General features: G+C 67.4%; 33 protein-coding genes. 4 read left to right on the forward strand and 29 right to left on the reverse strand.

Annotated features, from left to right (window positions below; all coding sequences use genetic code 11):
• The 7 genes from GF405_02760 to secD all read right to left on the reverse strand — a co-directional run.
• Positions 1-926 (reverse strand): hypothetical protein (locus GF405_02760; GenBank protein MBD3367081.1); only part of this gene is annotated, 926 nt, incomplete at its 3' end.
• 178 nt (positions 927-1,104) lie between these two features.
• On the reverse strand, positions 1,105-2,361 hold the full coding sequence (locus GF405_02765; protein MBD3367082.1) for an asparagine synthetase B: 1,257 nt from the start codon (positions 2,359-2,361) through the stop codon (positions 1,105-1,107).
• 3 nt (positions 2,362-2,364) lie between these two features.
• Positions 2,365-4,191: a tetratricopeptide repeat protein gene (locus GF405_02770; GenBank protein ID MBD3367083.1), complete on the reverse strand. Its 1,827-nt coding sequence runs from the start codon at positions 4,189-4,191 to the stop codon at positions 2,365-2,367.
• Positions 4,188-7,556 (reverse strand): hypothetical protein, encoded by a 3,369-nt coding sequence (locus tag GF405_02775; protein MBD3367084.1) that lies wholly within the window; start codon positions 7,554-7,556, stop codon positions 4,188-4,190. Before GF405_02775 ends, GF405_02770 begins: the two co-directional genes overlap by 4 nt.
• A 37-nt stretch (positions 7,557-7,593) precedes the next feature.
• Complete coding sequence (locus GF405_02780) at positions 7,594-8,271, reverse strand: DUF4159 domain-containing protein (protein ID MBD3367085.1); 678 nt, start codon at positions 8,269-8,271, stop codon at positions 7,594-7,596.
• Positions 8,272-8,473: 202 nt separating this feature from the next.
• Positions 8,474-9,379 (reverse strand): protein translocase subunit SecF, encoded by a 906-nt coding sequence (secF, locus tag GF405_02785; GenBank protein ID MBD3367086.1) that lies wholly within the window; start codon positions 9,377-9,379, stop codon positions 8,474-8,476.
• Positions 9,380-9,430: 51 nt separating this feature from the next.
• Positions 9,431-11,071: a protein translocase subunit SecD gene (secD, locus tag GF405_02790; protein ID MBD3367087.1), complete on the reverse strand. Its 1,641-nt coding sequence runs from the start codon at positions 11,069-11,071 to the stop codon at positions 9,431-9,433.
• A 317-nt stretch (positions 11,072-11,388) separates the two neighbouring features.
• Here secD and GF405_02795 point away from each other — a divergent pair, with 317 nt between their 5' ends.
• A complete protein-coding gene (locus tag GF405_02795) occupies positions 11,389-12,054 on the forward strand; it encodes a hypothetical protein (protein ID MBD3367088.1) in 666 nt (221 codons plus the stop codon).
• A 54-nt stretch (positions 12,055-12,108) separates the two neighbouring features.
• On the opposite strand, the gene GF405_02800 is transcribed toward GF405_02795, so the two are convergent.
• From GF405_02800 to GF405_02890, 19 genes are all read right to left on the reverse strand, one after another.
• Positions 12,109-12,825 carry a pyridoxine 5'-phosphate synthase gene (locus GF405_02800; protein MBD3367089.1) on the reverse strand — a complete coding sequence of 239 codons (717 nt, stop codon included), beginning with the start codon at positions 12,823-12,825 and terminating at the stop codon, positions 12,109-12,111.
• A 10-nt stretch (positions 12,826-12,835) separates the two neighbouring features.
• A complete protein-coding gene (locus GF405_02805; GenBank protein MBD3367090.1) occupies positions 12,836-14,020 on the reverse strand; it encodes a hypothetical protein in 1,185 nt (394 codons plus the stop codon).
• A gap of 246 nt (positions 14,021-14,266) precedes the next feature.
• A complete protein-coding gene (locus GF405_02810) occupies positions 14,267-14,962 on the reverse strand; it encodes a hypothetical protein (GenBank protein MBD3367091.1) in 696 nt (231 codons plus the stop codon).
• A 206-nt stretch (positions 14,963-15,168) separates the two neighbouring features.
• Positions 15,169-15,774, reverse strand: a complete 606-nt coding sequence (locus tag GF405_02815; protein ID MBD3367092.1) for a hypothetical protein — start codon at positions 15,772-15,774, stop codon at positions 15,169-15,171.
• Between the two features lie 12 nt (positions 15,775-15,786).
• Positions 15,787-17,676 (reverse strand): hypothetical protein, encoded by a 1,890-nt coding sequence (locus GF405_02820; protein ID MBD3367093.1) that lies wholly within the window; start codon positions 17,674-17,676, stop codon positions 15,787-15,789.
• A gap of 28 nt (positions 17,677-17,704) precedes the next feature.
• Positions 17,705-18,556, reverse strand: a complete 852-nt coding sequence (gene rsmA, locus GF405_02825; GenBank protein MBD3367094.1) for a ribosomal RNA small subunit methyltransferase A — start codon at positions 18,554-18,556, stop codon at positions 17,705-17,707.
• A complete protein-coding gene (locus GF405_02830; GenBank protein ID MBD3367095.1) occupies positions 18,553-19,953 on the reverse strand; it encodes a YchF/TatD family DNA exonuclease in 1,401 nt (466 codons plus the stop codon). The genes rsmA and GF405_02830 overlap by 4 nt, the downstream gene beginning before the upstream one ends.
• Before the next feature lie 35 nt (positions 19,954-19,988).
• Positions 19,989-21,929, reverse strand: coding sequence for a methionine--tRNA ligase (metG, locus tag GF405_02835; GenBank protein ID MBD3367096.1), 1,941 nt, complete (start codon positions 21,927-21,929; stop codon positions 19,989-19,991).
• Positions 21,930-21,956: 27 nt separating this feature from the next.
• Positions 21,957-22,832, reverse strand: a complete 876-nt coding sequence (locus tag GF405_02840) for a hypothetical protein (protein MBD3367097.1) — start codon at positions 22,830-22,832, stop codon at positions 21,957-21,959.
• Complete coding sequence (gene holB / locus GF405_02845) at positions 22,822-24,015, reverse strand: DNA polymerase III subunit delta' (protein MBD3367098.1); 1,194 nt, start codon at positions 24,013-24,015, stop codon at positions 22,822-22,824. The genes GF405_02840 and holB overlap by 11 nt, the downstream gene beginning before the upstream one ends.
• 34 nt (positions 24,016-24,049) lie before the next feature.
• Complete coding sequence (pdxA, locus tag GF405_02850; GenBank protein ID MBD3367099.1) at positions 24,050-25,099, reverse strand: 4-hydroxythreonine-4-phosphate dehydrogenase PdxA; 1,050 nt, start codon at positions 25,097-25,099, stop codon at positions 24,050-24,052.
• Positions 25,062-25,328 carry an RNA-binding S4 domain-containing protein gene (locus GF405_02855; protein MBD3367100.1) on the reverse strand — a complete coding sequence of 89 codons (267 nt, stop codon included), beginning with the start codon at positions 25,326-25,328 and terminating at the stop codon, positions 25,062-25,064. Before GF405_02855 ends, pdxA begins: the two co-directional genes overlap by 38 nt.
• Complete coding sequence (locus GF405_02860) at positions 25,325-26,647, reverse strand: hypothetical protein (protein MBD3367101.1); 1,323 nt, start codon at positions 26,645-26,647, stop codon at positions 25,325-25,327. Before GF405_02860 ends, GF405_02855 begins: the two co-directional genes overlap by 4 nt.
• A gap of 16 nt (positions 26,648-26,663) precedes the next feature.
• Positions 26,664-27,572, reverse strand: coding sequence for a hypothetical protein (locus GF405_02865; GenBank protein ID MBD3367102.1), 909 nt, complete (start codon positions 27,570-27,572; stop codon positions 26,664-26,666).
• A 67-nt stretch (positions 27,573-27,639) separates the two neighbouring features.
• Entirely contained in the window at positions 27,640-29,460 is a 1,821-nt protein-coding gene (locus GF405_02870) for a hypothetical protein (GenBank protein ID MBD3367103.1), read from the reverse strand.
• Positions 29,457-33,134, reverse strand: coding sequence for a transcription-repair coupling factor (gene mfd / locus GF405_02875; protein MBD3367104.1), 3,678 nt, complete (start codon positions 33,132-33,134; stop codon positions 29,457-29,459). The genes GF405_02870 and mfd overlap by 4 nt, the downstream gene beginning before the upstream one ends.
• A complete protein-coding gene (locus GF405_02880) occupies positions 32,969-35,053 on the reverse strand; it encodes a VWA domain-containing protein (GenBank protein ID MBD3367105.1) in 2,085 nt (694 codons plus the stop codon). Before GF405_02880 ends, mfd begins: the two co-directional genes overlap by 166 nt.
• A 57-nt stretch (positions 35,054-35,110) precedes the next feature.
• Positions 35,111-36,010, reverse strand: a complete 900-nt coding sequence (locus GF405_02885) for a DUF58 domain-containing protein (GenBank protein MBD3367106.1) — start codon at positions 36,008-36,010, stop codon at positions 35,111-35,113.
• An 11-nt stretch (positions 36,011-36,021) separates the two neighbouring features.
• A complete protein-coding gene (locus GF405_02890) occupies positions 36,022-37,026 on the reverse strand; it encodes an AAA domain-containing protein (GenBank protein MBD3367107.1) in 1,005 nt (334 codons plus the stop codon).
• A 129-nt stretch (positions 37,027-37,155) separates the two neighbouring features.
• On the opposite strand from GF405_02890, the gene GF405_02895 reads away from it, so the two are divergent.
• From GF405_02895 to GF405_02905, 3 genes are all read left to right on the forward strand, one after another.
• Entirely contained in the window at positions 37,156-40,359 is a 3,204-nt protein-coding gene (locus tag GF405_02895; GenBank protein ID MBD3367108.1) for a M20/M25/M40 family metallo-hydrolase, read from the forward strand.
• A 505-nt stretch (positions 40,360-40,864) separates the two neighbouring features.
• The gene (locus GF405_02900) at positions 40,865-42,628 is read left to right on the forward strand and encodes a diaminopimelate decarboxylase (protein ID MBD3367109.1); all 1,764 of its coding nucleotides are present in this window, start codon (positions 40,865-40,867) and stop codon (positions 42,626-42,628) included.
• A 20-nt stretch (positions 42,629-42,648) separates the two neighbouring features.
• Complete coding sequence (locus GF405_02905) at positions 42,649-43,401, forward strand: hypothetical protein (GenBank protein ID MBD3367110.1); 753 nt, start codon at positions 42,649-42,651, stop codon at positions 43,399-43,401.
• Here the strand turns inward: GF405_02905 and GF405_02910 are convergent.
• From GF405_02910 to GF405_02920, 3 genes are all read right to left on the reverse strand, one after another.
• Positions 43,371-44,714 carry a hypothetical protein gene (locus GF405_02910; GenBank protein MBD3367111.1) on the reverse strand — a complete coding sequence of 448 codons (1,344 nt, stop codon included), beginning with the start codon at positions 44,712-44,714 and terminating at the stop codon, positions 43,371-43,373. The two genes, GF405_02905 and GF405_02910, sit on opposite strands and share 31 nt — an antisense overlap.
• A gap of 331 nt (positions 44,715-45,045) precedes the next feature.
• Entirely contained in the window at positions 45,046-46,344 is a 1,299-nt protein-coding gene (locus GF405_02915) for a diguanylate cyclase (protein MBD3367112.1), read from the reverse strand.
• A 204-nt stretch (positions 46,345-46,548) separates the two neighbouring features.
• Positions 46,549-47,728, reverse strand: a 1,180-nt coding sequence (locus GF405_02920; protein MBD3367113.1) for an OmpA family protein, incomplete at its 5' end; no start/stop codon positions are given.

Raw genomic sequence — 47,728 nt, forward strand, 5'->3', positions numbered from 1 at the left:
AGCATGTCCCACTCGACGACCGGCAGCGCGCACGACGCGGTCAGCGCATCGTAGAACGCGTCGCGTTCCGCGTCCCCGGCCCACATCGGGTTCGCGCTCGCCTCGTTCAGGTCCCAGTCGTCGACGACGACCACGTACTCGTCGTGCGTCGCCTCGTACCCCCTCAACACGTACCTGCCGCGCGTCGTATATCCGAGCGAGTCGGCCATCTGGATGTAGACCGTCTGGTGCCCGGGGGCGACGTCGAGCTCGAAGTGCGTGAGGAACGGATCGTAGGAATCGCCCAGGGTGGTCGTATCGTCGACCGCCACGTCGTATCCGGCCAGAACGTCGCAGGTGGTCGTGGACGACCAGTCGAACTCGATGGTGACGTTCGTGAAGACATCGATCGGGTCGTTGTGCGAGCTCTGCGCCACCATGCCGCGGAACCTTCTGATCTCCAGCAGGTTCGGCCGGACGACGAGGCGCGGCGCGTTGAGTTCGACGACGGAGTCGAACGTGCGTGTCGCGGGCGTCGGGTCGCTGAACCCATCGTCGTCGATGGCCCACACGCGGAACGTGTGAGTTCCCGAAAGCTCGTGCAGGGTCACGGTGGTCGTGGTGCAGGGCAGATCGTCCTCGAAGGCGACCGGCTCCTCTTCCCCGGAGGCGTGGAGCGAGTAGCCGTAGCCCGTGACCTCGCCGTCGCGGTCCCAGCCGGTCCAGCGGAACCGCACGGACGGGCAGGCGACTCCCTGGGGCCCGAGCGTGATCTCGGTCTCGGGGTGTCTCCGGTCGGAGGCCGTTTCGACCTCATGGCCGCCGGCGGCGCGGCCACGCTCGTTCGCCTGAGGCGCGACCGGCGCGGGTCCCAGCTTCCGGCAGCCTCCGAGCACGACACACAGAACCGCGGCGAGGGCCGCCGCGGCGAACAGAAAGCGTCTCATGGCGTCACCCTCCTTTCCGGAAGGCTGAGTCCGACGCCACCACTATACCACAGGGAACAGCAGAAACTCAAGAAAAGTGTCCGCTCGACCGCAACGCCCGAGGGAGGCGCCGACGCGGGGCGACACCGGACTCCCGGCGTCGGTCGCGGTATCACGCGAAGCGCGTCCGCGTCCCGCGCTACGTCTTCCGCTCCTTCTTCTCGGCCGCCGGGAAGAGAATGTTGTTGAGGATCAGGCGATAGCCCGGTGAGTTCCTGTGCATCGAGAGGATGGTGGGAGGGTCGCCGATCATGTGCCGGTAGTCCTCGGGGTCGTGTCCCCCGAGGAACGTGAAGGTGCCGCGGCCGACATTCCCGTGGATGTACTTCACCTCCTCGGTCTCCGGGTAGTCCGCCAGCACGGTGACGTGGCGCTTGATGAGCGGGCGCCGGTAGCTCGTGGTCTGCCCCATGAACCCCTTCACGACGTTCGTGTGGCACTGCGTCAGCATCGTGGGGACGGGGTCGATCTTCGCGGAGAACTCGAAGAGCGTGAAGTAGTCGACCTCCTCCGGCCGCGCGTTCGCTGTCTGAGTCATGTCGATGTCGGAGAACTCGTAGACCAGCGGACTGGTGATGAGCTGGAACTCCTCGAACGCCACGCAGCGTCCGAAGTCGAGCCTCTCCTGGCAGCTGGGCTCTGGGGGATTCCCATCGTACGGCGTGTCGACGATGTCGACCCCCTCCGCCGCGAGAGCGATGTCGTAGCTGTCGGTCGCGGAGCACATGGCGAAGAGGAAGCCGCCGCGCGCGACGTAGTCGCGGATGCCACGGGCCACAGCCTTCTTGTGCTTAGAGACTGACGGATACCCCTGCTCCCGGGCCGATGCCTCGTAGTCGGCCACCTGCCGCCGGTACCACTCGGCGTTCCGGAAGGACGCGTAGAACTTGCCGTACTGCCCGGTGAAATCCTCGTGATGCAGGTGCAGCCAGTCGTACCGGTCGAGCTCTCCCGAGAGGACCTCCTCATCCCAGAGGACCGTGTAGGGGATCTCGGCGTACTCGAGGGCGAGCATCACCGCGTCGTCCCAGAGTTCCTCGAGCTCGGGAGCGTAGAGCGCGACCTCGGGGGCCTTCTCGAGCAGGACGACCTCCATGTTGCCCTCCTCGATCGCGGCGTACATGTCGGTCATCTGCGCACCGTCGATCTCCTCCCAGGCCACCCCCCGGAAGTTGCACTCGCTGGCGACGTCCGGCCCGCCGTCGAGGATGTGAAACGAACCGTTGCGGTAGTTCAGGAGCCACTCGACCCGGTAGCCCTTCTCGAGCGCCCAGTAGGCGACACCGTAGGCCTTGAGGTGGTCGTCCTGCGTCAGGTCCATCGGCACGAGGATCGTCCCCGCGGCGACCTGGGCGACGAGCAGCAGAACGATGAGAGCCGGGAGTGTTCGCGTCATCCTCTACAGTCCCTCCTCACGCCGTATGGCCTCGGCGCGGCGCCGGGCCTCGCCGGTCAGGAAGTTCGACGGGAGCTGTTCGATCAACATCGCGTACTCGGCGAGTGCCTCACCCGGCCTCCCGAGCTCGCCGGTGAGTATCGCGCCCCTGCGCATGTGTGCCTCGGCCCGCGTCGCGAGGGTCCTGCCCTCTCCGGTCGCCTCCGCGTAAGTCTCGAGCGCGGCGTCGTAGTCGCCCGACATCTCGTGGACGCGCCCGAGAAGCATCAGGGCCTCCGAGGCCACCGGCTCGAGCCCGGCGCTCTCGACCAGCGTCTCCAGCCGGGACTCGGCCTCCGCCAGGTCGCCCGACAGAAGCGCCGCGTGCGCCTCGGCCAGCCGCCGGACCGGGACGACGTCGCCCGTCTCCTGCGCGTCGGAGAGCACGAGCATCAGTCGGAGCGCGTCGTTGACGAGCACACCCGCCGGGTCCTCCTCGACGAGCTCACGAAGCCGCTCGAGGGACCCCTCGATGTCGAGGTCGAGAAACGCCACATAACCCAGGTAGTATCTCGCGCGATGCCGCGTCTCGTCCCGGGGCTTCCCCCCCAGGATTGCCGCGGCGGTCCCGGCGGCGTCCTCCAGTCGCCCGAGCGCGAGCAGCGCGTCGATCCTCAGGAGGTCGACACGGTCCCGAACGGACCGCTGGCGGAACCGCGCCCCGTCGGGAATGCGATCGAGCGTCGCGAGTGCCCCGGTCGGGTCGTCGAGCGACTCAAGCTGGATCTCCGCCTTCTCCAGAAGCGCCTCGCCGCGTATGGGATGCTCAGGGGTGGTCGTTGTCAGCTCCTCGAGCTCCGCGGCCGCCTCATCGGGCCGGCCGACATCGACGAGGAGCCGCGCCGCGTAGATCCCCGACACGGCGGCGTTGACCGTGCCCTCGTAGCGCTCGACGACGAGCCGGTAGGCGTCCCGCGCGCGGCCCGGAAGTCCCTCGTCGTTGAGGATCTCCGCGAACTCCATGAGCATGCGGCCCTCTGCGCCGGCCCGCGCGTCGGCCAGCTCGAATGCCCTGAGGGCGTCGTCGTATGAGCCAAGCGCCAGCGATACGCTACCCGCGAGGCTGAGCTCGCCCGGCGTGGCCGTCTCGGAGGACATGACGGCGTCAACCCGGCGGCGGACCAGTCGTTCATCCGCCCCGTCGTCGAGCATCTGCTCGACGCGGTTGGCGGCCCACTGGTCCATCCCCGGGTGTTCGCGCGCCGTGGTGAAGCACTCGTCGAGTGCCTTCTCATGCTCACCGAGAAGAGTGTAGAGCTGCGCCAGCTCCTCGCTGAAGAAGGTCTGCGTGCCGGACACACGCCGTCCCTCGAGGTAGATCTCGACGGCGCGCTCGTACATCCGGTAGCGTACCTCGAGCGCCCCGACCTCCGAGTACCTGACCACGTCCGCACGTCCCTTGCGGGCACGCTCCAGCCAGATCTCGTGAGCGCGGTCGAACTCCGCGAGCCGTGCGTAGGTCTCCCCGAGTTCCATCATGACGCGGTCGTCGTCGGGCCTCTGCTCCAGCCGCGCCTTGAGGAGCGGCACCAGCCGCTCCCTCTGGAGGTCGGCGGCCTGGTAGGTCTTCGCCAGCGCCCAGAACACGCGGTCCTCGTCGGGATACCTCCGATAGAGCTCCTCGGAGAGGCGGACGGCCTCGTCGACGTCCCCCATGACGAGCGCGTGTCGCGCCACCGCGAGCTCCGACGCGACCCGGTCCGGGCGGCGCGGCTCCCGCGCGACGATGTCGCCGGACAGAAGCGTCGCCAGCAGTACGACGGCGGCGAGTGCGGGAAGGGCGTGTCTCACGGCGCCGCGTCCCCCTCTCCATCGCTCCCTGTCTCGCCGGAGAGCGACTCGAAGTATGCGCGAATGAGCTCACGGTACTCCGACGGGTACTCCTGCTGCATGGCCCGGAGCAGGTCCTCTCTGAGTTTCTCCGAGGCGCGCTCGAGTTCCTCGGGCAGCGCCCCCGGCGACTCCCGGACGTAGTCCTCGCCCGACTCCGAGCGCCGGCGACGGGTGTAGTCGCGTCGCCTCAACGAACGCTGAGCGTCGAGGAGCCTCGAGAGGATGCGCTTCTGCCGGTCGATCGTCTCCTGCGACGCGCCGCTCCGCTCCATCTCTTCAAGCGTCTTCTCCATCTCATTCGCCGTCTCATCCAGGCTGCCGAGGATCTCCTCGCGGTCGCCGAACTCCTCGGCCAGTCGTCTGGCCTCGTCCATCAGCCGCTCCTGTCGAGCTCTCATGTCGGCGAGCTGACGGCGAACCTCCGAGCCCATGCCCGACTCCTCGCTCTGCCGCCGGAGCTGCTCGGTCATCTGGTTCAGCTGCGACTGACTCTGCGCCATCTGTCGGAGCTGCTGCATCAGCTGCTGCATGGCGCCGCCGCTCGACGACGACTGCGACTGCTTCGTCGTCAGGAGCTCAACAACGAGCCCGTTGACGCGGCCAAGCGCCGCCTCCGCCTCCCGCCTGCCGGCCTGCGTGCCGCCGTCGGCGATGCTCCCCGCCGCGCGCATCATGTGCATCTCGACGATGCCGAACCCCCGGTAGAGGCCCGGGTCGACCGCGAACGAGTCCTTGGTCTTTCTGAACATCCGCTCGGCGATCTTCGACATCGACGCGGCGAGGTCGGTCTGCTTCGCCACGAGCTCGACGAGTTCGTCCCGCGGAATGCGGCGTCGATCCTTGACCGAACCGAGGATCTCCTCCTGTTCGTTCGACACGCCGAGCAGCTCGTCGATCGCCCGGAGCGTCGCCTCGCGGTCGCGCTGCTGGAGACTGCAGGAGGCGCCCCCCTGGCATGACGAGAGGCGGGTGAAGAGGCTCTTAAGATCGTTGGCGGACGACTCGCACTGTGCGGCGGCCTCCGAGGGCATCGACTCCGCCAGCTTCTGCTGCGCCTGGCTCATCTTCTCGATGGTCCCGGACTCGTCGAGCGAGTCCGCCGCCTCGCGCATGTCGCTCGAGGTCTCGCTGTCGACCTGCTCCATGTCGGAGATGGCCTGTTCGAGGTCGCGGCGGAGCTTCTCCGTCTGCTCCCTGATGTCGCGCTGCTCCGATGCCATCGCGTCGCACTGCTCGCCGGGGGAGGCCTCTCGCGCCTCCCGGGCCAGCCGCTCCTCGCGCGCTGCCAGCTCCTCGGCCCGGGATGCCGCGTCGGCCAGCTGCTGCTCGGCCCTGACGCGTTTGAGAAGGTTGAGCGTCTGCTCGAGCCGGCGGCGGTAGTCCTCCTGCGTCACAGACATGTCGTTCATCGACCGGCTGACCTCCTCCGGGTCGAGGTCGGCCATGGCCTCCCTGATCTGCTCCATCAGCTCCCGCATCTCGTCGTTGGCCACCTCATCGAGGATCTCGGAGATCTCCTGCACCTTCTCGAGCGTCTCGAGGGTCACGCGGTCGGTCTCGCTCATTCTCTCACCGAGTTCCTCCATACGCTCGGCCATCTCCTCGGCCCGCTCGGCGACCTCCTCCTGTCTGTCGAGGGCGGCCTCGACCTCCTCCTGCCGCTGCCAATCGAGCTCCGGCTCGCTGCGGATCTCGTTCCGGATCTCTTCGAGTTCGTCGCTGACCTCCTGCTGGTCCTCGACGAGCTCGTCGAGCTCCTCGACGATGGCGTCCTCCTCACCCGTCACCTCCGCGTACATCTCCGCCATCGACGGGAAGCGGACGATGTAGCGTTCGCTGCGGGCCGTCTTGGGCCCCGTCACGGTGTCGTTGTCCACAACCTCGGCGAAGTAGATGAGGACCGAGCCGGGCAGGATGCCCGTCTCCGAGAGGTCCCAGGTGATCTCCGAGACGACCTCCCGTCCGCCGGCGTGCGGAAGCGGGACCACCCCCTCCTCGGCCAGGCCGTCCACGGCATACCGGATCCGGAGCCCCGACACTCCGTAGTCGTCGATGGCAGAGACGGCGATGTCGAGAAGCATGTCGTTCGGAATCTCGATGTCCCGGCCCGGTTCGACGATGGTGACCAGCGGGCTCTCGTCGGGGATCGCGCTGATGGAGTAGGTCGGCGGCCCGGCGTTCGCCAGACCGAGCGTGTCCTCGATCTCGATGGAATAGGCCTGGCTCTCGGAGACCGTCAGCGTGCCGCTGAACGACGCGGGACCCATCCTCTCGAGGTCGAGAGCGCCGCCGTCCTCGAAACGGAGGACCGCGCTCTCCAGGGGCTTGCTGCCGGAGATGCCGACCTGCACGCGTGTCCCCGCGAGCGCCGTGATGTCCCCGTTGTTCTCGTCGACCGTTCTCGGGACAAGCCCGCTGTACTCCGGAAACTCGTAGGCGAGCCTCACGCCGGAGACGAACGGCCGCTCGAGCACCGCCACATCGAACTCGTCGCTCGTCGTCTCCCCCGCCGCGACCGAGTACGAGAGGGGTTCGCGGACGTCCGACACTGTCGCCCGGTACCCGTCATCGGTACGCGTCATGGTCCGCTCCGTCGCGGCGCCGTTCCTGTCGCGCGTGACGAAAAGCGGCGCATCGTCCTCCGGTCCGCGCACCACGGCCCGCACCCGCAGGCTCGACCCCGAGACCAGCGTTGTGTCGCCCGGGGTGACGGACAGCGTGACCCGCGGCATCACATCGCTCCGCCAGGGTTCCCGCAGACGCCCGACGGCCGCGACGCCGTCGGTCCCCGTCGCCCCGACCGCCGCCACCGAGACCGCGAGCACGACCAGCAGCACGAGAGCCCGTCGGCCGAGACCTCGCACGGCCGCGGCGTCCCGGATGTCGCGACCGAGCACCAGCCCGGCCGCCTCGTCGATCAGCGCGTCGATGAGTTCGACCGAATAGCCGTGGCGCCCGCGCCCGCGCTTCGCCCAGAGACCGGCCGCCGCGCGGAGCCTCTCGCCCATCTCCGGATGGCGTTCCTCTATACGCGCCGCGATCTCCTGCGGACCTAAGCGCCGCGCCAGCGGACGGCCGACCCGCACTGCGAGGCCGCCGACCAGCCCGGCAAGAACTGCGAGCGCGAGCGACGTCCTGACGACAGCTGCGAGGCCCACGAGGACGTCGAGCAGGACGACAGTGGCCGACGCCGCCAGGAGGAAGGCCAGCACCTCCAGGAGTCCGGCAAGAGCCTGCCGGCCGCGCCGGCGGGCGCCCACGTCCGCAATGCGTCTCAGAATCTCGTTGTAGCTCGCGTCGATGGCCACGGTGCCTCTTCTCACGATGCTCGCGCCCGGCCGTGGTGGCGTCCGGGCCGAGCTAGTGGGTCAGCGCGTAGACGACGACGTTGACGCCCATTTTGAGCGCCGCCTCCCGCTTCCCGGGAGGGTCGTTGTGCACCTCGGGATCCTCCATGCCGTCGCCGATGTCGGTGTTGAAGCTGTAGAAGACAACGAGCCTGCCGTCGAGATGGATGCCGTATCCGTGCGGCGGGCCGCCGTCGTGCTCGTGGATCTTCGGCAGTCCGCTCGGGAAAACGAAGTGCGACGAGTAGATGTCGTGGTCGTACGGAAGCTCCACGAGTTCGAGGTCCGGGAAGACCTCCCGCATGGCCTCTCTGAAAGACCGGTCCATGCCGTAGTTGTCGTCGGCCCAGAGGAAGCCCCCGCGCTCGAAGTAGCGCCGCAGACTCGCCGCCTCCTCGTCGTCGAGGGCGACCCTCCCGTGTCCGGTCATGTAGATGAAGGGGTGGAGAAAGATGTCGTCGCTCGAAGGAGAGACTGTCGCGGCCCGCGGAGCGACCTCGATGTCGGTCCTCGCACGTACGGCGGACAGGAGGTTCGGGAGGGCCGTCGGGTTCGCGTACCAGTCGCCGCCCCCGCGGTACTTGAGCTGCGCCACCGTGAAGACGTCGCCCGCGGCCACGACAGCCGCCGGAACAAGCAGCAGCGCGGCCGCCGCGGCGATGATGACGCGTGTGAGGCGGCGTCTGGGCATCCTCTTCCCTCCGGGATCGGTACACGCCTCGTGCCGTTCGCGGGTCTGCACGTTGTCTGACGCGCGGCGGGGCCGTCGCGTTCAACGCCCCCGCTCTCTTCATTGTAGCGCGCGCCGGCGGCTCTTCAAGCCCACGGCCTCAAAACAGACGCGGCGCCCCGGAGACAGGACGCCGCGTCGGTTCTCATCGATGGTCCGACGACTACCGCTTCCTCCGGCGCCTCGCGTCCTGAGCGATCTGCCACTCGACGACCAGCGGGCTCGCCACGTAGATCGACGAGTACGTACCGATGATGACGCCGACCATCAGCGCGAACGCGAAGTCGCGGATGACCTCGCCGCCGAAGATGAAGAGACAGAGGACCACGAGGAGCGTCGTCAGGGACGTCACGAGCGTTCTCGAGAGCGACTCGTTCAGGCTCGTGTTGACGATCTCGACGAAGCTCCGACCGTACAGCTTCCTCTTGTCCTCGCGGATGCGGTCGTAGATGACGATCGTGTCGTTCAGTGAGTAGCCGACGATCGTGAGAAGCGCCGCAACGACCGGCAGTGTGATCTCGAATCCCGTCATCGAGAAGATGCCGAGCGTGATGAGCACGTCGTGGACGAGCGCCGCCACGGCACCCACCGCGAATCTGAACTCGAAGCGGATCGAGATGTAGATGAGGATGCCGATGAGCGCGTAGATGATCGCCTGCGTCGCCTTCGACTGGAGTTCCTTTCCCACCTTCGGACCGACGAGTTCCTCGCGCCGCACTTCTGCGTTGTTGTCGGGGTTCTCGGCGTTGAGAGCTTCGACGATCTGCGACGTCAGGTCGACGTCGTCCTCCTCGCTGACGCGGATGATCGCCTCCCGGTCGTTGCCGAAATGCTGGATCTCGGCCCCGCCCAGCCCGATGCCGGCGAGCGTGTCACGGATCCGCTCGGCCTCGATCGGCTTCTCGAAGCGGACCTGCAGGAGGATGCCGCCCTGGAAGTCGATGCCGAGCTTCGGGCCGCCCTGAACGAGCAGCGAGACGACGCCCACGCCGATCAGGATCAGCGAGAAGATGAAGGCGGCCCGCCTGTGCCCGAGGAAGTTGATGTGGGTGTCCTTGACAAACTCCATCGTGCCTCCTTGCGCCACGACCCGGGGCTCACGCGTCCCCGGCGGCCGGGACTAGATACTCAGGCGCTTCACGTTCCGGCTGAGCGTCACGAGGTCGAACACGACGCGGGTCGCCACGATCGCTGTGAACATGCTGGCGAGAATGCCCAGCGAGAGCGTTACCGCGAAACCCTTGACGGGGCCCGTGCCGAACTGAAGGAGCACGGCCGCCGCGATGAGCGTCGTGACATTGGCGTCGAGAATCGTCGTGAAGGCCCGCTCGTAACCGTCCCTGATGGCGGCGCGGACCGTCTTCTGGTTTCGGATCTCCTCGCGGATGCGCTCGAAGATGAGGACATTGGCGTCGACCGCCATTCCGATCGTCAGGATGATGCCCGCGAGGCCCGGCAGCGTCAGCGCCGGCTTCGGGCTCACGGGGAGCGACGACATCAGGGCGACGACCACGAGGATGTTGATCGCGAGCGCCCCGATGGCCACCAGACCGGACGCACGGTAGTAGAGCAGCATGAACAGGACCACGAGGATGCCGCCGATCAACATCGCGCGAACGCCGAGGGTGATCGAGTCACGTCCCAGCGACGGACCGACCGTCCTCTCCTCGACGACCGTCATCGGCGCCGGCAGCCGGCCGGCGCGGAGCACGATGGACAGGTCCTTCGCCTGTGCGTCGGTGAACGTCCCGGTGATCGAGGCGGGGGTGCCGGCGGGGATCCTGTCGCGGATCACGGGCGCCGACTGCACGACGCCGTCGAGCACCATCGCGAGGTACTCGCCGACGTGCTCTCCGGTGTAGTCGGCGAAGATGCGGCCGCCGCTCCGCGAAAGGCGGAGCTGGACACCGGGCGAGTTCGGGTAGTCGGGATCGAGCCCTGGCCTGACCTCGGCGGAGACGACGACAGAGCCTGTCATGATCGCCTCGTCCTCGAGGAGGTAGAACGCGCGGTACTCCTTCCCGTCCTGCATCGTCCGGGTCTCGTTGTCCCAGGCGATCCTGACGCGCGGGACGCCGGGCTGCCCCTCCTTGTGCGGCAGAATCTCGTCGAGGTCGAGGCGTTCGAGCTGCTCCCTGACCCAGGGGACATCCTCCTCGGCGAAGTAGGGGATGTCGCCCGGCAGGATTGCCTTCGCCGTCACGGGACGCTCGCGCGCCGCCTGCTCCGCCTCGGAGAGAACCAGCTCGTCCTCCTCGGGCAGCTCGCCGTGCGCCCTCATGGTGTCCACGAGCGCACGGTCGATGGCGCGGAAGGCCAGGTCGTACACGTCGGGCGTCGCCACGGGCACGAACTCGAGGAGCGCGGTCTTGCCGATGAGCCGCTTGGCCCGCTGTTCGTCCCGGAGCCCGGGCAGCTGGACGATGATCCTGTTCTCGCCCTCCCGCTGGATGGACGGCTCGGCCACACCGAACTCGTCGATGCGGTTGTTGATCACCTCGAGGGCGCGGTCCATCACGTCCCTGGCCTCGTCGGCCGGGAGCCCCTCCTTGTCCACCTCCAGAACGAGGTGCATTCCACCCTTGAGGTCCAGGCCGAGACGCAGCGACCGCGCCTCGAGTTCCTCGACCGTCTCGGCCGGCATCGCGGCCTTCTGCTCCTCATCGAGCGATAGATAACGGAAGGTGTACGAGGCCCGCCACGCCGACAGGACGACGACGATGAGAACGAGCAGTACCTTCCACCGCAGGTTTGACGTCATGAACTACCTCCGCGGGACAGCCACGGGTCCGGGCTCACGTAGGCCGGGAGCGGCTCGAAGTGCGTATCAAACATAACACCCGATGATACTTGTTTCTACCGCCGGCGGTCAACGGGAAAGCCCCTTTTCGCCGAGCCGGCGGGCGCCTCACTCACGATCGCCCACAGCTTCTCAGGGGCCGCGTCATCGACCGACAGGCCCGCGTCGCGGGCCGTGCGCGGATTTCCGGCCGCCCCTTTCCCCTTGCCCGGCTCCCCGCCGAGGGCCTACCCTCGGAGGGACATCGTTTTCCAACAGTGGAAAGGAGCCGGAGCGGCGTGTCACACGAGTGGTCGAACTACTGGCAGGACGCACGAAACCTCAGGTGGTCGATCGTCGACCAGATCGTCTTGGACCGCGTGGCCACCGTCCTCGGATGGGGACCTGACCGGACGCTGCTCGAGCTCGGCGCGGGGCGCGGCCTCCACAGCCACCGTCTGTTCGAGCTGATGCGGTGCGAGAGACCCGACCTCTACGAAGTGAACCCGGAGATGCTCCGCTACATGGAGCGAATGGGGTTCAACGCCATCGGTGACGACGCCGACCTCAAGCACGAGTACGACATCGTCTGGTCGTACGGCGTCCCCGAGCACTTCGAGGAACCGATGCGGCAGGAGATCATCGACCGCCACTTCGAGCTCTCGCGGGACTGGGTCCTTCTGGTCATCCCGAGGAAGACGTGGCTGAGACGGAGCGTGGCGCGGACCGACCGCATTCCTGCGCGCGACTTCACCGACGAGGAGCTGCGCGACAGGCTTAAGCGGGGCGCGGAGCGCCACTGGAAGAAAGGGGCCTCAGTCGTCGTGGTCGAGCACTTCTGCCCGCTCTTCGGCATCCGCCACATCGACGACAGCCTGTTCCCGGTGGTGGAGGCCCTGACGGGATGGGCCCTCCCGGGCGGCCTTCTCATCGGCTGGGGCAGACGAGAGGCCGGCGGCGACTAGACCCGCGCTCCGGTCCGCCACAGCGGGGCACTCGCCGCCGCTCCACGGCCGGCCCTACGCGACATCGAGCAGCGCCAGCATCTCCCGGACCGCGAGGTCGATGCCGACCATGACGGCCCGTGCGATGATGCTGTGCCCGATGCTGACCTCACTGATCTCCGGGATCGCCGCCACGGGGGCCGCGTTGAGATACGTCAGCCCGTGCCCGCCGTGCACATCGAGTCCCATCTCCCGGGCGGCACCGACCGCGACACGGATCCTCTCGAGTTCCCTCTCGGCCGCGCCGGGATCCCCGGCGTCGGCGTAGAGACCCGTGTGGATCTCAACGATGTCGGCGCCGACCGCCTTCGCGCGTTCGACCTGCACGACGTCCGGATCGACGAACAGGCTGACGGCGACACCGGCCTCCCTGAGTGACGACGCGGCCCGCCGCACGTCCTTCTCTTCGGCCATGACGTCGAGACCGCCCTGCGTCGTCAGCTCCCCCTCGCCCTCGGGAACGAGGGTCACCATGTCCGGCAGCACGCCGAGTGCGACACCGAGCAGCTCCTCGGTCGCCTTCATCTCCAGGTTGAAAACGCCCGCGACCGTCTGCTTCAGGACCTCGACGTCCCTGTCCTGGATATGGCGGCGGTCTCCCCGCAGATGGACCGTGATCCCGGAAGCTCCGGCCAGCTCCGCCTGCGATGCCGCCCACACGGGGTCCGGCTCGTCGGCGCCCCGGGCCTGCCGGATGGTCGCCACGTGATCGACATTGACGGACAGCCGCATATCGTCCCTCCTATTCAACCAGTTCGGACACGAAGACCAGCTCGACGCCGCGCTCCTCCAGATCCGGAAGAAGAGCCGCCAGTTCGAGGAGCGTCTCGGGCGTCGGGTGTCCGATACCGATCGCCGCGCCGCGCTCGCGCGCGATCGTCTCCAGATCGGAGATCCTCGTCGCCACGTCGACCTGGCCGTACTCGTCCAGCAGAGTGTCGATGAACATCAGGTTCCGGGCCGTCGGGATCGCGGCCCGCTCGGCCTCGAGGAAGCCGACGGATTCCGGCGTGGTCATGCTGTCAACGTAGAAGAGGTTCTCGCGCTCGAGCGCCCACATGACGGCGCGCATCCGCAGCCGGTCCTTTGTCAGCGCGGAGCCCATGTGGTTGTTCGCGCCGATCGCGTGAGGGACCTCATCGGCCGCCTCGGCGACGAGCCGACGGATCTCGTGGACCGTGTGCGACATCAGAAGCGCACCCTCTCCGGGGTCGGAATCGGGGTAGCTCTCTGGTTCCATTGGGATGTGGACCAGAACCTCCTTGCCGGCCTCGTAAGCTGCCGTCGCGATCTCGCCAGCGTAGGGCGTGTGAGGCAGCACGGAGATCGTGATCGGAGCGTCGAGCCGAAGGAAGCTCTCGACGGTTTCGTCGTGATTGTGACCGAAGTCGTCGATGATGAGCGCTACCACCGGACCCTCGTGACGCGCCTCGGGCCACTCGCCCTCGGTCTCGCGCAGCGTGATCCGGTGCGTCTCCCGGTTCCCGAACCCCAGGCGCAGCTCGAGCCGGGACTGTCCCAGATAGTCGGGCTCGCCTTCGCTTCCCCTGACGACCTCCCCGCCGGCGTCTCGCACCGTCTCGGTGAGAACGATGTTCGCACGGTACAGGGGGTATCCTGCCGGCAGAGCGCCCTCGAGCGTGTGATGGACCCACTCATCGCCCTCCTCGATGCGCCTCTCCTCGTCGCGCGAAACCCCGCGCGCGCCCATTCGGACGAGCGCCTCCGCCAGCGCGCCATCCAGCTCTTCGGCCCGTTCACTGAGCGGTCGGCCGCCCAGGGAGACGTCGAGCCCGCCGTCCAGCCGGCCGCTCGACACCAGCTCGATGACGACGAGAGCGACGACGAGAACGACCGCCGCGGCGACGATCCAAAGGCGCAGCGAACGCTGGGCGCTGCTGCCGCGTCGTGGTCTTCCTTTCGGCATGCTGCGGCCTCCCCGAACCTGGCGCGCGTAGCTGGTCGACAGGGTGGATTCTAGAGGCGCTGCGCGGGCGGGTCAACCACGTGCGTGCGGAAGCCGTTGACGCTCCGCCGCATCAGCGGACGGGCAAGGACTCCGGGCGGCGTGACACGAAGCGCTCGCGCGGCGGCCCAGCGGTCGGACGACAAGAAAATCGGGCGGCGCTCAGGAAGCGCCGCCCGGGATAGGCTCTCTGAAACGTGCTCGTTCCTACGGCAGGTAGTTCGCCTTGACCCGTCCGAAGGTCGTCTCCTCGACATCGGGGGTCACCGGCTGCGTGGAGTGTCGCCCGCCCGGCGCCGTCGCCAGGTCCTCCCAGCGGATGATCTCGTAGAGCGTCTCGCCGTCGGGGCCCGTCTCCAGAGGGTCGATCCTGAAGACGAACTCGACGTCCGCGTCGGCTCTCCGCTGGAGGTTGTTCGGGAACCACACCATGAGGTCGGTGTCCATGAGGTACGTCCAGCGATCGTCCATCGGATCGTCGGGATCCGCGCCCTGGTTGTACTCGTAGGTAATGGTCGTCAGGGTCAGCGTGATCTGCTCGACCTCATCGTTCGGGTCCGGGACCGGGTCGATGCCGAACATCTTCCGGTGAACCGACTGCTCGGTCGCCTTGCCCCAGTACTCCGGGAGCGTGGCGTCGTCATCGAGATCGACCTCTGCGAGATGGAACTCGAACTCCTCGGCCAGACAGTCGAGGTACTCCTCGATGTTCATGTACTCGTACGCGGTGTTGAGATTGTAGATGACGTTCTCGGGAGACGTTCTCGTCTTGTACTGGACCTCGACGTCATCGTCGTCGCCGCCGCCCGGCGGGGCGAACGGGTTCTGACAGCCGGCGAAGGCCAGCACGAACACCGACATTGCGACCGCAAGCGCGGCCCGAGAGATGCGGGTCGTCCTCATTTTCGCGTCACCCCCTGGTGTTCCCCTCACTCACACCGCTTCACAGTATAGCAAGAGTTGTGCGCTCAGTCAACTGACGCCGCCGAGGCGGGGTTCATTCAACATCCCGTCCGGAGACCGCGTCGCCTCCATGAAACGGGGCGCCGCGTCGGGTGAATCCGTACGCCATGGTGCAATGACTGTGCCGATGTGGTCGAGCGGGTGAGTCAGCCGCGGTTGTCGCCCCTGAGGACGCCCCACGTGTCGTACTCGGGGTACTCGGTGCGCCGGTCGACCCACTTGTAGATGGCCCACGTCCCCGTGTCGCGGTATCTCATGTGGAGGGTCACCTGCCCCTTGTAGACGACCTCCTCGGTCAGATCGCCCGTCTTCCACACGATGACCAGCTCGTAGTCGTCCTTGCGGTAGATGTCATCGCCCTCCGGCGGGAAATCGTCCTCGACCTCGGTCAGGGTCAGCGAGATCGACTCCGCCCGGGGGAAGATGTTCTGGACGTACGTCTCCTCGTCGGACAGCGTCCAGTTCGCGTAGCGCTCCTCGGCCTCCTGCCCCGCATCGAGCGAGTCGGAGGGGTCGACGTGGAACCGGAAGTCCTCCGTGAAGCAGTCCTTGTAGTTCCCGATGCTCTCGCCCTCAAGCGCGTTCTTGAGGTTCCGGAGCACGGCCGAGGTGTAGGCCGGCGTCTCCCACTCCGTCTCATCCTCGCTCGGGGGGCCATCGGGATCTCTCGGCGAGAGCAGACACCCGCCTTCGAGCATCGCTCCCACGGCAAAGGCCAGCAGTATCAGGAGCACGCGGCGTCCCGTCGTCACAGTATCCCCTCCCTAGAACGTCCTCACGATGTTGAGCGAGATGTCCCAGACCTCCTTCTGCCGCTCGACGATGTTGGTCGCGTCTCGGTGCTTCCGCCCGACCGAGAGCCGGACCTTGGTGCCGTCCTCGAACTCGTGCGTGGCGTTGGCCTTGACGCTGGCGCTGGTGTCGAAACGCTCCCAGGCGAACTCGCGCTCGCCGTCGCTGAAGGTCCATCTGGTTTGGACGCTGTAATCGTGGCTGGCTTCAAAGTCGATGACGTCGAAGATGCGGTACTTCAGCGTCAGTGACATCCTGTGATTGTCGCGCTCGCTGTTTTTGCCGTAACGCTCGACGCCCTGGTCGTCCTCTCTGTAGGAACCCTCGTCCTGACCACGGTACTCGTGGCTGATCGAGAGACTGACCGGGTCGAGCACCTTCCAGTTCGCTGTCGTCTGCACGCCGAAGTTGCGGATCAGGAAATTCGAGTCCTCTTCGTACCTGTAGAACGTGTAGTCGGCCGAGAGCGTGTACGTCTGCTTGACGCTGAAGCGCGGCGAGAAGATCTTCCGGATCCACGGCGAGACGGCATAGGTCTCGGAGGTCTTCGTATCGCCGCTGCGTGACGTCCTGATGTAGATCAGCTGGTCCTCGCGGATCCGGACACTCAGGCCGGCCGACAGGTCCCTCCGCGGCTTGTACTCGAGATTGAGAGAGCTTTCCTGATCGTAGATGTCGCGGTCCTGGTCATTGTTGCGCGTGTCGTCGAACATGTGAGCGGTGAGGCCGACGCGCCACTGCACCGACGCCTCGAGCTTCTCTCCGAAGCTGTGCGAGATCGTCGCACCGAACGAACCGGACTGCTGATCGCCGGTTCTGAAATCGTAGTACTCGTTGCGCTTCTTCTCGGAACGCAGGGTCGCCGACATGTTCGTCTCGCCGAGCGTGTACGACAGACTGGCGTCGACGCCTCTTGAGGTGATCTCGCTGTCCTTCGTGGTCTCGATGTCATAGGTCGCCTTGGAGCGGCTGTAGTTGAAACCGATCTGCGTCGTGAGCCCTTCGACGAGCCCGAGGGTCGTCTGGACGTTCGCCGACTCACTGTCCTGCTCTCTCCGCTCGGTCTGCTCGTCCTTGGGATACTCCTTGACGCCCGCCGTACGAGCCATGTTCACGCGGACGCTGTGGTTCTCCATCGTGTAATCGAACGAGGCGCGAATCGCGTTGTTGAACGACTCGTCCTGGCTCTCGAGCGCGCCCTGCTCCGAGTCGAGCAGCGAGTGTGACCCGCTGTAACCGATCTCGGTCGTCAGATGGTCGCCCCTCCGGTACGTGAGGGCCGCGTTGACCGACTGGTTCGAGCCGCGGCTTTCGATGTTCGAGTACTCGTTCCGTTCGATGCCGGCCGACGTGCCGAGCGAGGCGCTGAGACCCGAGAGGAACGCCTTCTTGTAGCTCGTGGAGAGACTGACGTTTTCCCTGTTCCGGAACGTCTTCGACTCCTCGTCCGTTCCCTCGTTTCTGATGTCGACCTGCTTCACGCGGTGGTACTTCAACCCGGTCGAGATGGCGCTCGAGACGTTGACCCCGAGCGTGGCGTTCCAGTTCTCCTGGCGGTTGTTCCTGTCGAGGACCTCGTTCTCCCGGGTGGTGATGTTCGTCGTGGCCCGGAATGACATCTTCGGGGAAAGCTGGTACGACAGACTGAAGTCGTGCCTCCAGCTCGAGATGTCCTGGTCCTTGTTGTACGAGAGATCGTATTTCGGACTGAATCCGGCCTGGGAGGCCGTGTCGTTCGTGCCCTGGAACCCGGTCGGGCCTTCGCCGTTCTCCCCTTCCCCGTCCTGCGCCTGTGCGGGCGCTGCGGCGAGCGCGAACGTCGCCAGAAGAACGACCGGTATGATGAGACGGCGGACCATCACGTGATCTCCACAGCGGGAGTGTTCAGCATCATCCTGCCCGTTCGAGCCGGTCGAGCGAGACGGCGAGACGGTCGAACTCGTTGACGGACAGCGTCTCGCCCCTGCGTCTGAGGTCGATGCCGGACGCTGCGCAGAGTTCATCCGTCGTGACCCCGACCGGCTCCAGAAGCGGCCTCAGCGCCGATCGGAGCATCTTGCGCCGACGGCCGAACGCGGCGCGCACGACGCCCTCGAACGTTGAGGCCCTCGACGCCAGCTCCGGCGGATGGGCGAGGTCGATCTCGATGACGGCCGAGTCGACCGCCGGACGCGGGACGAAACACGTCCGCCTGACCTGGAAGAGCCTTCTGACGCCCGCGACCGAGCCGAGCATGACCGTCAGCGCCGAGTAGTCCGGGTCGCCCGGTTCGGCCGCCAGGCGCGCCCCGACCTCGGCCTGGACCATGACCACAGACCGACGCACGACGTCCCGTGCCTCGACGATTCGCTCGAGCACCGGGCTCGTGATCGCGTACGGCAGGTTCCCGGCCACGATGAGCTCCGACGCGTCGCGTTCGCGGGCCACACGGTCGAGATCGAGATCGAGAAAATCGCCCTCGACGAGTTCGAGCCCCGGCACATCGCCGTACTCGCTCCGGAAGGCCGCCGCGATGCCCGAGTCCAGTTCCACCGCGACGACGTGCCGCGAACGTTCCACCAATCCGAAGGTGATGGCCCCGAACCCGGGACCGACCTCGACGACGATGTCTCCCGGGTCCGGGCCTACGGCCTCGACCACCTTCGCCGCCGCGTTCCGGTCGGCGAGGAAGTTCTGGCCCCGCCCCTTCGCGGGCGCCAGCCCGTACTTCCGGAGCATCGTTCCCGGCGGGGCCGGTCTCATGCCGTGTTCCGTCCTCGCGGGCTCATGAGCCCGACGCCGCCGCCCCGCACGCGCAGCGGCACCCCCAGCTCGTTCGCGATGGACCGCACCTCGTCCACATCGACGCCGGGGACATCGACGAGACTCGCGGTCACATCGAGCCCGGCGCGCACGCACTCTCTGATGAACGACACGACGTGTCCGAAGGTCTCCTTGCCCCGTCTCGGTCTGCAGATCTCGTTGTAGGTCTCGGCGTCCGACGCGTTCAGACTGACCGACACGGCGTCGACGACCTCAGCGAGCTCGGGAGCGATGTTCCGGTTCCAGATCATGCTCCCGTGCCCGTTCGTATTGATGCGGACTCTGGCACCCTTCTTCTTGAGCGCCGCCGCGATCTCGAGGAGCGCGTCGAGCCGCATCGTCGGCTCGCCGTAGCCGCAGAAGACGATCTCGTTGTACTTCGTCGGATCGCCCACCTCGCCGAGCACCTCGTCGACCGTCGGCTCCCGTTCGAGACGCAGATTGTACCCCCAGAGGATATCGCTCTGGTACCGGACACAGAACCTGCACGCGTTCGAACAGCGGTTGGTGATGTTGAGGTAGAGGTTCCCCCACATCTCGTAGGTGATCGACGGCGGGGGACGCTCGGGGATGCGGAAGAGGCGCATAGCGTTCCCCGTCGCCGCTCGAGCCAGGTCGGCGACGCTCATGTCCCTGAGCTCCGCGACGCGCTCCGCCACGAAGGCCACGTAGGCCGGCTCGTTCCGCTTTCCCCGGTGCGGCTTCGGCGTGAGCCACGGCGCATCGGTCTCGAGAAGGAGTGTCCTCCGGGGGACCGTCTCCGCGACCTTCGCCAGCCGGCCTCCGGACGAGAAGGTAACGGGCCCGCCGATGCCGACATGGAACCCGCGGCGCACCACCTGCTCGGCGTACGCCGCGTCGCCGGGGAAGCAGTGCATCACGCCCCCGACCTCGCCCGCGCACTCGTCGTCGACGATCTCGAGCACGTCATCGAGCGCGTCCCGGTTGTGGATGATGAGCGGTAGTTCGAGGCGCCTTGCCAGCCGGATGTGCTCCCGGAACGCCGCCCTCTGTGCGTCCCTGGGTGAGTGGTCCCGGTAGTAGTCGAGCCCCGTCTCCCCGATGGCTACGACGCGCTCGTGTCCCGCCATCGACTCGATCCTGGAGAGGGTGCGTTCGTCGACCGACGCGGCTTCGTGCGGGTGTATGCCGACCGACGCGTAGATGAAATCGTACCGCTCGGCGAGGTCGATGGCCGCGCGGCTGGTCTCCAGGTTGAAGCCGACGTTGATGATGAAGCTGACACCCGCGGCCCGCGCACGAACGATGACGTCGGAGCGGTCCGCGTCGTAGTCCTCGAGATCGAGGTGCGCGTGCGTGTCCGCCAGAAGCGGCAGGTCCCCGGATACGGTGGTGTCGCGCTCGTCGCCCACTAGCTCACCTTCGTTCCAGGCGCGAGGTCGCGGTCCGGAACGAGCAGCGCGAGACCGTCGTCGCTCGATGCCGCGAGGAGCATCCCCTGCGACTCGACGCCTCGGATCGTCGCGGGCTCGAGGTTCGCGAGGACGACGATCGACTTGCCGACGAGCTCGTCCGGTGTGTACTGCTGGGCTATTCCGGCCACGATCTGGCGTTCCTCGCTCCCCAGGCTGATCTTCAGCCTGAGAAGCTTGTCGGTCTTCTCGACCCGCTCAGCCTCGAGGACGCGGGCGATCCGGATGTCCAGTCGCTTGAAGTCGTCGAAGTTCACCATCTCAGGCTCCTCTCCCGTCTCGTCGTCGGCGACGGCGGACGCGTCCTCCGTCGCCTCTTCCTCCGACGCGGTCATCACATCGAACCGGGCGGCGAGTTCCTCGTCCGTGTGCTTGGGGAAGACGGGCTCGCCCCGCTCGATGAAGATCTCCCGTGACCACCCGGAGCCCCACGACATCATGCCCTCCAGGGGCACTTCTCCGACACGGAACTCCGCTCCGATCGTCTCGAGGATCTTCTCACACTTCCCGGGCATGACGGGCCACGCGAGTACCGCGACCTGTCGGACCGCCTCGAAAACGTCGAAGAGAACCTGCGCCAGGCGTTCGTCGTCGCCGCTCTTCGCGAGCTCCCAGGGCTTCTCCTTCTCGATGTGACGATTGGCACGGCGGACGAGTTCCCACATCGCTGCGAGCGCGGCCTGCGGAGCGTAGCGGGAATAGTCGGTGACGGCCTGTCTCCACACCCTACCCGCCAGCTCCTCGAGCCCCTTGTCGGATGTATCGGAGAGATTCGTGAGCTTCCCGTCCAGGTACTTCGCGACCATCGCGGTCGCGCGGGAGACGAGATTACCGAGGTCGTTCGCCAGCTCAGAGTCGTACCGCGCCCGGAACTGCTCCCAGGTGAAATCAACGTCTCGCCCGTAGGTGCCCTCGCGCATCAGGAAGTAGCGGAGAGCCGAGGGGCCGAACATGTCGGCCGCCTCCAGGGGATCGACCGTCACGCCCCGACTCTTCGAGAGCTTCTGTCCCTTGAAGTAGACGAACCCGTGTCCGTAGATCCTCCGCGGAAGCTCGACGCCGGCGCTCATGAGCATCGCGGGCCATATGACGCAATGGAATCTCGTGATGTCCTTCCCGATGATGTGGACGTCGGCGGGCCACCATCTGGAGAACATCTCCTGGTCCTCGCCGAACCCGACGCCGGTCACATAGTTCGTGAGTGCATCGAGCCACACGTAGATGACCTGCGACTCGTCCATCGGGAGCGGCACGCCCCACTCGCTTCCGGCGCGCGTCACGCTGATATCCTCGAGGCCGCCCCGGATGAGCTGGACGATCTCGTTCCGCCTCGACTCCGGCTCGATGAACTCGGGGTGCTCCTCGATGTGCCTGAGTAGCGGCTCGGCGTACTTCGACAGCCGGAAGAAGTAGTTCTCCTCCTTGATCCACGACGGGCAGGTTCCGTGGGTCGGGCAGTTGCCGTCCTCGAGGTCCTTCTCCTGCAGGAAAGCCTCGCACGACTCGCAGTAATAGCCCTCGTAGTGCCCCTGGTAGATGTCGTGTTCGAGCGCGCGGAAGAGGTGCCCGAGCCTGCGAATGTGGTCCTCGTCGGTGGTGCGGATGAAGCGGTCGAAGCGGATCTCGAGGTTCTCCCAGATGTCGCGGAAGACGCCCTCCATCTGATCGCAGTATGTCTTCGGGTCAAGGCCTCTCTCTCGCGCCGCACGAAGAACGTTCAGCGAGTGCTCATCGTTCCCGATCTGGAAGTAGACGTCTTCACCAAGAAGGCGATGGAACCTCGCGAAGACGTCCGCGGAGATCTTCTCGTAGGCCGTCCCGATGTGCGGCGTGCTGTTGACGTAGTCGATCGCCGTCGTGATGTAGTACGTGTCCGCCATTCCCCCGCCTCTCGTATCGCGGCAGCTCTACATCTCGTACTGCCGCTCGTCGTCCTTCGTGGACTCGTCCGTGAAGTCGCCCTTGAGGAAGTTCTCTAGGGTCACCGTGATGGTCTGTCCCTCGGGGTCCGAGACGGAGACCCGGCCCCGGAAAATGTCGACGGCGACGACCTTCCCCTTGCGGCCGCCCATGTCGACCTTGGTCCCGAGCTTTGGAAACTCCTTGCCCGCCTTCTGATAGAACTCCCGCTCGTACCTGAGACAGCACATCAACCGCCCGCATCCGCCCGAGATCTTCGGGGAGCCCGGTGCCAGGTGCTGCTCCTTGACCATCTTGAGCGTGACGGGGTCGAAGTCCTGTATGATCCCGCGGCAGCAGTAGTACCTGCCGCATCGGCCGAATCCGCCGAGCCTCCTGGCCTCGTCGCGAACACCGATCTGCCTCATCTCGATGCGCGTCTTGAAGCGGCTCGCGAGATCGCGCACCAGTTTCCGGAAGTCGACACGTCGGTCGGAGGTGAAGTAGAACCGAATGCGGTTGCCGTCGAACTGCCACTCGACGTCGACGAGCTTCATCGGGAGCTTCTGCCTGGCGATGAGCTCCTGGCAGATCCTGTAGGCCTCCATCTCCTTCTCTTCGATGCGCTCCCATGTGTCGATGTCGGACCGGGTCGCCCTGCGCAGGATCTCACCGGCGGTCCCCTTGTCGCGGATCTTCTTGCTGGCGTTCTCGCCCTCGCGGAGCACGCGCCCGACATCCTGCCCGCGCTCGACCCGCACGACCGCGAAGTCTCCCAGCTGGAAGGGGATGTTCCTCGGGTTCGAGAAGAGCGCCTTACGGCCGCCCTTGAACTCGATCTCGAAGGACTCCGGCGTCCTGCCCTCTATCCCCTCAGGCTGCATGGCGTCTTCCCCGCGTCAGGCCGGCGCGCTTCCGCGCGACGGCGACATCAAGAAGGACCGACGTGAACACGATCGACGGGTTCGAGTAGCGCTCGATGGCCCGTCGTGCCTCGTCGAGACCCGTGATCAACCGGTCGAGCTGTTCGTAATCGTACGCCGCGGCCTCGCTGCGCACGGCGTCGGCGTGCGATGCGTAGAGAAGGTCGACCTCCCCGCCGGCGGCCTTCTCTACCAGAACATCGCGATACCAGAGCGCCATGAGCTCGAGCAGGCGCTCCTGGTCCTGACGTCCCAAACGGAAGGCCAGACGCTGCGCCTCGGACAGGAGCGGACGGACCCCGGTGAGGCCCTTCCCCATGACGAGCCCTGCGACGTGATCGAGCTCGCCCTCGAGACCGCTCTTCTCGGCCCGGACCGCTGCGCCTGCGCTGCCGAGCGCGATCGCGGCCGCCGCCCTCGCCTCCTTCTCGGTGAACCCGAGGCGATCGTCCGAGACGAGGATCCCCTCGATCGTCCCGCGCGACAGCCGCGTGAAGGGGACCCGCTGACACCGCGAGACTACCGTATCGGGCAGCGCCGTCGGCCGGGAGGACGTCAGGATGATGACCGTGCCCTCCGGCGGCTCCTCCAGAGTCTTGAGCAGCGTGTTGGCGCCCTCGGTCGTCATCCTGTCGGCATCGGCGATGACGAAGACCTTCCACGGCCCGACGTACGGTCGGCGGCTGGCCGCCCCGACGACGTCCGAGAGCACGCTGTCGACCGAGATGACGGCGGTCTTGCGTCCGTAGTCGTCGCTGCGGTATCCGTTCTCTACGTAGTCCGCGAGTATCTCCGCGCGCGCCGCAGGCTTGAAGCTCGTCGGTGTCGGGAAGATCAGATGAACGTCAGGATGCCCGAGCCCGGCGATCTGTGCGCACGACGCGCACTCCCCGCACGGCTCGAGGTCGGCTCCATCGCAGTAGAGGGCGCGCGCGAACTCGAGCGCGGTCGTCTCCTTGCCGACGCCGTCGGGACCGTGAAAGAGGTACGCGTGCGGCATCCGGTCGGACGCGGTAGCCGCCGACAGCAACCGCACCGCCTGGTCCTGACCCCGGATGCGCGACAGGCTCATCCTCTCCAGCTCCTCGTCCTGCACCGCGCGGGGTGAGCACCGCGAAGTGCGCGTCCTGCGATAACTTACCATTCTAGGGAGCGCTTTGTGCGACCGTCAAGGCGATTCAGGCCGGAGGCCGGGCCGCGCCCTCGTCCGGGTCCGCCGCGCGCCGTCCGGCCATCGAGCCCGCCAGTCTGACGGCGGCCTTCATGCTGCCGGCCTCGGCCTTGCCACGTCCGGCGATGTCGAACGCGGTGCCGTGGTCGACCGACGTCCGGATGATGGGCAGTCCCAGCGTCACGTTGACGGCCCGCCCGAACCCCGCGAGCTTCACCGGGACGACGCCCTGGTCGTGGTACATCGCGAGCGCCGCGTCGTACGCCGCCCCCGGGAGAGAGCACGACGCGTCGCCGAGCCCGCAGAAGATCGTGTCTGCCGGATGGGGACCCGACGCTGCGATGCCCTCACTTCGGGCGGCCTCGATGGCCGGCAGGATGACCCTCTCCTCCTCGTCGCCGAAGCGTCCCCCTTCGCCGGCGTGGGGGTTCAGGGCCACGACGGCGAGGCGGGGTCCCTCGATGCCAAGGAGCCCACTGAGACCGCGGCTCAGGACCCGGAGTCGAGCGACGAGGCCCTCCCGGGTAACGGCGCCCGGCACATCGGCGAGCGCGATGTGGGTCGTGGCCAGCGCGACCCGCATCGGACCCGCGACGAAGAGCATGAGCGGGACGTCCGCCCCGGTGAGTTCGGCCAGAAACTCGGTGTGTCCGCTGAACGCGACGCCGGCCTCCGTGATCGCTGCCTTCGAGACGGGACCCGTGACCATCGCGTCCGCGTCACCGGCGAGACAGAGTCGCGCCGCCGTCTCGACGGCGTCGAGCGCGGCACGCGCGCCGCGGAGGGTTGCGCGCCCGGGCTCGTAGTGAAGCCCGAACGGTCCCGGCTCGATGACCGTGCCCGGCCGGGGAAGCGACAGCGACGACGCACACTCATCGAAGACGGCGCGCTCGCCGACCAGCGTCACGTCGAGCGGGTCACCGACCTCCGGGTCGGCGAGACACGCGAGGGCGACCTCCGGCCCGACGCCGGCAGGGTCGCCCATCGTGACCAGGATGCGCCGACGGTCGGTCTCAGGTTCACCGCCCGGCGGCTCTGGTGTCGTCGAGGACCTCATAGAGCGTTCTCGCCCGATCCTTGCTGACGTTTCCTCTGGGGATCTCGAGCACGCGGACCACGAGCGTACGGTCGCGGAGGTTCAGCACGATCTCGTCGCCGACGTCGACCTCGGACCCGGCCTTGGCCTTGCGGCCGACCAGCTCGACGCGGCCGGCGTCGCATGCGGCCTTCGCGACGCTCCGCTGCTTGATGAGCCTTGAGAGCTTGAGAAACCGATCGAGTCTCATCCCTCCGTGGCCGTCTCGGTCGGAAGGTCGATGTAGATCTCGGACCTGAGCTCCTGCATCAGTTCGTCGTAGGCGGCCTCGGCCCGCAGGGAGAAGATGAGATCCCTCAGGTCCTCGCGGACCTCGTCGAGGTCCGCGACCCGCTCGGGGTCGTGGCTCAGGAGCTTGAGCAGATAGTAGCCTCCGTCCCCGCGGATCACATCGGTCATGTCGCCGGGCTCGATCGAGTTCAGAGCCGTCACGAACTCGGGAGACAGCTGCTCCGCAGTGAACCAGCCGAGGTAACCGCCCTCGCCGGCCGTCGCCTCGTCGTCCGAGTGTTCGGCCGCCAGGGCCGAAAAGTCGGCTCCGGCCGCGGCCTCCGCCCGCAGGCTCTCGGCCTCGGCCATGGCGCGTTCGCCGTCCTCCGGTCCAGGCGTGACACGGGCCAGGATGTGCCGCGCTCTCACGCGGTCCCCATCCCGCTCGACGGCCTGGATGATGTGGAACCCGAAACGCGTCGGCACGATGCCGCTCGTCTCCCCGGGCTCGAGCGAGAAGAGGGCGGACTCGAACTCCGGAACGGTCTGGCCGCGCTCAACGAATCCCAGCTCGCCTCCCCGCGAGGCGCTCGTGTCGTCCGAGTACTCCCGCGCGACGTCCGCGAACGACTCTCCGCTCGTCAGGCGCTCGCGCGCCTCGCTGAGCCGCTCGTATGCCGCGCGCTTGACGGCCTCGCTGACCTCGGGCGCGACGAGGATGCCGGCGATCTCGTACGACTCGGGCAGGTGCGCGACCTCCTCGGCGTTCTCTTCGTAGTACTGCTCCACGTCGCCCCACGTCACGTCGATCTTCCCGTGCACCTCCCGCCGGACGACCTTCTCCGCGAGCAGCCGGCGTTCGATGTCGTCGCGGTAGATCTGCTTGAGCTCAGCGAGCGTCAGTCCTTCCTGCTCGAGCGCCGAGAGCAGCTCCTCCTCGCTTCCGTAGCGTTCTCTGAGTTCGCGGACCCGGACCTCGATCTCCTGTTCGAGCTCGCCCTCGGACAGCACGATCGAGTCCCGTCTGGCCTTCGCCACGAGCAGCATCTCGTCGATCATCTCGGCCAGAATCTGCTCGCGCAGTTCCGCGGAACGCTCCTCGTTGAGCTCCCGTCCTCCCGTCCGCATATGGTAGATGTAGAGCTCCTCGTCGATCTCGCTCTCGAGTACGATCTCGTTTCCCACGACGGCGGCGATGCCGTCCACGAACTGCCTCTGCTCCTCCTGACCCGCTGCGGGAACGGCCGCGATGAGCATCAGCGCGACGGCCAGCGCCGCGTGAATCCTGCCGTGTTTCATTCACTACCTCCAACTATCATGGAGCGACGACCTCGCCTGTGTCAGCCGGCGAAAGCGCGTCCTCCGGGAGTGGTCCCTCGACCTCGTGTTCGACCCTGCTCCGCGCAGCGTCCCTGAGCGCAACCGTGTCGATCGCGACGGTCGCGCGACTCTCGAGGCGCGCCAGCAGATCATCGAAGGCTGCCCTGCGACGCTTTGAGGTCAGGAAGTTCATGACGGCGGTCCGCTTCGAGTCGAAGGACGGACGGCCTGCGCCGGGATGGCGGTCGAGGACCTTGATGATGTGATACCCGTAGCTCGAGGGTATGACGTCGCTGACCTCGCCGACCTTCAGGTCGAAGGCCGGCTCCTCCAGCTCGTGGATCATCTCGCCTCGCCTCATGTAGCCGAGGTCTCCCCCCATCGCGGCGGTCTGATCGATCGACGTCGAGGCCGCGACCGTCTCGAACGGCGAGCCTCCGCGTATCTCTTCAAGAGCCCGCTCTGCCTCCGGCCTGCTGCGGACGAGAATGTGAGCCAGGCGCACCTGGAGCGAGTAATCCTGACGATGCTCCTCGAAGTAGGCCCTCGCCTCATCCTCTGTCACATCCTCAACGGCCTGAAGTTCTTCCCTGATGAACGCCTCCGCCACGAGCTCCCGCTCGATCTCATGGAGGCGCCGGACGAGATCCTCTCGACAGTCGACGCCGTTCCTGACGCCGGCCTGGTAGAAGATCTCGGTCTTCACCCACTTCTCGAGAGCCTCCTTCTGGTCGTCGAGGTCCATGACCGCCAGGAGTTCGTCCGGGACCGACGCGTAGAACTCCTCGACGGTCAGGGCCGAGCTGTTGACGCGCGCCAACTCCACACGGTCCTCGCGGCCGCCGCAAGCGGCGGCCGCGAGAGCGACGCACAGAAGAACGGCAGCGACACGACATCGCGCCACGTCTTCCTCCTATCGGGTCGTCAGTCGGGCAACGTCCCCCGGCCGTACGGGGGGCGTCCGCGCGCTCCTAGTTCAAAGGAGCGGTGACCGTGACCTTGTTGGCCTCCTTCTCGGCACGCAGCTCGGCGGGATCGGTGATGTGCTGCAGGTTCTCCTCCACGATCTCGACGTCCACGGTCCCGCGGACCTCGTCAAGGAGCTCCATCAGCCGCTCCTCGCGACGGATCGCGGTGACGGACTGCTTGACGACGTCGCCGACCTCCGAGAACTCCATCTGCCGCTCGGGATAGGTCTCGACGACCTTGACGAGAGCGTATCCGCCGGGCGCCCGGAACGGCTGACTCAGATCTCCCGCCTCCAGATCGAAGACCACGTCCTGAAGATACGCCAGCCTGTTCTCGCCCTGATGGTACTTGGCGATGAGGCCGCCCTTCGCCTGCGACCACTTATCGATCGAATGCTGCTGCACGGCCTCATCGAACGTCAGCTCACCCTCGACGATCCGCTGGCGGACGAGGTTGGCCTGCTGCTCGGTTCCGACGATCAGCTGGCGGATGTCGACCGCCTGCGGCTCGACGAAGTCCTCCCGGTGTGAACGGAAGTAGTCCCGAATCTCCTGCCCGGTCGGCTCCTCGACCTTCTCGATGACCTCCTGGCTGTAGGTGATGTCGACGATGAACTCCTCCCTGCGCTCGGCAAGGTGGTCGGCCATCTCCTGTGACTCACGGTATCCCTCTTCTTCGATCGCGTGCTGCACGCTCTCTTCCTGGATCTTCCGCGTGAGGAAGCTCCTTACCGCGCGCTCGGTGCCGGTCTTGATGCCCTCCATGCCGGGGGTCTCCTCCAGCAACTCAACCAGGTCACCGACCGTCATGGTGATCTCCTCGTCCCCGACGGTATAGGTCACCAGACGCATCTCCTTCTGCTCGTCCGTGAGATCGGGGACGATCTTGATCTTCGCCAGCTCCAGGCGTTCCTCGAACGGGAGGTCCTCGCCGGACTCGGGCATGACCTCCGCCCGCTTCCGCTCGATGCCTTCCCCGACGACGGCGACGGCCTCATCGTTATAGTCGGCCGCGGCCTTCTCGTTCCACATCTCGTAGACCTCGAACTCCTTGATGCTCCGCCGGAAGCCGAAGGCCTCGCTCTCGAGGGCCCTGCGGTGCTGCCCCTCGAGCGGCTTCTTGTCGGCTGCAGGCTTGCGGGAGAGGATCTTGTAGATGTACCACGTATCGCCGATCGTGTACGGTTCGGTGATGTCGCCCTCCGTCGCGTCCATCAGCTGAACGCGCGTCAGGGGATGGAAGTCCTGCCAGGCCGTCACGGGCCGACGACCCTCGTCCTTCGCGTTCGCAGCCTGCGACATGTCGATGGCCACCCGGCCGAAATCCTCGCCGCCCTCGGTCACGCGGCGGTACGCTTCATCCGCCAGCTCCTTCGTGGGGACCACGATCTCCTGCACCTGCAGCATCGCGTCCCTCGCCTCGTAGTACCTATCCATGTACGCGTCCGTGGGTCTGGCGGGCTCGAGCACCATCTTCTCTCGGAGCATCTCCTCGGCCTTGGCGTCCTCGAAGTACTTCATGGCATCCGGCAGGCGCTCGTCCTCGAGCACGCCGGTGCGAAGCCCGTGGATCACCAGAAGCTCCTTGCGAATGATCTCCTCGAGGAAGTCGCGCTTGGCCTGTTCGCCGCCCTCGGTCGGAAGGAGGTGGGGCGGCATCCGGTCCAGCCTGTCGTTGGCGTAGCCGACCGTCACCTCTCTCGGCTCGAGCTCACCCTGAGTGTCCGTCAGTCTGACGACCACCTGGTCTTCGACGTTCGAACACCCGGCGACCACGGCGGCCGCCACCGCGAGCGCCAGAGCGAACATGGTGATACGCTTCATGCCTGTGCTCCTTTCGCCTCGTTGGAGTCGGGGTCTCGCTGTTTCCTTCGTTCGCGTTGTCTCGTCCTCTTTCGAGCCTTCGAGTGTAGCGAAGACCGGTGCAGTGCGTCAATGAAGTCGGACAAGACCCGACGGGCTGTCTCGAGCGCGCCGCGGCGTGTCGAGGGGGCCGGGAAACGGAAGACGAGCGCGCCCCGCGCGTCGAACTCGAGAGGCTCGGTGCATGCCGACAGCACGGCGCGGATGGCTCCCGGCGTCGGCTCCCGGCTCTCGGCGAACTCGCACTCGACGGAGCCGCCGGCCAGCTCGACCCGCCGTAACCCCGTCTCCCTCGCGAGGATACGGATCGCCTGGACGTCGAGGAGGGCCAGCACCTCCTGCGGCGGGGGCCCGAAACGGTCCCTGAGCTCCTCCGCCAGGCCGTCCACGGGCTCGACCTCCCTCGTGTCGCGGATCCGCTTGTAGATGTCGATCTTCATGTCGTTGTCGGGAATGTAGTCGTTCGGGATGTATGCATCCACCTTGATATGGACCGTCGCCTCGGCCTCCTCCGGCACGGCGCCGTCCTTGATCCTCGCGACGGCGTCCCGGAGAAGCCTTGCATAGAGGTTGAAGCCGACCGCCATCATATGGCCGTGCTGCTCAGCACCCAGGACATTCCCGGCGCCGCGGATCTCGAGATCGCGCATTGCGAGCTTGTAGCCTGACGAGAGGTCGGTGAACTCCTGTATGGCCGCCAGCCTGCGACGGGCGATCGGCGTGATGTTCATGTCTCTGGGAATGAGCAGATAGCAGTAGGCCCTGTGGTTCGACCGGCCGACGCGGCCCCTGAGCTGGTAGAGCTGCGCCAGACCGAACCGGTCCGCGCGGTTGACGATGATCGTGTTGACGTTCGGGATATCGAGCCCAGACTCGATGATCATGCTGCAGACCAGGACGTCGATCTCCCCGTCCAGGAACCGGAACATCACGTCCTCGAGCTGCCGCTCCGGCATCTGCCCGTGTCCGATCTCGATCCTGAGCTCGGGAAGCAGGTTCCTGAGGTAGCTCGCCATGGCCTCGATCGTCTGGACGCGGTTGTGGACGAAGTAGACCTGACCGCCGCGGTCGATCTCCCGCATGACCGCCTCGGTGATCAGCTCGTCGTCGAACGGTGAGATCTCGGTCCGGACGGGGAGCCTGTCGCGCGGAGGCGTGGCGATGATCGACATGTCGCGCGCGCCCATCAGCGACATGTGCAGCGTCCGCGGTATCGGTGTCGCCGTCATCGTCAGGACGTCGACCGACTGCTTGAGCCGCTGGATGGCCTCCTTGTGAAGCACCCCGAACTGCTGCTCCTCGTCGATCACCAGAAGCCCGAGGTCGCTGAACTCGACGTCCTTCTGGATCAGGCGATGGGTGCCTATGATGATGTCGACCTTTCCGTCCTTCAGACGCTCGAGGATCTCCTTCTGCTCGCCCGCCGTGCGGAACCTCGAGATCACGTCGACGCGGACCGGGTACTCGGCCAGCCGGTCCCGGAAGGTCGTCAGATGCTGCTGCGCGAGGATCGTCGTAGGAACGAGCACGGCCACCTGCTTTCCGTCCATGACGACCTTGAAGGCGGCCCGGATCGCGACCTCGGTCTTTCCGAACCCGACGTCGCCGCAGATCAGGCGGTCCATTGGGCGGCTCGACTCGAGGTCCTCCTTGATCTCCTCGGTGGCCCGCAGCTGGTCGTCGGTCTCCTCATAGATGAAGGACGCCTCCAGCTCCTGCTGCCAGACGTTGTCCGGACCGAACGCGTGGCCCGGTCTCGCCCTCCGCGAGGCGTAGAGTTCGAGAAGCTCGCGCGCGAGCTTCTCGGCGGCCTCCCTGGCCCGTTCCTTCGTCTTCTGCCACGCGGGCGTCCCGAGTTTGTTGAGGCGCGGGACGTGTCCCTCCTTGCCGACGTACTTCTGCAGCCGGTCGAGTTCGTCGGCCGGGACGTAGACGCGCCCCTCGTCGGCGTACTCCACGACGACGCAGTCGATCAGCCGACCGTCCGCCTCGACACGCTCGATCCCGACGTAGCGGCCGATGCCGTGGGAGACGTGGACGACGTAGTCGCCCTGCGACAGGGCCTCGAAGCTCGCGAGCGGCGCGCCGCCCCGGATCCTCCGTCTCCGCCGGCGGCGGTAGCGCTGGAAGATGTCGTGATCGGTGTAGACGACGAGCCGGGACGCGGGCAGCGAGAATCCTCTCTCGAGACTGCCGACCTCCATCTCGACGACGCCGGCCGTCTCTTCCAGGAGTTCGCTCAGTCGGGCGGCCTGCCCGGCGTTGTCGCACATGATGATCACGCGGTTGTCGCGCGCGAGCTGCTGGAGACGCCCTCTCAGGAGCTCGAGGTTCGATGCGAACGACTCCTGCAGATGCGATTCGACATGGATGCGCTCGAGCCCCTCGATCCGGCCGCTCTGGACGAGACCCGTTGTGACGAGCGCCCTGCGGGCCATCTTCGAGCGAACGCCTTCGAAGGGCACCAGGAGCGAATCGGGGTCGCAGAGCGGCATCTCCTGCCTGCGCTCCGAGTAGATGGTCGCGGCCTCGAGCGACAGCTGCTCGGCGCGGTCGTGGATCTCCTCCTCGCGGATCAGAAAGGCCCCGGCGTCCTCGGGCAGATAGTCGGCCAGCGTCTCAGCATCCGGGTGAATGGTCGGGAGATACTGCTCGACGCCCTCGAAGTAGAAGCGCGTATCGAGCCCGGCCAGAAGGTGGTCGCGGTCGGTCGAGTCGGCGGGGTGGATCTTCCGGAGACGCTCGGCCAACTCGCCCGCGCCCTCCTCCTGCAGCACGACCTCGCGCCTCGGGAGGATGGTCGCCTCATCCAGATCGCTGATCGAGCGCTGTGTGTAGGTATCGAACTGTCTCACCGACTCGACCGTGTCGCCGAAGAGCTCGACACGGATCGGGTCGTCGTAGCCGAACGGCAGGACGTCCACGATGCCGCCGCGCACACTGAAGTCGCCCGAGTCCTCGACGATCCGGACGCGGCGGTATCCCAGGTCGACGAGAGAGCGGGTCACGTTCTCCAGATCGACCTCGTCGCCGCGACGGATGGTGCGGGTGACGTCGGCGAGCACGTGCCGGGGGAGCGTCGTCTGCATGGCCGCCTTCGGGGTGGTCACGACGACGATGGGCTCTCCGCGCGTGAGACGCGAGAGTGTAACGAGACGCGTCTCGGTGATCGAGGCGAGCGGCGAGCGGCGTTCGTACGGAAGGGTCTCCCACTCCCCGTAGAACTGGACGCGCCCGGGACCGAGAAACGTGACCAGGTCGTCGTGCGCGTGCTCGGCGTCCGACGCGTTCGGCGCCATGACCACCCAGGCACGCCCGTCCTCCCGAGCCAGGGCGGCCGCCAGGAGCGTCTTCGAGGACCCGAGAAGTCCCGAGACCCAGAGGCGGGTACCGCCGTCCGCCACACGGCGTACGACGTCCGGAACGGGTCCGCTCTCGAGCGCTCTCTCGACGATACGTCGTCCGGGCATCAGCCCTCCACTCCGCCCCCACGCCTCCCGGCGCCGCGCGGTCTCGCAAGGAACATCTCGACGGTCAGAAGCGCCAGCGCCAGATAGAGGAAAACGCGCCAGAGCTCGCGGCCTCGACGGGAAACAAGGACGGCGTCGGCGACGGTTTCGTCGCCGGCGATCCATACCACCGGCAGTCCACCGAGCCTGTCTTCGAGCTCTCCCCTCTCGAGCGGCTCCAGCATCGACTCCTCGGGCGCCAAATTGACCGCTCCCATGGCGAGCGTTCTCTCGGGTGTCTCGACGGTATAGATGCCTGCCTCCCGGGTATCGTCGATGACAACCGAGGGTCGGGCACCGTCGGGTGTCCCCGCCGCGAAGGTCGCTCCCGACGGGGGCACGACGTCGATGCCGCCCGCGGGCGCCGCTGCGAGGCGCAGCTCGAGCGGCTCTCCCGCGACGCCCTGGCCGGTCCCGGGCGCCCCGCCCGACAGCCGCTCCGTCACGCGGTGCAGGAGCGGCACGATCAGTCCGCTGCGCGCAAGATCGCCCGCCTCAAGCTCGAGGCCGAAGAGCAACGTGGCGACGGTCCCGTCTCCCGTACTCGTGAACGTGAGGGCGGGGCCGATGCCGGGAAGCTCCAGCACGCTCTCCCCCGACGCGTCGGCTCGGAGTGCTCGCCGGACGACCACGTCCTCGATCAGGCGCCCGCCGGTGCTCAGCCCCTCGAGGAGGGGGTGTCCCCTGCCGGTCGGCGCCAGGCGCACACCCTGACGGCGCTCGACCGGCTCGACGAGCCGCACCCCGGACAGCTCCTCGAGCGCGCTGCCGCGCCACGCCCTCACGTCGGTCCTGCTTCCGAGGACGACGAGCACCCCGCCACCCGACGCCACGTGTCGACGGAGCCATCGCTCAGCCTCGGCGCCGGGGCGTCCGACGTCGGCCAGTACGACGACCGGGAACCTTCCCTGCTCCTGGACCGCGACCTCGCCGACCGGAACCTCCACGGGGCGGAACCTCTCCGCCGTTCCCAGGGGGTCGAGCGCGCGCTCGACGTATCCGGCATCCTCGCCGGCACCCTCCGGACGCGCTACGAGCACCTCGATGGTGCGCGACGGGGGAACAACGAAGAAGCGGGCGTCGTCGTTCGGGAACACGTCGCGCTCGATGGCGACCCGCCCCGCATGCCAGTCGGACTCGCCGAGCGCGACCGTGAACCGTGCGGTCGCCCTGTCGCCGGCCTGGAGGTCCGCCCCGGTCTGACCGACCTGGACGCCGTCCACGAAGAGGCGGACAGGCAGCTCGAGCGGGCCTCGTCTCGTGGTGGTGATCTCGGCGGTCACGGCGTAGCGGCCGCGTGAGCCGCCGTAGATCCGCTCTGTACCGACCGAGAGAACGGCGTTGTTCCCGAGGGGTCCCTCGAGCGGCAGCACGTACACTCTAGGAGGCCACATCGCACCGTCGGTGCCGACATCCGGCAGCGACGGCTCTCCGGACCAGCCGGCGGCCGCGAGGTCGCCGACAAGATAGACCTCTCTGTTGAGGTTCCGGGCGTCGGCCAGATGCGCGAGCGCCTTCTCCACGGCACCCGTGTAATCCGTTGCCGCGTCGGCCGGAGCCCGCTCCACGAGCTCCTGAATGACCACATCGGGGCTCACGGTGCCATCGGGAACGAGAGAGGCCGCGGGTCCCGCAGCGCTGACGAGAAAGGCCTCGTCGCCCTCGTCCAGAAGCGCCACGATCTCCCGAACGCGCGCCGCGGCGGCGTCGAAGAGCACCGTTCCCGACGCCTCGCGGTCCATGCTGGCGCTCTCGTCCAACACGATGGCCACGCTCGTCCTCGCTCGCGCGTTGCCGGCCAGAGGACCCTCGAGCGTCGGCCGCGCCAGCGCCAACGCCACGAGGAGGATGATGAGGCTTCTGAGCACGAGCAGGAGGATCTGTCTGATGCGAACGCGGCGGATCCTCCGGCGCTCGAGTTCCTTGAGGAACCGAAGGGAGCTCCAGTCGACCGTCTCGACACGACGGCGGCTGATGAGATGGATGACGAGCGGCAGCAGCGCAGCCAGCGCAGCAAAGAGGAACGCCGCATTCAGGAACGTCACGTCGAACGAGCCTCCAACTCCAGTGATGCGGCCTCGGATCCGAGCCGGGTGCGCCGGCTAGCCCAGCCGCCTCCGCTTCTCCAGATACGAGAAGAGGGCGCGGTCGTACGGCGTCGAGGTCTTGACCGGCACGTAGTCGATCCTGCTCTCGGCGCACTCGCGCCGGAGCATCGCGCGCCAGTTCTCGACCGCGTCCATGTAGTCGCGGCGTATGGTGAACGGCTCCGTGGTCATCGCCTCGCCCGTCTCCATGTCGCGGAAGGTCGCGTCCATGGTGAAGCCGAAGTCGACCTCCCGCGGGTCGAGCACGTGGAAGACGATCACCTCGTGCTTCCGGTGCCGGAAGTGCTTGAGTCCCGGCAGCACGTCTCTCGGGTCGTCGAGCAGGTCGGAGATCAGGATGACGAGGCCGCGGCGCTTGATGCGCCTGGCGAGGTCGTTCAGAACGAGACCGATGTCGGTGGCCGAGGACGGGCCGGCGCCGTCGAGCTCCGACAGGAGCAGGTGGAGCTGGGTCGCGCTCGACCGTGGCGGGATGAACCGGCGGACGGCCTCGTCGAAGACGAGCAGCCCGGCGGAATCCTGCTGCTTCAGCATCAGGTAGATGAGGGCCGCCGCGAGATACCGTCCGTACTCGAGCTTCGATATGTCGCCCGAGCCGTAGGCCATCGACGCGCTGGCGTCGAGCAGCACGTGGCCCCTGAGGTTCGTCTCCTCCTCGTATTCCTTGATATAGAAGCGGTCGGTCTTCCCGTAGACCTTCCAGTCGATGTGCTTCAGCGGGTCGCCCGGCATGTACTGACGGTGCTCGGCGAACTCCACGCTGAACCCCTTGTACGGGCTCTTGTGAAGACCCGTCACGAAGCCCTCCACGACCAGCCGCGCACGAAGCTCCATCGTCGAGAGCTTCGAGACGACCACGGGGTCGAGGAAACGTCTGTAGGACTCCTCGGGCATTCAGGCCCCCGCTAGCGCGCCTCGGCGATCAGGCGCTCGACGATGTCGCTCGACGAGACGCCCTCGGCCTCGGCGTTGAAGTTCGTGACGATCCGGTGCCTCAGGACCGGCAGCGCGACGTTCCGCACGTCCTCGGTCTCAGGGGCGTACCGCCCCTCGAGGACTGCCCGCGTCTTGGCCCCGAGAACGAGATACTGGGACGCCCGCGGGCCCGCTCCCCAACTGACCCAGTTCCGGACGTACTCCGGAGCCGACTCCTCGGGCCTCGTCATCCTGGCCAGGCCGACCGCGTACTCCAGCACATGATCGGGGACCGGCACGCGACGAACGAGCCCCTGCAGACGAATGATCTCGTCGGCGCCCAGGACCTTCTCGAGGTCCGGGGCGTAGGCGCTCGTCGTCGTCTCGACGATCTCCCGCTCCTCGGCCTCGCTCGGATATCCGACCGTGACCATGAACATGAAGCGGTCGAGCTGCGCCTCCGGGAGCGGGTACGTCCCCTCGAGCTCGATGGGGTTCTGTGTGGCGAGCACGAAGAACGGGAGCTCCAGCCGGTGCGTCGTCCCGCCGGCCGTGACCTCCTTCTCCTGCATTGCCTGCAGGAGCGCCGCCTGCGTCTTCGGAGGCGTCCTGTTGATCTCATCGGCCAGCACGACGTTCGCGAAGACGGGCCCCTGGATGAACTTGAAGCTCCGCGCGTGGGAGACCGGATCCTCCTCGATGATGTCGGTCCCCGTGATGTCCGACGGCATGAGGTCCGGCGTGAACTGGATGCGCTTGAAAGAGAGGTCGAGCACGTTCGCCAGCGTCGAGACCATGAGGGTCTTCGCGAGGCCGGGCACGCCGACCAGAAGACAGTGACCGTTGGCGAGGATGGCGATCAGGAGTTCCTCGATCACGCGGTCCTGCCCCACGATGACCTTGCGGATCTCCTGCTGGATCGCTGCCCTCGCCCTGGCCAGCGACTCGATGGCGGCCACGTCGCCGCTTCCGCCCCGGGTACCGTCATTCGTCATGGGACCTCCAGATGCATCGGTCCGGTGGTGTTCGGTCGGCGCGGGGGGCAGCCCTCGGGCACCGACCGGTCGGGAAATAGACCTATCCGCCGCGCCGGGACCCCGCGAGGTCCCCTGCGCCGCGGCTTCATGCGGCTGTCGCAAACGCCCGCGCCTCTATCGACACGGGCGACACCGAGACAGTTTAGCAGGGTGGCGCGCGGACGGCAAGGAACGCGGCGACTCCCCACGGCCCGGCCCACCAGAGGCGTCGCATGCAATCACCCCGCCACCATGTGTATACTGGGTCCCGTGGAGGTACCCGTGCTGCCCATGCTTCTGGCGATCATGATCGCTCTGCCGGCGCCCGGCGGCGCCCAGGCGCAGGCTCTGCCCGACGAGGCCCCGCTCGCCCATGTCCTCGGCCGTCACTCATCGACGGACAACGGTCCGACGGGCTTCCATGGAGCCGGCGCGTTGTCGCGGACCTTCCACCCGACAACACTCGAACCCTCCGATCTCCGCCTGCCCGACGCGTCCACGCTCCAGGCCCTCGTCGACTCGACGAGCGAGGCGCGCATCCGGGAGACGATGGCGCGGCTCGAGCGCTTCGGGACCCGCTACGTCGTCACCGACTCGTGCCTTGCGTCGGCGCGCTGGATCGTTGAGCGTTTCGAAGCGATGGATGTCTACGACGTCCGCGTCGACACGTTCCGTACCTGGACCTGGCAGGACTCCGTCGATGCGTGGAACGTGATCGCGGTCCGGCGCGGATCCACGCGGCCCGACGAACACGTGATCCTCGGGGGACACTACGACTCCGTTTCGTTCGAGAGCCTCTCCGATCCCTGGGCGCCGGCACCCGGGGCCGACGACAACGCCTCGGGCGTGGCCGCGGTCCTCGAGGCCGCCCGAACGCTCGCCCGCTACGAGACCGAGCGCACGCTCGTCTTCGCGTGCTGGTCCGCAGAGGAGGAGGGGCTGTGGGGCAGCCGGGACTACGTCGCCCGCGCCGTCGACGAGAGCCTCGACATCGTCCTCTACCTGAACCTCGACGCCATCGGCTACAACGCTGTCGGCGACCCTGACGGCATCGTCTACGCGGACTCCGTCTCATACGCCGTCGCGGCGCTCGCCGCCGACATCGCGGCCGACCAGCTCGACCTCGACTACACGGCGGTCGAGCAGCCCATCGGGGCGAGCGACCAGAACAGCTTCGCCGAGCGCGGCTACCGCGTCCTCGACACGAGCAGCAACCCGCTCTACTCGCCGTATCACCACTCGGCGAACGACCTCCTGGAACACGTCGACACGGGGATCGTTCGGGAGATCACGGCCATCAACACGGCCGTCCTCGCGTCGGTCGCGTTCCTTGCCGGCCACAATGAGAACCTGCCGCCGGAGACCCGGCTCCACGCGACGTGCGCCGCCGTCCGCGAGACGGTCTGCACGTCGCCCACGTTCTCCTGGACCGGCGTCGACTTCGACGGCACTGTCAGCGGTTATGCGCTCGACGTCCTCTCGATCGGTCATCCGAACGGACGCACATCCGCAAGGGAGGAGATCCTCGGACCCGACGTATCAGAGGTGACGCTCTCGCTCGAACCCGGCAGCTACGTGTTCACGCTGGCCGCGATCGACGACGACGGTGGCCGGGACCCGTCCGCAGCCCGCCATCTCTTCACGGCCACGGACGCCGTCGCACCCGAGGTCGTGATATCGACCGACTTCCTGCGCGACACTCTCGCCTTCACCGGACTCCCGGGGCGGCTGACCGACCCCGTGCCGGTCTTCGTCGGCGAGCGGCTGTCGCTCTCGGTGGCGGTCGACGCGTCCGCGTACTGCGGCTCTGCCGATCGGGCGGCCGTCTCTCTCATGCCGGGGACGCCGAACTCGTTCACCGAGACGCCCTTCGAGACCACTCTCCGCCCGACGGCCGCCGACACCGCGATCTACGTCGTCGCGCACGAACCGGGCTGTGACAGGAGCGCGGCGTGGATACCGCTCGACCCGGCGCCTGCGACGTTCGACCGCGGGATACTGCATGTCGATGACTGGATCGGTGGCGGAGTCGACGAGAGCGCCCACGACGGCTTCTACGCGCGCATCGTCGACGACGCGGAGGAGTGGGACCCGTACGAGCACATCGTCGAGGGATCGCCCACACTCCCCTCCAGAGAGATCATCGGTCGCTACGGTACCGTGATCTGGACGCTCGCACGCGGCGGCGGGCTCATGCGACAGGCGCACGCGGGAGACGGATGGCGCCTCGCCGAGGGCTACGTCCGGGCCGGCGGGAACCTCGTCGTCGAGGGGCAGTCGGCGGCCGCGACGCTCTCCGGTCTCGAGCCGCTCGACCTGCTCTCGACCACGCCCCAAGGCTCCTTCCTTCGGACCCGGGCAGGCGTCGAGAGCGTCGCGACGACGGGGAGCGCGGTCGCCCCTCCGGCCTACGGCTACGCCTTCCTGGGCGGCCTCCCCGCTGCGACCGGCCTGCCGCCGCTCCCGGTCGACACGCTCGGCACGTGGGCCGACGGCTACCAGAGCTTCGGCGGTCTCCCCTGGTGCGAGATCTACCGTCCCGGGCCCGAGACTGATCGACTGTATCTCTTCGACGCCTACCGCAACGACGCCTTCGACGAACGTCCGTGCGCGCTCCTGACACGCTCGACCGACGGCGCGGGCTCCGTCGTCATCATGGGATTCCCGCTCTACTACATCAGAGAGGCGAACGCCCGCGAGGCCCTCGGGATGGTCATCGACGCGCTCGAGTCGTGGCAAGAGCCGTCGGAGCTCTCGTACTTCTCGCACGAAGCCACGACGGATTCCGTCGTTCTCGCGTGGTACCTCGACCCCGTCGAGGGACCGGCCTTCTGTCGACTTGAGCGAACCCTGGCGGGTCACGACTATCACACTGTCGCCGACTCCGTGACCCCGGACGAGACAGGCCGCTATCGCGTCGTCGATGCGCCGCCGCCCGGCTCGAGCCCCCGCTACCGTCTGATCGTGACGGAGCGGTCGGGCGTCGTCGTGACGCACGGTCCCTGGGAGGTCCCCGTGCCGCTCCCCGCCCCCGACGACGGGCTCTCCATGTCGAGCGCCCTGCCGTCCCGCGGCGCGGTCGACTTCGACTACAGTGTCGGCGACGATCATCGATGGATCCGCCTGACCATCCACGACGTGGCGGGGAGACTCGTGTCCGTGGTCGAGGAAGGGCACCGGGACGCCGGCCGCTACGAGGCACAGTGGGACGGAAGGTCCGACGGCGGAACCCGCGCCGCGTCCGGCGTCTACTTCGCGCGCCTGGCCGTCGGGCGATCCTCGGTCACGTGCAAGCTCGTGCTGCTGAGATGACCGTGCGCCGCCGGAACCGACACCGGGGGTGAGCGGGCCCGATTGACGGCCGCGCGCGGCGGCTGGTATAGTCGCACGAAGGCCCGCGCGGACGCTGTCCCGACCGACGACCGGGAACCTGCGCGGGCTGTGTGTTCAGAGGAGGACGCGTGGACTGCCTGAAGGAGCTCAGGGAGATCGGGATCAGGAAGAGCCGCGACTACCCCGACGAGGCCTTCCGGGTCAGGGGCCTGTGGCGGACCGAGCTGCTCTTTCGCCCGAACCCGGGCGAGCGGACGTTCAACTACACGTATCTCCTCGTCCAGACGGTCGGCGAGGGTGCCTGCTACTGCTCGAGGATCCCTCCGCTCGAGGAGGGGCAGGAGCTTCTCGGCAAGGACGCCCGCGAGGTCTCGACCCGCTATCGCTGCTTCGACGTGGCGACGACCGACGCCATGTTCTCGGCCTTCGAGAAGCACCCCGATGAGACGAAGACGATGACCGGCTCGTCGGCCGAGAAGGCGATATGGCGAAGCCGGATCGTCGTCGAGGAGGTCCTCCGCCTGCTGGAGGCGGACGACGCGAGCCGAGTCGTGAACGTCGGCGTCATCGGCAACATCATCAGGAACCTGAAGGACCGCGGACTCGACGTGGTCGGGACGGACGGGGATCCGAAGCTGGTCGGCTGCGAGATCGACGGGGTCCCCATCCTCGGAATGGAGCGCACGCTCGAGTTTGTCGAGGAGTACGACGTCGCCGTCATGACGGGAATGGTCATCTCCACGGAGACGATGCAGGACATATTCGATGCGGCGAGACGCGGCGGCACGAGACTGGTGATGTTCTGCGAGACGGGCGCCAACCTGTGCGAGGAGTACGTCAAGCTCGGCGTCGACACGGCGATCGCGGAGCCCTTCCCCTTCTACATCTTCGGGGGCACGACGCGGATCGACATCTACAGAAAGGCCTGACCGGACAGAGGGAGGACACACTGCTTCGTACATTCGAACAGAGCGGCGGGGTGCTCGAGATCGGCGGGGTGCCGGTCACCGAGATCGCGGCGGAATACGGGACGCCGCTCTACATCTACGACGCCGGGCTCGTGCGGGACCGCTACATGGCCCTGCGCGAGGCGATGCCGGCCTTCGAGGTCTTCTTCTCGATGAAGGCCAACCCCTCCCTCTCGCTCATCGGCTTCCTGCGCACACTCGGGGCGGGCGCGGAGATCGCCTCCGGCGGCGAGCTCTTTCTGGCCGGCGAGGCGGGGTACGACCCGCTCGACATCGTCTTCGCCGGTCCGGGCAAGACCGACCGCGAGCTGGAGGAGTCGGTGCTCGCAGGCGTCTACGCCATCAACGTCGAGACGCTGAGGGAGCTCTCGCGGCTCGGCCGCATCGCGAAGCTCCTGAGCCTCCCCGCGCGAGCGGCGCTTCGCGTCAACACGTCGAAGGGCCTCTCCAGGTCCGGCGACGGCTCGGCGGGGCCGCTCCACGAGCAGATGGCCGGCGGGCCGAGCAAGTTCGGGATCGACGAGGAGAAGCTCGAGGCCCTCGACGACGCCTGGGACCGTTCAGCCGTCGAGATCGTCGGGGTCCACGTCTACACGGCCAGCCAGATCCTCCACGAGGACGAGATCCTGGCGAACGCGAAGCGGACGCTCGAGGCGACGGTCCGCGTCGAGGAGGCCGTCGGTGCTCCCGTGACCTCGATCGACTTCGGCGGAGGATTCGGCGTGCCGCACTACGAGGACGAGGAGGAGCTCGACCTCGAGACGCTCGGTCGCGGCCTGGAGGAGGTCTTCGCCCCGTTCCTTGAAAGGGAGGACGCGCGCCTCATTCTCGAGCTCGGGCGGTACCTCACGTCGGACGCCGGAGTCTACCTCACGAGGGTCGTCGAGCTGAAGGAGTCCCGAGGCGAGCGGTACGTGATCACCGACGGCGGCATCAACCAGTTCGTACGGCCGGTACTGATGCGTGTCGACCACGAGGCGGCGGTCGTCAACAAGCTCGACCGCGCACCGTCGCTGACTGCGCACATCACGGGGCCGCTCTGCACCCCGATCGATGTGACCGCCAGAGAGGTGGACGTGCCGGAGAGCATCGCCATCGACGACCTCGTCGGCATCATGAACGCCGGATCGTACGGCTTCTCGATGAGTCCTCAGCTCTTCCTGTCACACCCCACCCCGGCGGAGGTGCTCGTACTGGACGGGGAGCTCATCGAGGCGCGTTCGCGCGGCACCTACGAAGACCTGCTCATCAAGCAGAAGCGATTTCCCGGAACGGTGTAGTTGAGCCGCGGAGGCAACCGATGCTCTATCGCGTCACAGCGATCACCCTGCTGCTCGTCGCGTTCGGGGCGGGGGGCTGCTCGGACGACATCACATGCCCCGACGCGGACGATGCGGCGGCCCGTCCCTCGATCAGGGCGTTCGTCAGACAGACGACCCTTGGGTCGCCCGCGACGACTGCGACAATCACGGTCGGAGCCGATCCCGTACCGTCCCTCCTCATTGCATCGGTGAACTACCGCGACTTCGGCGAGCCGGAGCTCATCGACGGCCCGCTGCTCCGGGCCACGATGGAGGAAGAGCAGGTCGTCTGGCAGCCGGGGACGCCGTGCACGCTCCGGGTCTCGACCGACAGCGGCTTCGCCCGTGCGCCGGCGGTCGTGCCCGAGGCCGCCTCGGTCTCGGCGCCCGCGACGGTCAGCCTCGGCGACTCGCTCGCACTGCACTGGAGCCTGTCCGCCGACGCCGACTACTACGCGGTCAGAGCGGTCGTGCGCTCCGGGCCGGACTCGCTCGTCATCGAGACGACGACGGTCGACACGTCGCTCGTCATCGCCGCTCAGGACCTGTCCATGACGGGAGAGCTGGCCGGCGTGGTCTCCGCCGTCTCGGGTCCGCTTCCCGCGCAGGGAAGCTCCGGGAACGTGACCGGTGAGGGGTGGGGGTTCTTCTCGGTGAGCTACGAGACGGGCGATTCGTCCTTCGAGGTCGAGGTCGTCGGATCCTCCCGCATCGCCTGGTCCTACGGCGCCGGGGCCCTTCCGCTCAGATAGACGCCGAGGAGCCTGCCGGCCTCCTTGAGGACGAGCACCTCGGCCTCGCGGCGCCCGCGGTCGACCGTCTCCTCCACGAAGATCTCAGACGCACCCAGCATCCCGGCCGTGTTCTGGTCGACCGCCTCGGCCTCGAGGAGCACCCTCGCCGTCCAGCCGACTTCCTTCTCGACCGTCGAGAGCGATAGCCGTGCCGTCACGAGGATGTCGGTCGCCGGTCCGCACGGGACGAGCTCGTAGCCGTCCGGCGCGAGACGTTGCTCGAGCCCGGACCGGACCTGTGTCGCATCGGCCGGACCCGTGCCGGATACGTCGAGGCAGACGGAGAGCCCGTGTCCGGGCTCGATGATGTAGACCCGCGCGGTCGTCTCCTGTACCGCGCCCCGCCAGTGAGCCCCGGCGGCCGCGAGCGCCGCTGTGTCGATGCTCGTCGTCACGGTGTAGCCGCCCGGAGGGCTCCAGACACGACGGATCGTGAGGCCGGCCCGACCGTCCTTGTCGGTCGCGGCGTCCGCGACGACGATGCCCGTCATGCCGTGCGAGAAGCCGACGGGGACGCCGACGGCCGGGACGGTGCGCCCGTCCAGCTCGAACGACCAGCGGAACGACACGCGCTCGTCGGCGCGGGAGCCCCGCGGCACGGCCGCCATCGTCTGCTCGGACCGGACTTCAAGCGGCGGCACGACCGTGATCGTCTCGACGCGCTCCCCGATCTCCCAGCCCGCGCCGCCTGCGGGGCGCGCTCCTGCGGCGAGCAGTGCGGCCCGAGCCCGACCGGCGTCGAGCGCGGCCTCGGTCCAGCGCCCCTCATCCAGATAACGGTCGGCCGACGACGACAGGACGCGCGCCTCGCGTGCGAGCCGTCTCCTCTCCCACACGGCGTTCGACACGTCGCCTCTGAGAAGCGCGATGGGGTACTCGACGAGAGCGGCTGCTCTGTACGTGGATGACTCTGGGTGTGCGTCGCGAAGACAGCGCTCGACGCGGAGGGCCTTGAAGCTGATCCTGGGGAACTGCGCGGAGCCCGTGGAGGCCAGCTCCTCGGTGGCGCGGTCCGCGGAGGCCCCTTCGGGAGCACGGGGAACACCCCGGGCCGCGAGCTGCTCGCCGGCGACGGCGACCGCGCGGGCGGCAGCGTCGCGAACGGCAGACTCCTGATCAGGCGCTCCCGACCGGGGGTCGTCGAACGACGACGAGGTCACGACGGCCGTCAACACACCCCCCGCGGACGACCATCCATTGCCGCGGTCGGGCCACGTTGCGTGCGGCTCGCCCTCGACGATCTCGCAGCGCCAGGCGGTCTCCGCGGGCACCTCCCGTTCATCCTGTCCGGACGTGTCCGGCTCCCCGGTCGCAGGGGGGCGCGCGCAGCCGCCGAGAATGGAGACCGCGACACACACGGGAACTGCAGCCGCGAGGGTCTGCCGAAGTGCTCTGAGGCCGAACGTCGTGCGGTTCATGCCGTCCATCGTACCACATGTCCGCAGGCCGGCGTCAGGGTCTCCGTCGCTGGACCGTCCTGTCGGTGAGGTCCGGGGGAACGTGAGCGAGCCGGCGGGGGCAGTCGCCGGCTCGGGGATTCTCGGTCGTCCCGACGCGGTCACGGAGCGGGTGCGCGGCGGCACACCCGGTCCCGCGACTGCATCAGGGACCGAGGTAGTTGGAAACGGCGGTGGCCAGATTGTTGGTGTCGATCGGCTTGGTGATATACCCGCGGCAGCCCGCCGCGACGAGCTGCTCGAGGTCCTCCGGGACATCTCTCGTGGTCAGTGCGACGATCGGGATGTTCTCCATCTCCTCGAGCTCGACCATCCGGCGGGTGGCCTCGAGTCCCCCCATGCCGTGGAGCTGCACGTCGATGATGACGAGATCCGGACGGGTCGCACGCGCCAGTGCCACGGCCGTCACGCCGTCCCCCGCCTCGATGACCTCGTAGCCGCTCGAGCGCAGAACGAGCGAGGCAACGCTCCTGTTGTAGCTGTTGTCCTCCACGAGCAGGATGCGCGCCATTGCACCGTGACGGTGCGCGTCCTCGCGGTCCTTCTCTTTGAACGCCACGACGCTCTTGTCCCCGCCGGCCTCCTTCGCCTGACAGAGCGCCGAGTCGGCCATCCGGACGAGTGTCTCCGCATCCCGCGCGTCGTCCGGATAGCACGCCGCACCGCAGCTCACGGTCGTAATGACGTCCTTTCCGTCAATCCGGATGACGCACTCGGAGAAGGCGCCGCGCAGACGGTCCGAGAGGGCGGCCGCGTCACTCGAGCCGGTCTCGGGGAGAATCAGCGCGATCTCGTCGCCGCCGAAACGGCAGGCTATGTCCGAGAGACGCGTCCCGGAGAGCACGACGTCGGCCACCGCCTTGAGCACGGCATCGCCGCCGCGGTGGCCCGATCGCTTGTTCGTCTTCTTGAGTCCGTCGACATCGATCATGACGAGGGCCACCGACCTGGAGTACCGTCTGGCGCGCTCTACCTCTTTCTCCAGCCGCTTGTCGAAGTAATGCCTGCTGTAGAGGCGCGTCAGATCGTCTCGCTGAGAGCTGTCGCCCTCGCTGGCGATCGAAGCAGAGACACGGAGGAGCGCCCGGACCTTGGTCAGGAACTCCCGGGGGCGCGTCGGATACGTGAAACACTCGATGGGACACGAGCCGGTGTGCTCCTGCTCGTCGCCGCCGAGCACCAGCACGGGAGGCTTCCATCGCCGTCCCATGTCGTCGACCCGCTCGAACGAGATGCCGCCCGTCGCGGGCCACGCATCGGCGTCGAGCACCACGAGATCCGCACCCTCCGAGACCGCGCGGGTGGTCAGGAGCTCGGGCTCATCGCACAGGATCGCGAGGTAGCCCGCATCCATCAGCCACCCGGCGAGCTTCCCCGCTCGCACGGGGTCGGTCGACGCGACGAGGGTCGTGCTGCGGGTCTTGTGTGCCTCTCGTGGTGCCATCGGGCCTCCGCGGGTCCGCCTGGAAAGACACCGGTGTCTCCGGTGCTCAGAGGAACGGAACACCTGCACTTGACAAGGTTTAGCAAAGCGCGTGCCATGTGGGCGTGCGGCTGAGCGGACGCTCAGGAGGCTGTATGGAACGGGGGAGACACGGCCTGCTCGGCGCGCGTCTCCCCCGCATTGCAGAAGGCATGTCCGCCGGGTCTACTCGTCGGTCATGATGATGACGACGCGGCGGTTCATCTCGCGGTTCTCCTCGCTGGTGTTCGGCAGCGCCGGCTCCGACTCGCCGAGGGCCACGACCGTTTCGATCCGCGACTCCTCGACCCCGTGCTCCATCATGTAGGAGACGACGGTCTCCGCGCGGCTCTCCGAGAGCTTCGTGTTGTACGCGGCGTCGCCGAGGTCGCAGGCATGACCCTGAACGACCAGCCCGACCTCCTCGTACCCCTCCGTCTCGGTCAGGAGCTCGACCACGGCGTCCAGCTTCTCCTTCTCCGTCTCCCACAGCTCGGGGCTGTCCAGCGGGAAGTAGATGGTGACGTCCCGGAGCTCGATCGCAGGCTTCGGACACCCGTCCTCGTCGACCTCGACGCCGGGCTTCGTGTCGGGGCAGCGGTCTCTGCCGTCCAGCACGCCGTCCATGTCGTTGTCCGGGTCGGGGCAGCCGTCCTCGTCCTTGTGCCCGTCAATGTCCTCCGGATCGTCGGGGCACTTGTCGACGTCGTCCTCGATGCCGTCGCCGTCCCGGTCGACGTCGGGGCAGCCGTCCTCGTCGGCGTCCTCATCGAAATCCTCGGCCTCGTCGGGGCACAGGTCATCGATGTCGAGGATGCCGTCCATATCGTTGTCCGGGTCGGGACACCCGTCGGTGTCCTCCCAGCCGTCGTGGTCCTCCGGGTCCCGCGGGCAGAGGTCGTCGCGACCGTAGATGCCGTCCTCGTCGCAGTCACCGGGGCCGAAGTGCACGGCCAGCCCGAGATAGCCCTCGAGCACCGAGGAGTTGGCGTCGACGAACTCCGTCCCGTAGACGGAGCTCCAGCCCACGTTGTCGGTGTCGTTCTGGAGGAGGTAGCGGTACCGTCCGCCGAGGGTCAGTGAGAGCATGTCGTTGAGCCAGAAGTCCACGCCGGCGCCGACGACCGCCGAGAAGTTGGTGCCGCGCAGGCGCTGGAGCTTCCCATCGGTGTCGTAGCCGTCGGGCGTCGAGCCTTCGTCCGGCTGCGCCTCGCGCCAGTCCTCGACCTCCCAGAAGGTGAAGCCGAAGCCGAGGCTCGCGAACGGGTTCACCCGCTCCTCGGGCATGAACGTCATGCCCATCGAGATGTCGACCGTGTTCCACAGCGTCCGGAAATCGTCGGGTTCGCCCCAGCCGGAGAAACGG

Source organism: Candidatus Effluviviaceae Genus V sp. (assembly GCA_014728125.1).
Taxonomy (GTDB): Bacteria; Joyebacterota; Joyebacteria; order Joyebacterales; family Joyebacteraceae; genus WJMD01.

What these genes read in the sequence shown, in the direction of transcription:
- GF405_02765 (MBD3367082.1), bottom strand. Translation starts at nt 2,361, where the DNA reads ATGACGCGAACACTCCCGGCTCTCATCGTTCTGCTGCTCGTCGCCCAG.
- GF405_02780 (MBD3367085.1), bottom strand. Translation starts at nt 8,271, where the DNA reads ATGCCCAGACGCCGCCTCACACGCGTCATCATCGCCGCGGCGGCCGCG.
- secF (MBD3367086.1), bottom strand. Translation starts at nt 9,379, where the DNA reads ATGGAGTTTGTCAAGGACACCCACATCAACTTCCTCGGGCACAGGCGG.
- secD (MBD3367087.1), bottom strand. Translation starts at nt 11,071, where the DNA reads ATGACGTCAAACCTGCGGTGGAAGGTACTGCTCGTTCTCATCGTCGTC.
- GF405_02800 (MBD3367089.1), bottom strand. Translation starts at nt 12,825, where the DNA reads ATGCGGCTGTCCGTCAATGTCGATCACGTGGCGACCATCCGGCAGGCC.
- GF405_02805 (MBD3367090.1), bottom strand. Translation starts at nt 14,020, where the DNA reads ATGCCGAAAGGAAGACCACGACGCGGCAGCAGCGCCCAGCGTTCGCTG.
- GF405_02810 (MBD3367091.1), bottom strand. Translation starts at nt 14,962, where the DNA reads ATGAGGACGACCCGCATCTCTCGGGCCGCGCTTGCGGTCGCAATGTCG.
- rsmA (MBD3367094.1), bottom strand. Translation starts at nt 18,556, where the DNA reads ATGAGACCGGCCCCGCCGGGAACGATGCTCCGGAAGTACGGGCTGGCG.
- metG (MBD3367096.1), bottom strand. Translation starts at nt 21,929, where the DNA reads ATGGCGGACACGTACTACATCACGACGGCGATCGACTACGTCAACAGC.
- GF405_02840 (MBD3367097.1), bottom strand. Translation starts at nt 22,832, where the DNA reads ATGCAGCCTGAGGGGATAGAGGGCAGGACGCCGGAGTCCTTCGAGATC.
- holB (MBD3367098.1), bottom strand. Translation starts at nt 24,015, where the DNA reads ATGGTAAGTTATCGCAGGACGCGCACTTCGCGGTGCTCACCCCGCGCG.
- pdxA (MBD3367099.1), bottom strand. Translation starts at nt 25,099, where the DNA reads ATGAGGTCCTCGACGACACCAGAGCCGCCGGGCGGTGAACCTGAGACC.
- GF405_02855 (MBD3367100.1), bottom strand. Translation starts at nt 25,328, where the DNA reads ATGAGACTCGATCGGTTTCTCAAGCTCTCAAGGCTCATCAAGCAGCGG.
- GF405_02860 (MBD3367101.1), bottom strand. Translation starts at nt 26,647, where the DNA reads ATGAAACACGGCAGGATTCACGCGGCGCTGGCCGTCGCGCTGATGCTC.
- GF405_02870 (MBD3367103.1), bottom strand. Translation starts at nt 29,460, where the DNA reads ATGAAGCGTATCACCATGTTCGCTCTGGCGCTCGCGGTGGCGGCCGCC.
- mfd (MBD3367104.1), bottom strand. Translation starts at nt 33,134, where the DNA reads ATGGATCGCCGGCGACGAAACCGTCGCCGACGCCGTCCTTGTTTCCCG.
- GF405_02885 (MBD3367106.1), bottom strand. Translation starts at nt 36,010, where the DNA reads ATGCCCGAGGAGTCCTACAGACGTTTCCTCGACCCCGTGGTCGTCTCG.
- GF405_02890 (MBD3367107.1), bottom strand. Translation starts at nt 37,026, where the DNA reads ATGACGAATGACGGTACCCGGGGCGGAAGCGGCGACGTGGCCGCCATC.
- GF405_02895 (MBD3367108.1), top strand. Translation starts at nt 37,156, where the DNA reads ATGCGGCTGTCGCAAACGCCCGCGCCTCTATCGACACGGGCGACACCG.
- GF405_02900 (MBD3367109.1), top strand. Translation starts at nt 40,865, where the DNA reads ATGGCGAAGCCGGATCGTCGTCGAGGAGGTCCTCCGCCTGCTGGAGGC.
- GF405_02905 (MBD3367110.1), top strand. Translation starts at nt 42,649, where the DNA reads ATGCTCTATCGCGTCACAGCGATCACCCTGCTGCTCGTCGCGTTCGGG.
- GF405_02915 (MBD3367112.1), bottom strand. Translation starts at nt 46,344, where the DNA reads ATGGCACCACGAGAGGCACACAAGACCCGCAGCACGACCCTCGTCGCG.